47 protein-coding genes, 1 pseudogene and 2 riboswitches (1 of these 50 running past the window's edge) are annotated in these 57671 nt (G+C 38.6%); of the genes and pseudogenes, 41 read left to right on the forward strand and 7 right to left on the reverse strand.

Annotated elements, in window-relative coordinates:
• Positions 1 to 378: 378 nt before the first annotated feature.
• Positions 379 to 480, forward strand: a riboswitch (purine riboswitch).
• Between the two features lie 138 nt (positions 481 to 618).
• The 13 genes and pseudogenes from BUB56_RS06920 (at position 619) to BUB56_RS06975 (ending at position 16771) form a co-directional block, all read left to right on the forward strand.
• Entirely contained in the window at positions 619 to 1413 is a 795-nt protein-coding gene (locus BUB56_RS06920) for an FAD binding domain-containing protein (RefSeq protein ID WP_110940647.1), read from the forward strand.
• Positions 1404 to 1853: a (2Fe-2S)-binding protein gene (locus BUB56_RS06925; protein WP_110940648.1), complete on the forward strand. Its 450-nt coding sequence runs from the start codon at positions 1404 to 1406 to the stop codon at positions 1851 to 1853. Before BUB56_RS06920 ends, BUB56_RS06925 begins: the two co-directional genes overlap by 10 nt.
• Position 1854: 1 nt before the next feature.
• Positions 1855 to 4155, forward strand: a complete 2301-nt coding sequence (locus BUB56_RS06930; RefSeq protein ID WP_110940649.1) for a xanthine dehydrogenase family protein molybdopterin-binding subunit — start codon at positions 1855 to 1857, stop codon at positions 4153 to 4155.
• Between the two features lie 28 nt (positions 4156 to 4183).
• The gene (locus BUB56_RS06935) at positions 4184 to 5554 is read left to right on the forward strand and encodes a uracil-xanthine permease family protein (RefSeq protein ID WP_110940650.1); all 1371 of its coding nucleotides are present in this window, start codon (positions 4184 to 4186) and stop codon (positions 5552 to 5554) included.
• Positions 5555 to 5803: 249 nt separating this feature from the next.
• A pseudogene (locus BUB56_RS20195) lies at positions 5804 to 6064 on the forward strand (SPFH domain-containing protein); the annotation flags it as partial.
• Positions 6065 to 6552: 488 nt separating this feature from the next.
• On the forward strand, positions 6553 to 7389 hold the full coding sequence (locus tag BUB56_RS06940; protein ID WP_110940651.1) for a BglG family transcription antiterminator: 837 nt from the start codon (positions 6553 to 6555) through the stop codon (positions 7387 to 7389).
• A 54-nt stretch (positions 7390 to 7443) separates the two neighbouring features.
• Positions 7444 to 9426 carry a PTS sugar transporter subunit IIABC gene (locus BUB56_RS06945; RefSeq protein ID WP_110940652.1) on the forward strand — a complete coding sequence of 661 codons (1983 nt, stop codon included), beginning with the start codon at positions 7444 to 7446 and terminating at the stop codon, positions 9424 to 9426.
• A gap of 258 nt (positions 9427 to 9684) precedes the next feature.
• Positions 9685 to 11697 (forward strand): glucose-specific PTS transporter subunit IIBC, encoded by a 2013-nt coding sequence (ptsG, locus tag BUB56_RS06950; protein ID WP_110940653.1) that lies wholly within the window; start codon positions 9685 to 9687, stop codon positions 11695 to 11697.
• A gap of 118 nt (positions 11698 to 11815) precedes the next feature.
• Entirely contained in the window at positions 11816 to 12076 is a 261-nt protein-coding gene (locus BUB56_RS06955; protein WP_110940654.1) for an HPr family phosphocarrier protein, read from the forward strand.
• Between the two features lie 16 nt (positions 12077 to 12092).
• Positions 12093 to 13802 (forward strand): phosphoenolpyruvate--protein phosphotransferase, encoded by a 1710-nt coding sequence (ptsP, locus tag BUB56_RS06960; RefSeq protein WP_110940655.1) that lies wholly within the window; start codon positions 12093 to 12095, stop codon positions 13800 to 13802.
• Between the two features lie 72 nt (positions 13803 to 13874).
• Complete coding sequence (locus BUB56_RS06965; protein WP_110940656.1) at positions 13875 to 14732, forward strand: class II fructose-1,6-bisphosphate aldolase; 858 nt, start codon at positions 13875 to 13877, stop codon at positions 14730 to 14732.
• 23 nt (positions 14733 to 14755) lie between these two features.
• The gene (gene pfkA, locus BUB56_RS06970; RefSeq protein ID WP_110940657.1) at positions 14756 to 15715 is read left to right on the forward strand and encodes a 6-phosphofructokinase; all 960 of its coding nucleotides are present in this window, start codon (positions 14756 to 14758) and stop codon (positions 15713 to 15715) included.
• Positions 15716 to 16153: 438 nt separating this feature from the next.
• A complete protein-coding gene (locus tag BUB56_RS06975) occupies positions 16154 to 16771 on the forward strand; it encodes a biosynthetic peptidoglycan transglycosylase (protein ID WP_110940658.1) in 618 nt (205 codons plus the stop codon).
• A gap of 66 nt (positions 16772 to 16837) precedes the next feature.
• Here BUB56_RS06975 and BUB56_RS06980 read toward each other — a convergent pair whose 3' ends face one another.
• Entirely contained in the window at positions 16838 to 17269 is a 432-nt protein-coding gene (locus tag BUB56_RS06980) for an Lrp/AsnC family transcriptional regulator (RefSeq protein WP_110940659.1), read from the reverse strand.
• 214 nt (positions 17270 to 17483) lie between these two features.
• On the opposite strand from BUB56_RS06980, the gene BUB56_RS06985 reads away from it, so the two are divergent.
• From BUB56_RS06985 to BUB56_RS07015, 7 genes are all read left to right on the forward strand, one after another.
• Positions 17484 to 18881 carry an oxaloacetate decarboxylase subunit alpha gene (locus BUB56_RS06985; RefSeq protein ID WP_110940660.1) on the forward strand — a complete coding sequence of 466 codons (1398 nt, stop codon included), beginning with the start codon at positions 17484 to 17486 and terminating at the stop codon, positions 18879 to 18881.
• Between the two features lie 278 nt (positions 18882 to 19159).
• Positions 19160 to 20668, forward strand: coding sequence for a DUF1846 domain-containing protein (locus BUB56_RS06990; protein WP_110940661.1), 1509 nt, complete (start codon positions 19160 to 19162; stop codon positions 20666 to 20668).
• A 193-nt stretch (positions 20669 to 20861) separates the two neighbouring features.
• The gene (gene lipB / locus BUB56_RS06995; RefSeq protein ID WP_110940662.1) at positions 20862 to 21554 is read left to right on the forward strand and encodes a lipoyl(octanoyl) transferase LipB; all 693 of its coding nucleotides are present in this window, start codon (positions 20862 to 20864) and stop codon (positions 21552 to 21554) included.
• Complete coding sequence (gene lipA / locus BUB56_RS07000) at positions 21554 to 22402, forward strand: lipoyl synthase (protein ID WP_110940663.1); 849 nt, start codon at positions 21554 to 21556, stop codon at positions 22400 to 22402. The genes lipB and lipA overlap by 1 nt, the downstream gene beginning before the upstream one ends.
• A 149-nt stretch (positions 22403 to 22551) precedes the next feature.
• Entirely contained in the window at positions 22552 to 23886 is a 1335-nt protein-coding gene (locus tag BUB56_RS07005; protein ID WP_110940713.1) for a DEAD/DEAH box helicase, read from the forward strand.
• Positions 23887 to 24215: 329 nt separating this feature from the next.
• Positions 24216 to 25388: an NAD(P)-dependent malic enzyme gene (locus tag BUB56_RS07010; RefSeq protein WP_110940664.1), complete on the forward strand. Its 1173-nt coding sequence runs from the start codon at positions 24216 to 24218 to the stop codon at positions 25386 to 25388.
• Positions 25389 to 25430: 42 nt separating this feature from the next.
• Entirely contained in the window at positions 25431 to 26678 is a 1248-nt protein-coding gene (locus BUB56_RS07015; RefSeq protein WP_110940665.1) for a nickel-dependent malate racemase, LarAH6 family, read from the forward strand.
• A gap of 131 nt (positions 26679 to 26809) precedes the next feature.
• On the opposite strand, the gene BUB56_RS07020 is transcribed toward BUB56_RS07015, so the two are convergent.
• Genes BUB56_RS07020 through BUB56_RS07030 form a run of 3 tightly spaced genes read right to left on the reverse strand, consistent with a single transcriptional unit; the run spans position 26810 to position 31151 of the window.
• Positions 26810 to 28171, reverse strand: a complete 1362-nt coding sequence (locus BUB56_RS07020) for a citrate/2-methylcitrate synthase (RefSeq protein WP_110940666.1) — start codon at positions 28169 to 28171, stop codon at positions 26810 to 26812.
• A 12-nt stretch (positions 28172 to 28183) separates the two neighbouring features.
• Positions 28184 to 29203, reverse strand: coding sequence for an isocitrate/isopropylmalate dehydrogenase family protein (locus tag BUB56_RS07025; protein ID WP_110940667.1), 1020 nt, complete (start codon positions 29201 to 29203; stop codon positions 28184 to 28186).
• Positions 29196 to 31151 carry an aconitate hydratase gene (locus tag BUB56_RS07030; protein ID WP_110940668.1) on the reverse strand — a complete coding sequence of 652 codons (1956 nt, stop codon included), beginning with the start codon at positions 31149 to 31151 and terminating at the stop codon, positions 29196 to 29198. Before BUB56_RS07030 ends, BUB56_RS07025 begins: the two co-directional genes overlap by 8 nt.
• Positions 31152 to 31427: 276 nt before the next feature.
• Between BUB56_RS07030 and BUB56_RS07035 the strand changes: the two genes are divergently transcribed.
• From BUB56_RS07035 to BUB56_RS07050, 3 genes are all read left to right on the forward strand, one after another.
• Positions 31428 to 33083 carry a sigma-54 interaction domain-containing protein gene (locus BUB56_RS07035; RefSeq protein ID WP_110940669.1) on the forward strand — a complete coding sequence of 552 codons (1656 nt, stop codon included), beginning with the start codon at positions 31428 to 31430 and terminating at the stop codon, positions 33081 to 33083.
• 269 nt (positions 33084 to 33352) lie between these two features.
• A complete protein-coding gene (locus BUB56_RS07040; RefSeq protein ID WP_110940670.1) occupies positions 33353 to 34906 on the forward strand; it encodes an HAL/PAL/TAL family ammonia-lyase in 1554 nt (517 codons plus the stop codon).
• 848 nt (positions 34907 to 35754) lie between these two features.
• Entirely contained in the window at positions 35755 to 36627 is an 873-nt protein-coding gene (locus BUB56_RS07050; RefSeq protein WP_408606940.1) for a tRNA 2-thiocytidine biosynthesis TtcA family protein, read from the forward strand.
• A 30-nt stretch (positions 36628 to 36657) separates the two neighbouring features.
• Here BUB56_RS07050 and BUB56_RS07055 read toward each other — a convergent pair whose 3' ends face one another.
• Positions 36658 to 36978, reverse strand: coding sequence for a hypothetical protein (locus BUB56_RS07055; protein ID WP_110940673.1), 321 nt, complete (start codon positions 36976 to 36978; stop codon positions 36658 to 36660).
• Between the two features lie 131 nt (positions 36979 to 37109).
• A complete protein-coding gene (locus BUB56_RS07060) occupies positions 37110 to 37790 on the reverse strand; it encodes a cell wall hydrolase (RefSeq protein WP_110940674.1) in 681 nt (226 codons plus the stop codon).
• An 8-nt stretch (positions 37791 to 37798) separates the two neighbouring features.
• A riboswitch (cyclic di-AMP (ydaO/yuaA leader) is annotated at positions 37799 to 37934 on the reverse strand.
• 413 nt (positions 37935 to 38347) lie between these two features.
• Between BUB56_RS07060 and BUB56_RS07065 the strand changes: the two genes are divergently transcribed.
• The 13 genes from BUB56_RS07065 to BUB56_RS07130 all read left to right on the forward strand — a co-directional run bounded on the left by BUB56_RS07065 (position 38348) and on the right by BUB56_RS07130 (position 48134).
• Positions 38348 to 39244: a DMT family transporter gene (locus tag BUB56_RS07065; protein ID WP_110940675.1), complete on the forward strand. Its 897-nt coding sequence runs from the start codon at positions 38348 to 38350 to the stop codon at positions 39242 to 39244.
• A 542-nt stretch (positions 39245 to 39786) separates the two neighbouring features.
• Positions 39787 to 40017 carry a DUF3892 domain-containing protein gene (locus BUB56_RS07075; RefSeq protein WP_110940677.1) on the forward strand — a complete coding sequence of 77 codons (231 nt, stop codon included), beginning with the start codon at positions 39787 to 39789 and terminating at the stop codon, positions 40015 to 40017.
• 227 nt (positions 40018 to 40244) lie between these two features.
• On the forward strand, positions 40245 to 40550 hold the full coding sequence (locus BUB56_RS07080; protein WP_242946238.1) for a RidA family protein: 306 nt from the start codon (positions 40245 to 40247) through the stop codon (positions 40548 to 40550).
• A 50-nt stretch (positions 40551 to 40600) separates the two neighbouring features.
• Positions 40601 to 41080 (forward strand): HD domain-containing protein, encoded by a 480-nt coding sequence (locus BUB56_RS07085; RefSeq protein ID WP_110940678.1) that lies wholly within the window; start codon positions 40601 to 40603, stop codon positions 41078 to 41080.
• A 151-nt stretch (positions 41081 to 41231) separates the two neighbouring features.
• Positions 41232 to 41822, forward strand: a complete 591-nt coding sequence (locus BUB56_RS07090) for an anthranilate synthase component II (RefSeq protein WP_190014280.1) — start codon at positions 41232 to 41234, stop codon at positions 41820 to 41822.
• Between the two features lie 2 nt (positions 41823 to 41824).
• Positions 41825 to 43192, forward strand: a complete 1368-nt coding sequence (pabB, locus tag BUB56_RS07095; protein WP_408606943.1) for an aminodeoxychorismate synthase component I — start codon at positions 41825 to 41827, stop codon at positions 43190 to 43192.
• A 17-nt stretch (positions 43193 to 43209) separates the two neighbouring features.
• Positions 43210 to 44025: an aminotransferase class IV gene (locus tag BUB56_RS07100; protein WP_110940680.1), complete on the forward strand. Its 816-nt coding sequence runs from the start codon at positions 43210 to 43212 to the stop codon at positions 44023 to 44025.
• A gap of 31 nt (positions 44026 to 44056) precedes the next feature.
• A complete protein-coding gene (gene folE / locus BUB56_RS07105; protein ID WP_110940681.1) occupies positions 44057 to 44623 on the forward strand; it encodes a GTP cyclohydrolase I FolE in 567 nt (188 codons plus the stop codon).
• Positions 44624 to 44639: 16 nt separating this feature from the next.
• Positions 44640 to 45500 carry a dihydropteroate synthase gene (folP, locus tag BUB56_RS07110; protein WP_110940715.1) on the forward strand — a complete coding sequence of 287 codons (861 nt, stop codon included), beginning with the start codon at positions 44640 to 44642 and terminating at the stop codon, positions 45498 to 45500.
• Complete coding sequence (folB, locus tag BUB56_RS07115; RefSeq protein WP_110940682.1) at positions 45493 to 45858, forward strand: dihydroneopterin aldolase; 366 nt, start codon at positions 45493 to 45495, stop codon at positions 45856 to 45858. The genes folP and folB overlap by 8 nt, the downstream gene beginning before the upstream one ends.
• Positions 45851 to 46333 carry a 2-amino-4-hydroxy-6-hydroxymethyldihydropteridine diphosphokinase gene (gene folK, locus BUB56_RS07120; RefSeq protein ID WP_110940683.1) on the forward strand — a complete coding sequence of 161 codons (483 nt, stop codon included), beginning with the start codon at positions 45851 to 45853 and terminating at the stop codon, positions 46331 to 46333. Before folB ends, folK begins: the two co-directional genes overlap by 8 nt.
• A complete protein-coding gene (gene aroF / locus BUB56_RS07125) occupies positions 46326 to 47120 on the forward strand; it encodes a 3-deoxy-7-phosphoheptulonate synthase (protein ID WP_110940684.1) in 795 nt (264 codons plus the stop codon). Before folK ends, aroF begins: the two co-directional genes overlap by 8 nt.
• A gap of 189 nt (positions 47121 to 47309) precedes the next feature.
• Entirely contained in the window at positions 47310 to 48134 is an 825-nt protein-coding gene (locus tag BUB56_RS07130; protein WP_110940685.1) for an S-layer homology domain-containing protein, read from the forward strand.
• Positions 48135 to 48178: 44 nt separating this feature from the next.
• Here the strand turns inward: BUB56_RS07130 and nifJ are convergent, their stop codons facing one another.
• Positions 48179 to 51700 (reverse strand): pyruvate:ferredoxin (flavodoxin) oxidoreductase, encoded by a 3522-nt coding sequence (gene nifJ, locus BUB56_RS07135; protein WP_110940686.1) that lies wholly within the window; start codon positions 51698 to 51700, stop codon positions 48179 to 48181.
• 288 nt (positions 51701 to 51988) lie between these two features.
• On the opposite strand from nifJ, the gene BUB56_RS07140 reads away from it, so the two are divergent.
• The 5 genes from BUB56_RS07140 to BUB56_RS07160 form a co-directional block, all read left to right on the forward strand.
• A complete protein-coding gene (locus BUB56_RS07140) occupies positions 51989 to 52762 on the forward strand; it encodes a serine hydrolase (RefSeq protein WP_110940687.1) in 774 nt (257 codons plus the stop codon).
• A gap of 17 nt (positions 52763 to 52779) precedes the next feature.
• A complete protein-coding gene (locus BUB56_RS07145) occupies positions 52780 to 53601 on the forward strand; it encodes a C40 family peptidase (RefSeq protein ID WP_190014282.1) in 822 nt (273 codons plus the stop codon).
• A 113-nt stretch (positions 53602 to 53714) separates the two neighbouring features.
• Positions 53715 to 53915 carry a double zinc ribbon domain-containing protein gene (locus BUB56_RS20360; protein WP_408606942.1) on the forward strand — a complete coding sequence of 67 codons (201 nt, stop codon included), beginning with the start codon at positions 53715 to 53717 and terminating at the stop codon, positions 53913 to 53915.
• A 539-nt stretch (positions 53916 to 54454) separates the two neighbouring features.
• Positions 54455 to 55696: a M16 family metallopeptidase gene (locus tag BUB56_RS07155; protein ID WP_110940689.1), complete on the forward strand. Its 1242-nt coding sequence runs from the start codon at positions 54455 to 54457 to the stop codon at positions 55694 to 55696.
• A gap of 83 nt (positions 55697 to 55779) precedes the next feature.
• Positions 55780 to 57671 carry the 5' portion of a DEAD/DEAH box helicase gene (locus tag BUB56_RS07160; RefSeq protein ID WP_242946239.1) on the forward strand. It continues 1342 nt past the right edge of the window, so only the first 1892 of its 3234 coding nucleotides appear in the window; its start codon is at positions 55780 to 55782; its stop codon lies off the right edge, out of view.

Consider the following 57671-nt stretch of genomic DNA (forward strand, 5'->3'; position numbering starts at 1 on the left):
AATTACATAATACAATCTATTATAATACCTAAATTTGTAGGATAAATAAGATATTCTAAGAAAACAAAAGCAAAGAACCTTTATTCGTGTCCAGCTAGGTTATACCACTCCATTATTGCCCAACATGTCAGTCAATTATGAAAAGTAGTTGATGAATAATTGTTTTACTCTTTTCTTATAATCTTGCTTATGCCGTCCTCCTCCATCAACTCACTCATGAACATCTGATTTGCTGCAGGTTAGTAGCGTAGAGACTTCTATAAAAAATAGATAAGCATAGACGAAAAGAATTGGATTATTTCCGAACAATAAATATTTTTTTTATCAGAATGTCTGAAACGGGTTGACTGATTATCCAAGTTTGTCGTAAAATGTATTTACAACGAAAAAAATATAGTTCATATAATCGCAGAGATAAGGTCTGCAAGTTTCTACCGGACTACCGTAAATGGTCTGACTATGAGCAAATGTGTTCCTTAGAACTATTCTAAGGTATGCTTCAGCCTGCACAATAGACAAATATTCTAAGTGTGTTGGATTTTACTCTTTGCTCGAGTAGAACCAACACGCTTATTTTTTTGTTAACGATTGACGGCGGTGTAAGAGGGGAGTATCAGGATGTTTACAATAAAAGAATTTGTACAACCAAAAACGATTGAGGAGGCATACAGTATACTTGTAAGCAGAAGAAATAATACTTTGATTGGCGGTAGTGCTTTTTTAAGAATGGGTTCAAAGAAAATCGATACAGCAGTAGATTTATCCAAGCTTGAACTAAACTATATAAAAAATCAGGATGATTATATTGAAATCGGAGCGTTTACATCCTTCAGAGAGATTGAAACCAGCCCATTGTTAGTGAATAATTTTAATGGCGTTATTTCTAATGCCGTGAAAAATATAATCGGCGTTCAATTTAGAAATATAGTTACAGTTGGGGCTTCAGTTTTTTCAAAATATGGATTTTCAGATTTAATAACAGCACTACTGGCATTAGATACAGAGGTAGAACTATATAAAGCAGGCAGAATGAGATTAGATGAGTTTTTGAAAAGACCCTATGAGAGGGATATCTTAACAAGAGTATTCATAAAGAAAAATCAAAGGCAAGCGTCTTATCAGCAATTGAGAAATTCAGTAAGTGATTACCCTATTTTAAATGTGGCAGTTTCAAGGCTTGAAAATCAGTGGATTATTGCTGTAGGGGCAAGACCACAAACGGCTGCTATTGCCAGAAATGCTTCAGAAGAACTTACCAATAATTTAAGGGTTGATGATTTGGAGCATTATGCAAATATTGCTGCTAAAGAACTAACTTTTGGAACGAACGAGAGAGGTACAGCTAAATATCGACAAGTGATGTGTAAAGTATTAGTTAGAAGAGCTATTATGGAGGTCTTACAATGCGAATAGAGATAATCTTGAATGGTAAAAAGGTGGCCTTTGATGTGAAAAATGATGAATTCCTAGCTGATACTTTACGAGCTAATGGTGTTTTCAGTGTAAGAAAAGGCTGTGATACCACATGTTGTGGGCTTTGTACCATATGGATTGAAGAAAAACCTGTGTTATCTTGTGCAATTCTTTCCATCAGGGCTGATGGTAAAAACATAACTACGATGGAAGGGCTTCATAAAGAAGCAGAAGAGTTTGCACAAGTCCTTGTGGCAGAAGGTTCAGAACAGTGTGGTTTCTGTAGTCCGGGTTTTATTATGACCGTACTGGCAATGAAAAGAGAGCTTAAAAATCCTACAGAGGAAGAAATTATTCACTATCTAACTGGAAATCTGTGCAGATGCACAGGTTACTTGGGACAACTCAGAGCTATAAAGAAGTATTTGGGGGTGGCTTAGCATGAAATTTGTAGGTAAGAGCATACCTAAAATAGATGGAATGGCCATTGCCACAGGGAAACCTGTTTATACAGAAGATATGGCACCGCCAAATGCGCTCGTTATAAAGCTGCTTAGAAGTCCACATGCTTTTGCCAGAATTAGGTCTATAGACACCTCAGAAGCCGAAAAATTAGAGAATGTGGCCTGTATCCTCACATATAAAGATGTACCCGATAGAAGATTTACTCTGGCTGGACAATCTTATCCAGAACCTTCGCCTTATGATCGCTTAATTTTAGAGGAAATAGTAAGGTACGTAGGAGATGAAGTAGCAATCATTGCAGCCACAGATGAAGTGACTGCTGAAAAGGCTATGAAACTAATAAAGGTTGATTATGAAGTATTTGAACCAGTTTTAGATTTTGAAAAAGCTATAGACCATCATTCCATTATCCATCCAGAAACAGATTTGCACTGTAACTTTGATATAGGGATGGAGCAGGGAAGGAATATCGTTTCTTCCCAAAAGGTAGAGGTGGGGGATGTAGAAGAAGAGTTAAAAAAATGCGATGTGGTAGTAGAAGAAACTTGCTATACCCAAGCTCAGTCCCACGGTATGATGGAGACCTATCGTGCTTTTAGCTATCTTGACCATACAGGAAGACTTGTGGTGGTGAGTTCAACGCAGATTCCTTTTCATGTGAGAAGGCAATTATCAAGGGCTTTGAAGTTACCTGCAAGCAAAATAAGGGTGATAAAGCCAAGAATAGGCGGCGGCTTTGGTGGAAAGCAGACGGGAGCAGTGGAAATATTTGCAGCAATTGTTACGCTAGCTACTGGAAAACCGGCTAAAATTATTTATGATAGAAAAGAAACTTTCACTGCAACAAACAGCCGTCACGCGATGAGGCTAAAGGTCAGACTGGGAGCTGATAAGGAAGGCTGTATTAGAGTTGTGGATATCCAGGGTCTATCGGATACAGGGGCTTATGGGGAACATGCTTCCACTACTTTCGGGGTCGTGGGTCAGAAAACTCTTCCCCTTTATAACAAGACAAAAGCTGTTCGGTTTATGGGAAATGTGGTCTATACAAATAAAATGCCTGCAGGGGCTTTTAGAGGCTACGGAGCTACTCAAGGAACCTTTGCTTTGGAAACAGCTGTCAATAAGCTGGCTGAAAAATTAAATATGGATCCTACAGAGCTTCGATTAAAAAATCTAATTAAAGAGGGGGAGACTTCGTTAGTGTCTGATGGGATCAAATTGGGAAGTTCAACTCTGCATAAATGCATAGCACGGGGGAGAGAACTGATCGGCTGGAAGGATAAGTACCCAAGGCAAGAAGTTGATGATAACAAAGTAAGGTCCCTGGGAATGGCCGTAACGATGCAGGGCTCGGGGATTGCCAATATAGATACAGCTTCGGCTGAGATTAGACTAAATGATGACGGCAATTATACCCTGTTAATAGGGTCTACCGATATGGGAACGGGTAGTGACACCATATTAAGTCAAATGGCTGCAGAGGTTTTAGAAACATCCGTGGATAATATTATCGTTCACGCTGCAGATACGGATATATCTCCCTATGATCCAGGCTCTTACGCATCCAGTACAACTTATGTGACGGGGATGGCAGTGGTAAAAGCTGCTGAAGACTTGAAAAGGCAAATTATAGAAAGCGGAGCAAGAATATTAGAGCTTTCAGCGGATGAAGTGGAATTTGATGGGCAAAGGATAACGAATTTAAATGGGGATAAAGAAATTAGCCTGGAAAAAATTGCAGAACTTCAAGTTTTAGGTTTTGGTGGTAAACGTCAGCTGCTTGGTAATGCAACGCACGGCAGTCCAGTTTCTCCACCACCCTTCATAGCTGGATTCGCAGAGGTGGAAGTTGACAAAGAAACAGGTAAGATTAAGCTGATAGATTATGTAGCAGTAATCGACTGTGGTACAGTAATCAATCCAAATCTAGCAACTATTCAGGCTGAAGGGGGACTCGTTCAAGGGATTGGTCTGGCAATCTATGAAGACGTGAGGTATGACGAAGGCGGTAGGATGACTACCAATAGCTTTATGCAATATAAAATTCCAACGCGAAAAGATATCGGAAACATTCGGATAGTCTTTGAAGAAAGTTTTGAACCTACAGGACCCTTTGGAGCAAAGTCAATAGGAGAAGTTGTTATTAATACACCTGCACCGGCAATTATTGATGCGGTTTACAATGCAGTGGGTGTTAGGTTGACAAAACTACCAATAACTCCTGAAAAACTATTCTTAGCAATGGAACAAACTCGAATCTTAAACCACCAATAATCATAACTAGAAGATGGAGGTAAATAAAATGTCAGATATTAAGAACAACGATCCAAAGCCTGTTTCAAAGTATGATGTAGATGGTAAACCACCTTTAAAGGAAGCGATTCCTCTTGGTTTACAGCATGTATTGGCTATGTTTGCCGGTAATGTTACAGTACCTTTAATCATCGCTGGTGCTCTTGGATTAACAGTGGGTGAGAAAGCTTTCTTAATTCAGTGTGCCATGCTTGTAGCAGGGATTGCCACCCTTATTCAGACCAATCGTATAGGTTCTATAGGTGCTAATTTGCCGATTGTTATGGGTACTAGCTTTGGTTTTGTTCCTACTTCTATTGCCATTGGTAAACAGTTTGGTTTATCCGGCATACTAGGTGCCGCTTTCGTGGGTGGATTTTTTGAAGCCGTAATAGGTTACTTTTTAAAGCCGCTGCGTAAATATTTTCCGCCTATTGTTACAGGAACTGTATTACTTACGATAGGTCTATCATTATTACCTACAGGAATTAAATATTTTGCCGGCGGGGTTGGGGCACCGGACTTTGGTTCTTTACAGAATTTAGCATTAGGAAGCTTAGTATTAGTTACTATCATATTCTTTAATCAATATTTTAAAGGTATTCTGAGAATGGCGGCTATTTTAATAGGTATCATAGTTGGTTATACAGCTGCTATCTTCATGGGTAAAGTTGATTTTACATCTGTCGTTAATGCTTCTTGGTTTTCTATTCCAACGCCTATGAAGTATGGAATGACTTTTCATGGGTCCGCTATTATCGCTATGTTAATCTTATATATTGTTACAGCTGTTGAAACCGTTGGGGATATTTCAGGTATTACTGTTGGTGGTGCTGGACGAGAAGCCACAGACAAAGAACTTTCAGGCGGGGTTATCGCTGATGGCTTAGCTAGCAGTTTTGCAGCTATTTTCAATGCATTTCCTAATACTTCTTTTAGTCAGAACGTAGGAATCGTGTCATTAACAGGTATTATGAGCAGATATGTGGTTAGTGTGGGTGCGGTGTTCTTAATTATTGCAGCATTAGTTCCAAAGTTTGGAGCAGTGCTTGCGGTAATGCCTCAAAGTGTATTGGGAGGAGCGGCCGTTGTAATGTTTGCCATAATTGCCACATCTGGAATTGTATTGGTTGCGAAGGATAATTTAAATCAGAGAAATCTTTTAATCGTAGCAGTTGCCTTGGGTTTGGGCTTGGGACTAGGTTCTGTCCCTGAAGCACTGCAGCATTTACCGCAGTCATTAAACCTCATTTTCTCAGGTTCTGGTATGGTTGTTTCTTGTTTAATTGCCTTGGTTCTTAATATAATTCTACCTAAAGAAAAGCAGGCTGTTGCTGAAAAGAGTGAAGCAATTGCAACGGGTAAAGTAGTGAGTGCTTAAATTAGGCCAATGAAATAAAAACTAATAAAGGGAGCTCGGATTTAGAGCTCCCTTTATTAGTTTGATTTAGAAATATAATCATTAACTGAAAAGCGTTATTCTTGTTGCTTTAGAATATGCCTTAATATGAGTAAGCCAATGAACAAAAAATAGGAGAAGAAGATAAAGTTGCATATGCTATATCGGACACCCTTCTTCATCAAGATAAACAGAAACAAGGGGGCTAAATAGACAAACAAATTACCGAGTGAAGAGTTTCTAACAAACAAGGAGAGGCAATATAAAGAACTAGAAGCAAGTAAAAAAGAATTAAACGAGAAAATTGCGCTATATGGAATAGAAGCTGATGACATAGAGATTCATAGAACCCTGTTACCTCCAGCGAACATCGCGTCGGCTAATGACAAGATGATTAAAGAACGTCAAGCAATAGCGCAACAAATAAGAAGTGAAGGTGATGAGGAGTATGATAAGGTAGTAGCTGCTACGGATCGGGAGAAGAAAGAATGAATAGGTGCAGCTATTGAGGAAAGTGAAAGTATCAAAGGAGAAGCAGATGCAGAAGCACTAAAGATATACTCAGAAGCGTTTAGTAAAGATCCTGTATTCTACGAGTTTTTACGGACGTTAAAAACCTATGAGAATAGTATCGATAGCGATACAACAATCTATCTTGACAAGAATAATGAATAATTAAGAATATTTAGCAATGGCAATTGAAAGGGTTAATAATGAAAAGGATTGTAGTTTTTATAACTATGCAGTCCTTTTTTATACTGACATAATAATTAATTTCAAGATTGAAATTATTTTGGAATTTAAGGTAGACTAATGTATATGAAAGAATAAAATAAATGAAGCCATATCGGAAATCAAGTAAAAGGAAAGGGCTGTCAAGCATGCTGCATTGACAGAAATTTAGGAATGTAATAAAATTTTCATGATGTTAAGTGCAATTTTTTCCCCCAAAAAAAAAGCTGGTATTTTGGAGGTCTGCCGTGAAGAAATATCTGATAAAAAAAATATTGAGTAATAATGTAGTGCTTGTTGAAAAAAATAAAAAAAACTATGTACTTGTTGGAAAAGGTATAGGCTTTGGGAAAAAAAAGGGAGATTTTTTAGAAGATCCAAAGGAAATTGAAGAGAAATTTATTTCATTGGAAGGATTGAGTGATTTTGAGTATGAGCACTTCTTGGAAACGACAGATCCCAAAATCATAGAAATATGTAATAAAATTTTTGAAATGGCATCCAGTGAACTAAAGGAAAATCTAAATCCCAAAATTCACGCCGGATTGATTGATCACGTAAACTTAGCCATAAAAAGGTTAAAAGAAGGGATCGAGATTGTGAATCCTTTCCTATTTGAAACAAAGCTCCTATATCCTGTTGAGTTTGAGCTTGCTGAAAAAGCAGTATCTATATTAAAAGAGAATTTGGAGATAACGATTCCAGAAGCTGAGATCGGTTTTTTAGCCCTACATCTTTATGGTGGGAGAGGAAATAATGATAAAGAAGATGCCTTGAAGCACTCTAAGATGATGAATAGAATTCTAGGTCATGTAGGAAAGAAGTTAGAGATAGATATGGACAAGTATCCTTTTGATTGTCAAAGATTGATTATGCACTTAAGAGGAGTCATAAATAGAGTAGAAAAAAACCAGTCCTTAGAAAGAAGCTTTGTATCAAAGTTGAAAGATGAATTTAGTTACGAGTTTAAAATAGCTTATGATATATCAAAAATAATGGAAAAAGCACTAAAGATTCGGGTGCCGGAAAGTGAAATGGGCTATATTGCTCTCCACTTGCATAGGTTGAACAGCTACAAGCACTAATGGCCTGAGCACGGTCAAATAAGGATGAATATACAGTGAATGAGGAGGGACAGCATGAAGAAAGGAAGAAGCAATTATTTCTCAATTCTTCAGAAGATAGGCCAGTCCTTAATGATTCCGGTAACTGTTCTGCCTGCCGCCGGATTACTTGTGGCATTAGGTAGAATGATCCAAAATATAATACAAGCTTCAAGTACACCAGTAAACAATTTGTTTTTAGCTCTCGGACAGATTTTGTACAGCGGCGGACTAGCCATCTTTGAACAACTGCCGGTCATATTCGCAATAGGTGTGGCCATTGGCTTTACAAGTAGTGCAGGTATAGCTGGTTTAGCATCCGTAGTGGGATATTTCACTATGGTAAATGTAATCCATATTATGGCAGACATTCGCCAAATAGGGTTTGAAATAAATACCGGTGTTTTGGGTGGGATTGTAATCGGATTTTTAGCTGCTAAGGTATATAATAAATATTTTGAAACGAAATTCCATCCGATATTTGGATTCTTCTCGGGAAAAAGATTGGTACCCATCATTACGGCTGTGATAGGAATTGGGGTGGGCATATGCTTTGGGTTTATATGGCCTCCAATTCAAGGCTTGATAAGAGGATTTGGGACTTACATAACAAGCTCTCCTTTAGGACCTGCATTCTACGCTGCAGGTAAAAGATTGCTAATTCCAGTGGGACTGCACCACGTCTACTATCCTTCCTTTCTTTTTGAATTTGGAGAATTTGTTACAAATACCGGACAATTACTACATGGTGAAAGCCCAAGATACTTTGCCGGGGATCCGACGGCAGGAAAATTTATGGCTTCAGAATTCCCTATTATGTTATTTGGACTGCCTGCTGCTGCCTTCGCTATAGTTCTCCGGGCAGAAAAAAATAAAAGAAGAGCTGTCTCGGGAATCATGCTTTCAGCTGCGTTGACTTCAATCATTACAGGAATTACGGAACCTATAGAATTTACATTTATTTTTGTTGGCCCCACGTTATATGTTTTTCATGTAGGTGCGGCTTTTCTATCGGGGATATTAACAAATTATTTTAATATTCGCTTAGGGTATACTTTTTCTGCATCTTTAATTGACTACATCATAGGATTTTATAACCAAGAAAACAGCATTTATTTATTCTTAGTGATAGGACCTCTTATTGCGATCCTCTATTTTACAGTATTTTATTGGCTGATAGGGGTCCAGGATATAAAGACCCTTGGCAGGGAAGAAGGGGAAGCCCGGGAAACGCTCATGAAGTCTTCTTCACAAAAGGCTGTTGAAGTATTAGAGGCATTAGGTGGTGCAGTAAATATTGAGCATATTGACGCTTGCATTACCAGATTGAGACTCGTAGTCTATGATTTTGAAAAGGTGGATCAGAATAGGTTAAAACAGTTAGGTGCAACAGGTATATTTCGTGTTGGAAGCAGGAACTTTCAAGCAATTTTTGGAACAGAAGCAGATATGTTAAGGGATCAAATCTATGATATGCTATTAAAATCTAGAGATAGCCAAATCGTTAAGAACACAGAGGCGGACCGAGAAATAAGCAGTGTGAAGAAAGAAGAAAAAGAACATCATCATGTCTTCATCCATGCACCTGTATCCGGTGAAATGATGAAGCTAGAGGATGTACCTGACGATCTGTTTGCAGAAAAAATGCTTGGTGAGGGGATTGCCATTTATCCTTCAGACAGTACAGTTTATTCACCCGTAAACGGCAAAATTATTCAATTGTTTCGGACAAATCATGCAGTAGGAATATTATCAGAAGAGGGTGTGGAGATATTAATTCATATCGGGATTGATACGGTTAAAATGGACGGAGAAGGATTTCAGATGAAGGTATCACAGGGGGACTGTGTAAAAATGGGTGATCCTTTAATTGTATTTGATCATGCATTGATTCAGGCAAAAGCAAAGTCCATCATCACACCGATTATTATTATCAATAGTGATGATTTTAATGGAATAAGTGTATTAAAAGAGGGAAAGATCCAGGCAAAAGAAGCCTTGCTGAAGATATATTTGTAAATATTTTATTGTTTATATAAGGGAGAATAATTAATTGGGCAAGTATGCCCGTAGAAAAAAGTAGAAAAACGAAGAAAAGTGTTGAACGTGAAAACGTTTTATGCTAATATAAATTTTATATTAATAATTTAATACTACGTGTTACTGATTCGATCAGGCATGAGTGAAAGATTTGTTGAGATAGTACTAGTCTCTATTTCAACCCTCTTTTGCTCATGCCTTTTTGCGTAGTATCAAAAAAGAAAAGGAGCGATCAATATGTTTAAAAAAGCATTTGGAGTTTTACAACAAGTTGGTAAAGCACTGATGTTGCCCGTGGCTATATTGCCGGCCGCAGGGTTATTATTAGCTTTTGGGAATGCTTTCCAAAATCCCGTGCTGTTGGACAAAATCCCATCATTAGGTGCTGGATGGTTTCAAATGGTAGCACGAGTGATGGAACAGTCTGGTGGAATTGTTTTTGCAAATCTTCCGCTGTTGTTTGCTGTGGGGGTAGCAGTAGGATTGGCTGAAGGAGAAGGGGTAGCAGGGTTGGCTGCCATTGTAGGGTATTTGGTAATGAATGTAACAATGGGTATTATTGCCAACGTAACTCCTGATTTATTGGGTACAAGTCCAGCCTACACCAGTGCCTTGGGCATCCCAACACTTCAAACCGGTGTATTTGGGGGTATTATTGTTGGGATAATGGCTTCGTCTTTATACCAGAAGTATTATAATATTGAACTGCCTCCCTATTTAGGGTTCTTCGCAGGAAAGAGGTTTGTTCCGATCATTACGGCTGTTGCTTCTCTAGGATTAGGGATTGCAATGACTTTTGTTTGGCCAGCTATTCAAAACGGATTAAATGCATTTTCCTATGGGATGATTGATGCAAACAAAACTTTATCAGCATTGATATTTGGTATAATCGAACGATCATTAATTCCATTCGGACTGCACCATATTTTCTATAATCCTTTCTGGTATGAGTTTGGTGAGTACGTAAGCAAAACAGGAGAGTTGATTCGCGGGGATCAAAGCATCTTCTTTGCACAGTTAAAAGATAACGTTCCATTTACTGCAGGTACTTTTATGACAGGTAAATTCCCATTCATGATGTTTGGCTTGCCGGCAGCAGCACTAGCCATGTATCATGAAGCAAGAGAAGACAAGAAAAAGTATATTGCAGGGATTATGATGTCTGCTGCATTGACATCCTTTTTGACAGGAATTACCGAGCCGATAGAGTTTACTTTCTTATTTGCAGCACCTGCTTTATTCGCTGTACATGCTGTGTTCGCAGGATTATCATTCATGACCATGCATATTTTAAATGTTAAAATCGGTATGACATTCTCAGGCGGTGTGATTGACTATTTATTGTTTGGAGTATTGCCAAACCGGACAGCATGGTGGTTAGTAATTCCGGTTGGGCTGCTATTCTCCGTGATTTACTATTTTGGATTCCGCTTTGCCATCAGAAGATGGGATATTAAAACACCTGGACGTGAAGACAATGATGCAGATACGAATGCTGCTGGTGTAGTTGCAGGAGAACTTGCAGTGAATCTTTTAGAGGCCTTTGGAGGTAAAGAGAACATTCGAAATCTGGATGCATGCATTACCCGTCTTCGTGTGCAAGTAAAAGACATAAAGAAAGTAGACAAAGCACGTATCAGGAACTTAGGAGCTGCTGGCGTACTGGAAGTTGGAGATAATATTCAAGCTATTTTTGGACCAAAGTCAGATCAATTGAAAACACAGATCAAGGAAGTAATGAAGGGAAAGACACCCTCAACAGTAATTGCCACACAGCAAAAAAAAGAAATAACAGGAAAAGATGATATAGTGATGCCCTTAAAGGGAAAATTATTACAGCTGGAAGAAGTACCGGACGAGGTTTTCTCTAAGAAAATGATGGGCGAGGGTTTTGCCATTGAGCCAGCCGACGGAGAAGTTGTATCTCCTGTAAATGGGACAGTGATGACTCTATTTCCGACAAAGCATGCGATAGGTATTGTGGCAGAAAATGGCCTGGAAATCTTAATTCACTTTGGAATCGATACAGTTAATCTTAAGGGAGAAGGATTTGAAGCCTTGGTTGAACAAGGTGATAGGGTTAAGATAGGACAGCCCTTACTGCGTGTAAATCTAAACACAGTGAAAAAACAAGCAAAGTCCGTTATTACACCTGTTATCTTTACCAACCTTACAGAAGGTCAAAGGGTGTCTTTTGAAGCTGGAGTCCAAGTAAAGCATGGAGAAAAGAATGTGGTAACGATTCAATAGCTTTTGATTATATGTAAGAATTAGACACTTGCCGAGTTTATGATAACTGATCAAGAAAGACTCGGGCGGTGTCTTCGTTCATAAAAATTCATAAAAAAAATTCAAGGAGGAAATGAAAATGGAAAAGATTGTGAAGATATTAAATGAAACCGGATTACATGCAAGACCAGCATCTCTATTAGTAAAAGCAGCAACATCCTTTTCTTCTGATATAACAATTGCGTTTAAGGATAATGAATTTAATGCAAAATCGATCATGAGCATTTTAAGTGCAGGACTAAAAAAAGGTGATGAAATAAAGGTTATTGCAAAAGGCATAGATGAAGAAAAAGCTGTTGAAGCATTAGTAGATCTTATTCATTCAAAATTCGGCGAATAATAAGGAGGTTTCAAATATGATCATAGGAACAGGTGCCTCTCCTGGTATTGCGCTGGGGAAAGTATTAATCATAAAAAATGAGCCGTTAAGGATTGAAAAAAAAGAAATTAGATGTGTGGAGGATGCAAAGCAAAAATTGTTGGAGGCTTTGGAAATTTCCAAGGTCGAGATATCCAAGCTTCGAGATAAGGTGTCTAAGGAACTTGGAGAAGAAAAGGCGGCTATTTTTGATGCACACAACATGATTTTGGAAGATCCGGAATTAATCGAAAAGGTTATAAAGAAAATAGATCAAGAAAAACTAAATGCCGAGTACGCTTTAAAACAAGTTGCTGAAGAGTATATTACTATTTTTGAGGCCATGGATAATGAATATATGAGAGAAAGAGCAGCGGATATCAGAGATGTATCAGACCGTATTTTAAGGAATATTACTGGACAAAAGGTCACTGACTTGTCGATGCTCGAAGAAGATGTAATCTTAATAGCCCATGACCTAACGCCTTCAGATACGGCTACGATGAACAAGGAAAAGGTGCTAGGTTTTCTGACAAATATCGGAGGAAGAACATCCCATACGGCGATTATGGCCAGAACCCTTGATATACCAGCGGTAGTTGGTCTAAAGGATATTACAGAGAAGTTGTCAGCTACTGATTTTGTCATCTTTAATGGGGAAACAGGAGAAATCATTATCAATCCATCTGAAGAAGAAATCAGACATTATAAAGAATTGAAAGCGGCTTATGAAAAAGAGAGGGCGGCTTTGGAAGCACTAAAAGGGAAAGCAAGTGTGACGGTAGACGGCAGAAAGGTAGAGCTTGCAGGAAATATAGGTACACCGCAAGATATTGGCGGGCTTCAAAGGAATGATGCAGAAGGTGTAGGGCTTTTTAGAACGGAATTTATTTATATGAACAGAGATGCTCTTCCCAGCGAAGAAGAACAATTCTGGGCGTATAGAGAGGTACTGGAGGCACTAAATCCAAAACCAGCGGTGATAAGAACTTTAGATATTGGAGGCGATAAAAAGCTTCCATATCTTGAGATTGGTGAAGAAATGAATCCATTTTTAGGATATAGGGCAATCCGTCTGTGTCTATCTGAACAAGAAATCTTTAAGACGCAGTTAAGAGCATTATTAAGGGCAAGTGTATACGGAAATCTAAAGATCATGTTCCCGATGATTTCTAGCTTGGAAGAACTTTTAGAAGCAAAAAAAATATTAAATAGTGTAAAAGAACAATTGGATCAAGAGGGTATTGCCTATGCTGATAATATTGAAGTAGGAATGATGATCGAGATTCCCTCTGCAGCAATTATGAGTGACATTTTTGCAAAACATGTAGACTTCTTTAGTATTGGAACCAATGATTTGATCCAGTATACCTGTGCCGTAGACAGAATGAATGAAAAAATCCATCATCTCTACCAACCCTTCAATCCCGGTGTATTGAGACTGATTAAAATGGTCATTGATAATGGTCACAAGGAAGGAATATGGATAGGGATGTGTGGTGAAATGGCAGGAGATAAGAAGATGATTCCAATTCTACTGGGAATGGGACTTGATGAATTTAGCATGAGTCCAACATCTATTTTACCTGCCAGGAGACTTATTCAATCACTGCATTATGATGTGGTGAAGAAGCTTGCCGATGAAGTATTGTCTATGGGAACTGCAGATGAAATAGAAACTTATATTGAAAAATTTAATCAAGTATGATAAAAGCATCTACGCCTGAGGAATAAAAGATATCAAAAAGAGAGAAAAACAGAATATTGAGGGGGAAAAAGAATGTTAGTAAGCGGTAAACAAATACTACAGCATGCTCATGAAAACGGATATGCAGTTGGAGCCTTTAATGTAAACAACATGGAACAAGTGCAGGCGATTATTGAAGCTGCAGAAGCGATGGAATCTCCAGTGATTATTCAAGCAAGCCAAGGGGGCTTGAAATATGCAGGTGTTGAATATATTGCAGAAATGGCAAAAGTTGCTGCACAAAAAGCCTCAGTGCCTGTTGCAATCCACTTGGATCATGGTACGGACTTTAAGCAAATCATGTTATGCATAAGAAATGGATTTACTTCCGTTATGGTGGATGCTTCAAAGCACTCCCTAGAAAAAAATATTGAGATAACTAAGCATATTGTTGAAGCTGCCCATGCCGCGGGTGTTTCTGTAGAAGCGGAATTGGGAAAAATTGGAGGAACAGAAGACGATATAACCGTTGATGAAAAAGATGCAACTTATACAGATCCAGATGAAGCTGAAAGATTCGTTAAGGAGACAGGAGTTGATTGCTTGGCAATTGCAGTTGGTACTGCTCATGGACCTTACAAGGGAGAACCAAAGCTGGATTTCGACAGGATAAAGGTGATCAAAGAAAAATTAAATATTCCACTGGTTTTACATGGTTCATCAGGTGTCCCGGAAGCAAGTATCAAGAAAGTCATAAGCCTAGGGATCAATAAGATTAATATCGATACGGATATACGTATGGCTTTTCATAAGGCAGTAAAAGAATTTATCCATAATAATCCCGACGAATATGACCCAAGAATGATCTTAGGACCAAGTAAACTGGCTATGAAGCAAGTAATCGCAGAAAAAATGCAAATGTTTGATTCTGTAGGAAGAGCTTGGAAATAAATAGGCTTGAGGGGGAAAGTAACTTGAGAACAATTGGTGTTTTAACAAGCGGCGGTGATGCACCGGGTATGAATGCAGCCATTCGCGCTGTAGTAAGGGCTGGTATTTATCATAATCTTAGAATTATGGGAATAGAAAGAGGATATAATGGACTCATCAATGGTGAGATTAAGAATATGGATTTATCTTCCGTTGCAGATATCATTCATAGGGGAGGAACTATTTTAAAAACAGCTAGGTGTGAGGAATTCAAAACAGAAGAGGGTCGTAAGAAAGCTCTCAATGTATTGAAGGTTTTTGGAATAGAGGGACTTGTAGTGATTGGCGGAGATGGTTCCTTTACAGGGGCCCAGAAGCTAAGCCATGCAGGTATTCGAACTATCGGCATACCCGGTACGATCGACAATGATTTAGGCTATACAGACTATACAATTGGCTTTGATACGGCTATCAATACAGTACTGGAATCTATTAGTAAAATAAGGGATACTTCAGCTTCCCACGGCAGAGCAAATATCATTGAAGTAATGGGCAGGCATTGTGGCGATATAGCTTTATACGCAGGCTTGGCAGGTGGTGCAGAGAGCATCATATTACCGGAAGAAGGTTTTGAGACAAATAAGGTGTGTGAAAAACTTATCAAAGGAAAAATGAGAGGGAAATTACACAGCATTATTATGCTTGCCGAGGGAATTGGAAATGCCTTTGAGCTGGGAAAAGAAATTGAAGAAAAAACCGGTATTGAAACAAAGGTTACTGTATTGGGTCATATTCAAAGAGGTGGAAATCCTACTGCTTTTGATAGAGTACTTGCAAGCAAAATGGGTGCAAGAGCAGTTGAATTATTACTAAATAACAAATCAGGCAGAGCCATAGGCATGAATAGTAACAAAATCATCGACATTGACATTGATGAAGCACTTGCAAAGAAGAAGAGATTCGATAAAGAAATGTACCAATTGGCAAAACAGCTTTCAATATAATATTTTAAATGTATCTACTACCTGCGCCAATAATGAAAATGGACTGTTTAGTTTTATAGCTACCAGTCCTTTTTTTGTTTTCTTTATACCAGGTAAAAAAATAGTTTATTAAAAAGCGTAGAAATTCTTTGATTAGAAAGTATTATAATTTACCTCTAAATGGATTAGTCTGTTTTGAAAGTGTCTGAATCCCATTTTTGATTAAGTCATTAATACATATCCCCATGAATATTTGGTAAAAAACAAGCATATATAAAGTAATACCAGCCAAAAGTACATGCTGAATTTTTGTAGAGTTTTATTTGGACAGAGGTAGCAAAGATCAAAATGTCAGGCATTGCACGACAAATCAATTCTGGGGATGATGTTTTATGAAAATTGAAGAGATTGACAAAAAAGTAGAATCACACTAGAAGCTGATAGATATGGCATAATGAAATGGTCAATACAAAACAAACCATAGCTGTCATACTATTCATCGTGTTTTCATTGAATAGCACTGTGGGACTTTATTTGATTTTGAGGACAGGTGAATTCTTTGCAGATACTTTGAGTGATGTTCCAACTGTTGATCCTACGCAAATGAATAATTTGCTAAGTCAGCATTCGGTCATATATGATGACGCGGTTGAAGAACTGGAAATCATACAAACATTGGAATTTAGAGATATTGTAGAGATAGACAAAATTCCCTCTCATGTAAAAAATGTATTTATTGCGATTGAGGATGAGCGATTTAAGACCCATATGGGAGTAGATTATAAGAGAATTTTGGGAGCCTTATTAATAAATTTGGAGAAAAGAGCACCTGTACAGGGAGCCAGTACAATTACGCAACAATTGGTGAAAAATCTTTATCTTAGCGTCAACCCAAGTATTGCACTCGTAGCGTCGATAAAGACTAAGAAAAATCAGGATATAAAAATGATATACAAGCAGGCTGAAGATAGGATGTACAATAATAATAACGAAAACTTCCCATGCATAAACTTTAATAATGCTACGAATATGATGAGCGTGCCATGGCAGCTTTTTAAAGCTATGGTACATTTTTAAAATACTGTACCAGTGGCAATAGAAATGGACTCTTCCCCTAAAGGAAAAGTCCATTTCTATTGCCACTTATTTTAACAGAGGTTTAGATTCAATGGGGCTAGATAAAATGACAGAGGTTTGTGTACTTCCGATTTTTTTGATCTCATCAATCAAGGCTTTGAGGTCACTTGTATTTTTCGTTAGAACTTTTATGATTACACTAAAACCTCCAGTAACGTGGTGACATTCAACGATTCTCTCATTTTTCCCGGCAAAGTCTATGAATGGCTGGTAATTTTCTGGTGAAAGGCCGACATTAATAAATGCCATGATGTTCTTATTTAATTTCTCGGGAGATATAATGGCCTTATATCCCAAAATAACGCCATTTTCTTCTAGTTTTCTCACCCGTTCCGCTACTGCAGGAGACGTCATGTTCACTGCCTTGCCCAAATCTTTCATGGAAATTCTTCCGTTTTTCTGCAATATTTCGATAATTCTGTAGTCTGTACTGTCCATCTATGGCCTCCCTTAAAAAATAAAGAAAATTTCCCTATTTTCATTTTTTTAGAAGTTATTTTTATTGTAACAATTAATCTATCAGATGTACATAAATTTCTATTCTTTATACAATTATAATTGAAAACGTTATCGTAAAATATTTGTTTTTAGATAAGGATTCCATTATTAAGCGTACAATGAGGTTATCATGATAATAGAGAGGGAGGATTTGATGAATAAAGTAAAGATAACGGAGACGGTTTTAAGAGATGCCCATCAGTCTTTAATCGCAACTAGAATGAAAACTGAAGAGATGAGTCCAATTTTAGAAACTCTGGATCAGGTTGGATATCATTCACTGGAGGTATGGGGTGGAGCAACCTTTGATGCATGCCTTCGATTTTTAAATGAAGATCCGTGGGAGAGGTTGAGGCTGATAAGAAAATCAGTAAAAAACACTAAACTGCAAATGCTCCTGAGGGGTCAAAATCTTCTAGGTTACAAGCATTATGCCGATGATATCGTAACAGAATTTGTAAAGAAATCCATAGCAAATGGGATCGATATTATAAGAATTTTCGATGCTTTAAATGATGTAAGAAATCTTGAAACTGCATTAAATACAACAAAAAAAGAGGGCGGACATGCCCAAACAGCTATATCCTATACGATTAGTCCGGTGCACAACACGGAGTATTATATAAAAGTAGCGAAACAAATGGAAGATATGGGTGCAGATTCAATATGTATAAAAGATATGTCCGGTATTCTAACACCTTATAATGCTTTTGAATTAGTGACTAAATTAAAAGAGACTGTTAAAATTCCTCTTCAGCTGCATACCCATTATACAAGCGGAGTAGCTTCCATGACCTACCTAAAGGCCATTGAGGCAGGTGTTGACGTCGTAGATTGTGCTATATCGCCGATGGCTTTAGGCACCTCCCAGCCGCCTACTGAGCCATTGGTGGCTACCCTTCAAGGAACTGGGTATGATACAGGCTTAAAGCTTGAGGTATTGAATCAGGTAGCAGAGCACTTTAGACCTATTCGAGACCGATATATGGAAAAGGGTATGCTGGACCCTAAAGTATTGGGTGTAGATGTAAATGCTCTCATTTATCAAGTTCCTGGAGGAATGTTGTCCAATCTAGTATCTCAGTTAAAGATGCAAAATGCTCTACATCAGTATGATGAGGTGTTGAAGGAAGTACCAAGAGTAAGAGAGGACTTAGGTTATCCGCCGCTTGTGACACCACTTAGCCAAATGGTCGGAACTCAGGCAGTGTTTAATGTAGTTCTTGGCGAACGATACAAGATGGTGCCAAAGGAGATCAAAGCTTACGTAAAAGGAGAATATGGCAAACCTGCGGTAGAAATCTCAGAAAGTATTAAACATAAAATAATAGGTGCAGAAGAAACCATTCATTGCAGACCGGCAGATCTGATTGAACCGCAGCTTGAGAGTGTACGCAATGAAATGAAGCAATATCTTGAGCAGGAAGAAGATGTATTATCCTATGCGCTGTTCCCAGCAGTTGCCATAGAATTCTTTAAATACCGCCAGGCTCAAAAATACAAAATAGATAGCAATTATGCAGATTTTGAAAATAAAAACTATCCTGTATAAGATTAAGCATGTGATCAGAGATATTCACCTATGAGATTATTATTATGAAAATAAACTAGAGAATAAGATACATCCTATTCATAAGGGATATATCTTATTCTCTAGTTCTTTTTTTGAATAATGTATGAGATTGTCACATGGTTAAAATTTGATGCAATTTTTATTTACTTTAATAAAAAATTATGTGATAATAAAATGTTGTAAACTATGCTTTGTACTGTACTATATATACTTATAAGGATATATTCTGTTAAAAAATAAAAAGCGAGGAGAAACAAATGAAAATTGGATTCGATCATAAAAAGTATTTAGAAGAGCAATCGAAATATATTCTGGAGAGAGTTGATCACTACGATAAACTGTACCTTGAATTTGGCGGAAAGCTGTTGTTTGATCTTCATGCAAAAAGAGTTTTGCCTGGCTTTGATGAAAACGCAAAAATAAAACTTCTGCATAAGCTGAAGGAAAAAGTAGAAGTAATCATATGCGTATATGCAGGAGATATAGAAAGAAATAAGATCAGAGGAGATTTTGGAATCACCTATGATATGGATGCGCTGCGTCTTATTGATGATTTGAGGGCAAATGAATTGGATGTAAATAGCGTAGTTATTACCAGATATGATGGTCAGCCGGCAACTACGGTTTTTATCAATAAATTAGAGCGTAGAGGTATCAAGGTATATACCCATAGGGCGACAAAGGGGTATCCTACCGATGTAGATACTATTGTGAGTGATGAAGGCTACGGTAAAAATCCATATATAGAAACAACGAAGCCTATTGTTGTGGTAACAGCACCGGGTCCGGGAAGTGGAAAGCTGGCCACATGTCTTAGCCAGTTATATCATGAACACAAACAGGGAAGAGTTGCAGGGTATTCTAAGTTTGAAACATTTCCGGTATGGAATGTCCCATTAAAGCACCCGCTAAATATTGCCTATGAAGCTGCAACCGTAGACCTGAAAGATGTTAATATGATAGACTCCTTTCATTTTGATGCATACAATCAGATTGCCGTGAACTATAACCGTGATATTGAAACATTTCCTGTCTTAAAAAGAATTATTGAGAAAATAACAGGGGAAGAAGCGATATATAAATCACCTACAGACATGGGGGTTAACCGTGTCGGTTATGGAATCATTGATGATGAGGCTATAAAAGAGGCATCCAAACAGGAGATTATTCGAAGATATTTCAAAACAGGCTGTGAATATAAAAAAGGATATGTAGATAAAGAAACCTTTGATAGAATTAAATTTATCATGGAAGAACTTGTATTAAAGCCAGAGGATCGAAAGGTAGTTATCCCTGCGAGAGAACGTTCTGCAAGGTTTAAGGAAGAAACGAATAAAAATGAGGCATGTCCTGCGGTAGCAATAGAGCTGGTGGATGGAACAATTTTAACAGGCAAAGGTTCTGCTGTGATGAATGCGTCGGCAGCGGCGATTCTCAATGCAGTTAAGTATTTCGCAAATATTTCTGACGAAATTCATCTGATTTCTCCTGTAATTTTAGAACCAATCCTTAGTCTAAAAACTAAAACATTGGGGGATAGAAATACAGCCCTCGATTGCGAAGAAATACTCATTGCTTTAAGCATATGTGCTGCGACAAATCCAACGGCTCAGGTTGCTATGGAAAAACTGACGTTACTTAAAGGTAGTCAGGCACATTCAACTACGATCTTGAGCAGAAGTGATGAACAGATTTTTAGAAAACTCGGGATAGATATAACCTCAGATCCTGAATATCCTACCGATAGCCTTTATTATAATAATTAAATAGTTGCTCAATGAAAAATAGGAAAAGGTCCTGCAATAAGTGACTTTTTCCTTTTTTATTAGTAGTCTAGATATTTCTTTACACGAATGTGTTAAACAAGATATACTTTTTATAAATGAGATTGAGTACTAAGAATTAAATGAACGAAATAGCAAATCATAAATTTTTAAGTTCAATATAGGGAGGAGATCTATGGACATCAATATAATAAGCTTGGGTACGATGGATTATCAAAGATCTCTGAAAATACAGGAAAAACTGTTGTTAATGAGGCAACAGGATAGAATTAACGACACACTTATTCTTGTGGAACATCCTCCGGTATTGACTTTAGGTAGACGAGGCGATTATACCAATATTGTTGCTTCGAAAGAACTGCTTAAAAAGCAAGGTGTCTGTATCTATGAGGTAAACAGAGGAGGCGATGTAACCTATCATGGCCCAGGTCAGATCGTGGGTTATCTCATTTTCGATCTAAATAATTATGACCAAGATATTAAAAATTTTGTCGCTAAGATCGAATACGGCATAATCAATCTTTTGAAGAACGAATATAATATTGCGGCATACGTAAAAGATAAAAAGTATACAGGGGTTTGGGTGGATGAGAAGAAAATAGCTGCCATCGGAATTGCCGTCAAACGCTGGGTTACTATGCACGGATTTGCTTTTAATGTAAATACGGTGCTGGAACACTACAGATGGATTAATCCCTGTGGTATAACCGATAAGGGTGTTAACTCCCTGCAAAGTATATTAGGTGAAAACCTAGAAATGGAAAAAGTAATGACTCAGGTAGCACATTATCTCTGCGAGAGTTTCCATAGTGCAGCTGTATTTAGAGATAGAGAATGGATTGATCAGGTAATAGGGGGAATAGAGTGATGCACAAAGCCAAACCGGATTGGTTAAAAATAAAAGTCACAGGCGGGGAGAATAGAAAACGGGTAGAGGAGATAGTCAGTAGATTATCGCTGCATACAGTATGTGAGGAGGCAAACTGCCCAAACCTTATGGAATGTTTTTGTAAAAAAACAGCTACCTTTATGATATTAGGGAATATATGTACACGTAAATGCACATTTTGCAATGTTTCAAAAGGAACTACACTGCCAATTGATCAAAATGAGCCCTCTCATATAGCAACAGCAGTAAAAGAATTGGGACTACGACATGTTGTGATTACCTCTGTTACGAGGGATGATTTAACTGATGGAGGAGCGGGACAATTTGCAAATGTAATCAATGAAATAAGAAACTTTGACAGAAGGGTTACAATAGAGGTGTTAATTCCAGATTTTCAAGGTTGTTTAGATGCCCTAAAGATTGTAATCGCTGCGAAACCTGATATTATTAATCATAACATTGAAACTGTGCCTAGGCTTTACCCCTCCATTCGTCCCGCTGCAGTTTATAATAGATCTTTAGAATTGCTAAAAAACGTAAAAGAGATAGATCCATCCATATTAACCAAATCCGGTATCATGGTTGGATTAGGTGAATTGCATGAAGAGGTTGTAGCAGTATTTAAAGATTTAAGAATGAATGGCTGTGATATGCTTACCATAGGTCAATATCTGGCCCCTTCAAAAGATCATCATCCTGTATATGAGTACATACACCCGGAAGTATTTGATCAATATAGGCAGAGGGGAGAAGAAATGGGTTTTCATCATGTAGCATCGGGCCCTTTTGTTCGCAGCTCATATATGGCAGAAAAAGCAATACTGTAAATTAAGAGAAAATTGAAAAGTGCTTAAATCAGAAGGGGAAAAATATTTATCTGATCTATAGAGTGGACAAGTATTTTTCTTCCATGATGTCTTGTGAATTTACGCAGAAATATATGATCATAATAACTAAAAAAGGAAAGGTAATATATATGAAAGATAATTTTAATGCACTTGGAATCAGCAGAGAAATGGTAGATCTTCTTAAGTTAGAGGGTATAACGGAACCAACTTCAATTCAGACTCAGGCCATTCCAATACTGTTATCGGGTAGGGATATCATAGGACAGGCCCAGACGGGCACGGGAAAAACATTGGCTTTTATTCTTCCCATGATGGAAAGAATAGATACAGAAAAACAACATATCCAATCACTTATAATTACGCCTACGAGGGAACTGGCGATCCAGATAACAGCAGAGGCAAGGAAGCTCGCGGCTGTAAAAGGCATAAACATATTGGCAGCCTATGGTGGACAGGATGTAGAACAGCAAATCAGAAAACTCAAGGGTAATATTCATATGGTAATCGGAACGCCGGGGAGACTGTTAGATCATCTTAGAAGAAAAAGCATAGACCTTTCCCGGCTGCATTTTCTTGTACTGGATGAAGCAGATCAAATGCTGCACATGGGTTTTTTAAAGGAAGTGGAAGATATTCTGCGGCAGACGCCAAAGAAACGCCAGACCATGTTGTTTTCTGCCACTATGCCTAAGGAAGTTCGGTCGATTGCATTACGGCATATGGATGAATCGATTCATATTCGCGTCCATAGTGAGCGTATCACCCTGGATGAGATTCATCAGGTCGTTATTGAGACAACCGATAGAGGAAAGCAGGCTGCCCTTTGCAAAGTCATTGATGAATACAGACCTTTTATGGCGATCATTTTCTGTCGTACAAAGCGTCGTGTAACAGCTCTGAATGAGGCCCTTCAGCAGCTAGGATACAATTCCGATGAATTGCATGGAGATTTAACCCAAGCAAAACGGGAGAAAGTCATGAGTGCTTTTCGAAAGATGCAGATACAACTGCTTGTGGCCACTGATGTGGCGGCAAGAGGCCTGGACATAGAGGGAGTAACACATGTATTCAACTATGATGTTCCACAGGATGCAGAGAGTTATATCCATCGTATTGGCCGGACAGGACGAGCCGGACAAAAAGGTATGGCTGTTACCTTTGCAACATCCAAGGACCGTGAAGCCTTGAATCTGATTGAGAGTGGAATTAACATGCGAATAAAAAGAAGTAAGGGTGTTAAAAAAAGTGAGCTTAAAGAAAGAAAAGCAAGTAGTGATGAGGATCGATCGAATAAGCAAAAAGCTACAAATAGCCCGCGGGGAAAGGCTTTTGGACGAAATAAAACATCGGCTAATAGTAAAAGAAATGCAGATACCCTCAGAGGTGCGGATAAAAAGCATACAAGAGGGAAGCGTCAGGATAATGCAACCAAAAAGCATCATTATCACGGGAGCAGAGCTTAACTAAATTACAAAATGCTGTATTCCATATCCTAGGGAATACAGTTTTTTGTGCAGAAAATAAAGATTTCCGTATATTTACATATTTAGTAACCATCTATATATATTAGGATGCTGTAAAGGCAGGTAAGTTTTTACTATGAAAAAGGTTTGAATGTAGATCCATATTTTGCATAAAAATAATATTTGTATTATTATAGAATATAGAAATAACAGACCACAATAGCATCTTATGATAGTCTATGGATAATATTTATACATAGTATTAAATGGAGTTTAGGTTACTACAAAGGAGCATATTGCAAAACAAAAGCATATAAGGAGGATGAAAGATGGATGTTAAAAAAGAAGCCATAAAAAAGCATAGTGAGTGGAGAGGAAAAATAGAGGTGGTTAGTACAGTACCACTTGCAAATCGTCAGGATTTATCCTTGGCTTATACACCAGGTGTAGCAGAACCATGTCTTGAAATTGAAAAGAATAAAGACCTAGTTTATGAATATACGAGAAAGTGGAATTTAGTAGCTGTTGTGACCGATGGAACAGCTGTGTTAGGGCTGGGAGATATTGGACCGGAAGCTGGTATGCCTGTGATGGAGGGAAAATGTGTACTATTTAAACACTTTGCTAATGTGGATGCCTTTCCAATTCTAATCGGTACTAAGGATACAGATAAAATTGTAGAAACAATAAAATTAATCGCTCCAACCTTTGGAGGAATTAATCTGGAGGATATTGGTGCACCTAGGTGTTTTGAAATAGAGGAAAGGCTCAAAAACGAGCTGGATATCCCAGTGTTCCACGATGATCAACACGGAACAGCTATTGTGGTAATTGCAGGTGTAATCAATGCATTGAGATTAGTGAAAAAAGATGTAAAAGATGTTACGGTTGTTGTCAACGGTGCAGGAGCAGCAGGCACAGCCATTGTTAACATGCTTATTAATTTAGGGGTTAAAGACATACTGCTTTGCGACCGACAGGGGATTTTATATCCTGGCGCACCGTTTAATGATTCTCATAAAGAAAAAATGGCAAAAATTACGAACAAAAATAAAAAACAGGGCTTACTAAAAGACGCCATGAAGGATGCAGATATTTTTATCGGTGTATCAGCAGCCAATACAGTAACAGAAGACATGGTCAGGGAAATGAATAGTAATGCAATCGTATTTGCAATGGCTAATCCTGTACCGGAAATCATGCCGGATCTTGCGAAAAAAGGCGGAGCAAGGATTGTAGGAACGGGCAGATCCGATTTCCCGAACCAAGTAAATAATGTTCTTGCATTCCCTGGTATATTCAGAGGGGCCCTGGATGTTAGAGCAAAAGAAATCAATGAGGAGATGAAGCTTGCAGCAGCCCATGCAATTGCTGAGCTGATTACTGAAGAAGAGCTGCATGAAGAATATATCATCCCCGATGCTTTTGATCTAAGAGTAGCCGATAGAATTGCTAAGGCAGTGGCGCAAGCAGCCAAAGATACAGGTGTAAGCCGGATATAACGCATAAGAGGCTAAAAACACTTTTAGAAAGAAGGATTGTAAATGGAATTTGCATTGGGATTCGATAAGAAAACCATGACATTTGAAGTGGACCAAGATAATTTAATGGGTGTATTAGAGCCAAACAAAATCAACGTTGAGAGAAGTGGAGCTGAAGAGGTAAAAAGATCACTGCTTGAACCTATTGGATCTCTCAGATTAAAGGAAATTGTTAAGGCCGGTGAAAAAATTGTAATTGTTACCAGTGATATTACGAGGCCAATGCCTAGTAAAATTGTCTTGCCCCTTCTGCTGGAAGAGCTTCATAAAGCCAATATTCCAGATTCAGATATCAAAATTGTCTTTGCCCTAGGCAGCCACAGGAAGCATACAGAAGAGGAAAAGAAATATCTTGTAGGGGAGGATATATTCAACAGGATTGAATGTATAGACTCAGATGCGGAGAACTGCATCCACCTTGGGTATACGTCTCTTGGAACGCCAATAGATATATTCAAGCCGGTTGTAGACGCAGACAGAAGAATTTGTCTCGGAAACATTGAATATCATTATTTTGCAGGATATAGCGGCGGGACAAAGGCAATCATGCCTGGAGTGGCAACCAGAGAAGCGATTCAGGCCAACCACAGCATGATGGTGAGGAAGGATGCAAAAGCAGGAACCCTGGAGGAGAACCCTCTCAGAAGGGATATTGATGAAACAGCGAACATTTTGCCAATTGATTTTATATTAAATGTAGTCTTGGATGAAAAAAAGAATATTATCAAAGCTGTTGCAGGACATTATTTAGAAGCTCATAAAGAAGGCTGCAAGTTTTTGGATCAACTGTACAAAATTAAGATAGAGCATCCGGCGGATATTGTAGTAGTTTCAGCTGGGGGATTTCCAAAGGATATTAATGTCTATCAAGCACAAAAAGCTTTAGATAATGCCCAGCATGCAGTTCGAGATGGAGGTATCATTATTTTGGCAGCTTCCTGCAAAGAAGGATTAGGAGAGCATACCTTTGAGCGATGGATGACCACCTCAAAATCTCTTGAAGAAATGATTGTAAATATACAGCAAAAATTTGAATTAGGTGGTCATAAAGCTGCAGCAATTGCTATGGTACATCAAAAGGCTAGGATATTCTTAGTTTCTGACTTAGAAGATGACTTCGTAAGAAAAATATTTTTAGAGCCTTACGCTGATATAGATGCAGCCATTAACTGTGCATATGATATTTTAGGGAGGAAAGCTAAGGTGCTGATAATGCCCTATGGTGCTTCAACACTGCCTATGATCTCCTAGATTAAAGAGGAAAGACTCAAAGTGCGCTTTACAGATTGACTATAAAAGAATCCTATGTAAAACTTTTACAAAATATTGCTCTCTATATAATAATAAAGGCGTCCCTGAGGGACGCTTTTATCATAGCGGGATTATTTACTTCTATCCTCCAGCGGTGAGTAAACTGTATGTGGGCTGGTATTTGCATAGGCAGGGCGGATAATTTTATTGTCACATACCAGCTGCTCTATGCGGTGAGCACACCAGCCGGATATTCTTGCAGCTGCGAATAAGGGAGTATAAAGCTCTGGGGGAATATTCAGCAGTTCATAAACAAAGCCTGAATAGAGGTCAACGTTTGCACAAATAGTGAAATCTTCTCCCCTTAGCTCTCTAAATAATTCTAGTGACAGTTCCTCAATATCTTTATATAAATGATATTCATCGACGCGGTCCTTTTCTACGGCCAGCTCGTAAGCCTTACTTTTTAAGAGCACAGCTCTAGGATCAGATTTTGTATAAATAGCATGCCCCATACCGTAAATGAGTCCTTCTTTATTAAAGGCTTCCTTTCGAAGGATCTTCCACAGATAATCTTTTAACTGACCCTTATTGGCAGTATCCGGTACATTGGCTTTAATATCTGCTATCATTTCACGGACTCTTAGATTGGCACCCCCATGCTTTGGACCTTTTAGGGAACCGACGGCAGCAGAGATGGCAGAATAGGTATCTGTTCCTGATGAAGAGACCACATGGGTTGCAAATGCAGAGTTATTGCCACCACCATGCTCCGCATGAATGACAAAGGATAAATCCAGCGTTTCAGCCTCCGTACGGGAATATTGATTGTCTGGACGGATCATATATAGAATATTTTCAGCAGTGCCAATTCTTCTTTGAGGTGCATGAATAAAGAGACTTTTTTTATTGAAATAATGTGCCTTTGCCTGATAACCATAAGAGATGATGGTAGGGAATCTGGCAATAAGCTGAATGCATTGTTTTAAAACATTTGAGATACTAGTATCGTCTGGATTTATGTCCTGGGAATACAGAACCAATATGCTTCTTTGCAATTTATTCATGATGTCCTTGCTGGGAATTTTTAAAATCATATTTTCTGTAAAACTGCCGGGCAGTTCCCGCTCCTCATCCAGAATCTGATTAAATTCCTCTAACTCTGATTTAGTGGGCAGCTTGCCAAATAACAGCAAATAGGTGCATTCCTCAAAGCCTCTTCTTTGTTCACTTTGAAATCCTAAAACAAATTCTTTAAGATCGATACCTCTATAATATAGCTTTCCTTCTGTCGGAACCTTAATTTGATTGACCAGCTCATAACCCTTAACATCACCAACGCTGGTTAAGCCTACAACGACACCGGTTCCGTTTTCGTTACGGAGGCCTCTTTTGACATTGAACTGCTTATATAAATCAGGGTGAATATAATTGTTCTTTTCAGCCAATGCGGCTAAACGTGAATATATGTGTTCGTGAATCAAGCTGCTCATTGTTCAAACCTCCTACAAGTTATTATTTTTTAATGTTAAAATCTTTTCAATGATAGCTCTTGACATTTCCGTCGTTGTAGCATTGCCGCCTAGATCCTTTGTAATGTGCTCACCCTGTTGGATGATTTCCTTAACTGCCAGATAGATTAAATCTGCAGAATCCTTTTCACCTAAATGTTCAAGCATCATTGCACCAGATAGAATAACAGCTGTGGGATTGGCTGCATTCTTTCCGGCGATATCCGGTGCACTGCCGTGTACAGCCTCGAAAATAGCCATACTATTTCCTATATTTGCGCCTGGAACCAGACCTAAACCGCCAACCAGACCTGCACAAAGGTCGGATAAAATATCTCCATATAGATTGGTCGTTGCAATCACCTCAAACTGAGCAGGATTCATTACCAGCTGCATGCACATATTGTCTACGATCACTTCTTGGAGTTGAATTTCTGGATATGCCTTGGCGATATCCCGAGCACATGCCAAAAACAATCCATCGGTGAGTTTCATGATATTTGCCTTATGAACCACGGCAACCTTCGATTTGTGATTGGCTTTTGCATAATCAAAGGCCGCTTGTATAATTCTCCGTGACCCCTTTTCTGTAATTCGCTTTGCTGCTTCTGCGATCCCTGGAGAGATCATCTTTTCGATACCGATATATAAATCCTCTGTATTTTCACGGAAGATCACAAGATCGATGTTTGAAAATGGAACCCTTATCCCAGGAATTGATTTTACAGGACGAATATTTGCAAATAAATCATACTTCTTTCGAAGTAAAACATTGATGCTCTGAAATCCTTGGCCGATGGGTGTTGTAATGGGCCCCTTAAGTGCGACTCTGTTCTTTTCCAGACTATCATATACCTTTTGAGGAATCAGAATTCCCTCTTTGGCGTATACATCTAAGCCTGCATTAACCATATCCCATTCAATGACAACACCAGTGGCATCGATGACATTTTTTGCTGTTTCGATGATTTCAGGGCCAATACCATCTCCAGGAATAAGTGTAATCTTATACATTTGTGTCACCTACCTTATGATCATGATTTGATTGCTTTGCATAATTTAAATATCCTCCTGCCTTAAGAATAGCAGCGTCTCTTTCAGAACCAGTAAATTGTAGGGGAATAGTAATATCTTTTGTGTCATTGTATAGTAGAATATTCTTCTGGCTGTCGAGGCCATCTGGATGAATCAGCAATCGCAGGTCATCTAAAAGATCCAGCAGCAGGTAATCATCCTTATGAACAAATGTTAGGGGAAGAATACCGGCATTAATGAGATTTGCTTTATGAATACGGGCAAAGGATTTCGCAAGAATAGCTTTTATCCCTAGATAAAGGGGAACCAAAGCAGCATGCTCCCGACTTGATCCCTGGCCGTAGTTTTCCCCGCCAATAATAAAACCTCCGTTGTTTTCTTTTGCAATATTGTGAAAATCCTTTGCAATCGTACCAAAACAGTATTTTGAAAGCTCCGGTATATTAGATCTATAGGGCAGCAGTCCTGCATGGGAAGGCACAATATCATCGGTGGTTACATTGTCCCCGATTTTTAACAATACTTTTCCTGCCAATACAGATTTCAGGGGATAATTAACAGGAAAGGGCTTAATATTGGGGCCCATAAAAACCTTTAGATCTTTCCGTTCTTTTGGAGGATAAATAAAATAATGCTTGGAAATATGATATCGTTCAGGAATTTCTACAACTGGATGATCGCCGCAGCTTCCAGGATCTTTTAAAACCCCGGCTATTGCAGAACAGGCAGCAGTTTCAGGACTTACTAGATAAACGCTGGCATCCTTCGTACCGCATCTGCCTTCAAAATTTCTATTAAAGGTTCTTAGAGATACGGCCTTTGATTTAGGAGCCTGCCCCATGCCTATACAGGGACCGCAGGCAGCTTCCAGTATTCTTGCACCTGCATCAATTAATATTCCAAGTGCACCGTTATCGGACAGCATTTTTAATATACTGCTGGAACCAGGTGCGATTACCAGGCTTACCTCAGGATGTACTTTCTTACCCTCAAGAATCTTAGCAACCTTCATTAAATCTGTATAGGATGAATTTGTACAGCTGCCTATGGCTACTTGATCAATTTTTATTTCATCCACTTCATCAATGGCTTTCACGTGATCAGGGCTGTGAGGAAGTGCACACATTGGTGATATTTCACTTAGGTTAACCTGTATTTTTTCATCATAAAAGGCATCCTGATCTGCATATAAAGGAACATAATCCTGTCCCCGGCCTTGTTTTGCAAGAAAATTTTTTGTTACCTCATCACTGGGAAAAATAGAAGAAGTTGCACCTAATTCAGCCCCCATATTTGCGATGGTTGCACGATCGGTCACAGAGAGATGTTGGATGCCTTCGCCCGAATATTCAAGTATGAAACCTACACCACCTTTAACGCTTAATCGTTTCAAAATATATAAAATAACGTCTTTTGCTGAAACCCATGGCTGAAGGCTTCCAATCAGCTCAATATTCATTACCTTAGGAACCTTTAAGTAATAGTAGCCTTTTGCCATAGCAACGGCCACATCTAAACCTCCGGCACCAATGCTAAGCATGCCCAGACCGCCGCAGGTTGGGGTGTGACTGTCAGAACCAATAAGTACTTGACCAGGCTTTGCAAATCTTTCTAAATGAAGCTGATGGCATATACCATTGCCTGGTTTAGAAAATATAATACCGTATTTGGCTGCAGCAGTTTTAATAAATTCATGATCATCTGCATTCTCAAATCCCGTCTGCAATGTATTATGATCAACATATGCTACAGATAGCTCTGTTTGAATATTTTCTACACCCATGGCCTCAAGCTGCAGGTAGGTCATAGTCCCTGTAGAATCCTGCGTTAATGTTTGATGAACACGAATAGATATTTCTGAGCCAACAGATGCTTCACCGAAGACTAGGTTACTTTCAATAATCTTAGAAACAATATTTTTACCCAATGAACTCATCTCCTAACCTAATTGTATAATTGTATACAATTATACAAACAAAGAACGTCATATGTCAAGAGGGAAAAGTAAGATACTTGAAATTTCAGCATATTCGAAGTAAAATACTACAGACGGGTAATTTATTTTCCAAATAATTAATCTATCATATCAAAAAATAAGAGAAGGGACAAGAACTATGTCTACAGACCTATGCAGCTAATGATTAAGAAATAATGCTTTTGTGATATAATCGATCTAATAATAATCAACGACAGGGGGTGCCATATGGCAATTGTTGATATCATTTTAAAGATTGATACAGCATTTCTGTTAAAAGAGATAGTTTTTGTTGGGGATGCGGACAAATGGTTTCAAGATAATTATTGGGAAGCAATGAGAGAGCAGAAAATCGATTATATTTTGGGGCATTCTATCAAGCCAGAGGGTGGAATTGTTGAGCTGCAGAATAAATTCTTTAAGTACCAATGGATTAAGGGTGCACAAGAAAGCACAGTTTTCTTAAGCCGTGATGGCGTATTGCTGGAACTTTATGAACAAACAATACGCTATGCAGCAGAAGGTATTCAGATTTATGATCGAAATGGGTATTTTTTATATGCAAATCCAGCCAGCGAGGATCTGGAATTTTATAAGAATGAAGACTTTAAAGGAAAGCATATTTTGGATTTATATGACTTAAAGGAAGAGTATAGCACGATTTTAACCGTATTAAGAACACAAAAACCGGTTATTAATCGATGTGATCGCTTTAAAATGAAAACCGGAAAGGCCTTGACTACTATTAATAATGGATATCCATTAAAGATAGATGATATTTTATATGGTGCAGTAGTCTTTGAAAGCGATTTATCTGCTTTAAAGCGAATCAAGAATCGCACAACAAATTTGGAGGCCTATGTGGAAGGCAGACAGTCTGCTGGGCAAGAGCAGCTATATACTTTTGATGATATCGTCCATGTATCTGATAAAATGAAAAACATGATCCTTTTTGCAAAAAAAGTATCGCTAACGGATTCTTCTGTACTAATCGTTGGCGCTACCGGTACCGGCAAGGAACTAATGGCACAGAGTATTCATTCTTTTAGTCCAAGAAGAGACAAACCATTTATTGATATTAACTGCAGTGCTGTTCCTAGTAACCTTTTTGAAAGCCTGTTCTTTGGAACAGAAAAAGGAGCCTTTACTGGAAGCGTTGCAAAAAAGGGATTTTTTGAAATGGCTGATGGAGGAACAATATTTTTAGATGAAGTGAATTCAATAAATGTTGAAATGCAGGCGAAGCTTTTGAGAGTACTTCAGGAGAAGAGGTTCCAAAGAATTGGTGGTCAGAAGTATTTAAGATGTGATGTAAGAGTTATTGCAGCAGCTAATGAAGATCTCTATGAGCTGATGAAGGAACAAAAAATCAGAAAGGACTTCTATTATAGGCTTTCAGCAATCAAAATAGACATTCTTCCTTTAAATGAGCGAAAGGAAGACATACCGATTCTAGCCAGGTATTTTTTGATTGAATTGTGCAATCAATATAACAGACCCCAATTAGTGATCTCAAAGCAAGTTTTAGATGTGTTTCTCGAATATAATTGGCCTGGAAATGTAAGAGAACTTCAGCATGTTATGGAATATGTATTCAACTGTGCTCCCGAGGATGTTGAGGAGGTAGGCCTTGAATATTTACCTGACTACCTGTTAACTTCATCAGTGGCAAGCCTCTATTGTGTTCAGGATGCTAAAAATCATAGATTTTGCATTAATGAGGACGAAACTTTAGAGAATCAATTGGCCTATTTAGAAAAGGAGATTATATACAAAAAGCTTCAAAGTCATGGAGGGAATATTACAAAGACCGCAAAATCCTTGGGGATAAGCAGACAAAGCCTACAATATAGAATGAAAAAAGTGGGTATTACTGCGGAATAGAGCAAAAAAAATTTGCACAGGTGCCAATGATCTTGGCACCTGTCGCGTTAGTAAAATACTACATCTTTTTCTTGTAAAAAGACAGGTGCAAAATAATTATGCTTGCATTTAGTATGTTAACGTAAGAATTTTAAAAAAATCAATACTATTCTGTATAGCATTCAATAAAAACCCTGAAAAATAGTAATTTATAGGATGAAGATTAAGTGAGGTAAGGTGAAAGCTGTTGGCATTTATTTTGCATTATAATCATCGAAAGAGGTGATATTATGTTAAATACTGTAAAAAAAGCTCAAGAAATCAAAGAAGTTGTTTTAGGTGATAAAATTAACATTGAGGAATTTGTCGCAGTGGCACGTTTTGGTGCTAAGGTTCAATTCTCCGAGAACTATAAAAACAAGGTAATTAAAGCGAGAGGACTTGTGGATAAATGGGTTGAAGAAAATCGTATTATGTATGGAATTACTACTGGTTTCGGAGTCCTATGTACTAAAGTGATTTCAGCTGAGGAAACAGCAAAACTACAGAAAAACATTGTTTTATCCCATTCTACTTCTGTAGGAGAACCATTGTCAGTGGAAGAGGCACGGGGAACCATGCTGATGATCTTGCAAAATGTTGGACGGGGTTTCAGTGGGGCAAGATTGGAAACGATAGAAATGTATAGACAATTCCTAAATTTAGGACTTACCCCCTTTGCTCCGAAGGAGGGATCAGTAGGATATCTATGTCCGGAAGCACATATGGCTCTTGTACTGATTGGAGAAGGAAAAGCCTTTTTGGAGGGAGAACTGCTTCCTTCTAAGGAAGCGCTGCATCGGGTAGGGTTAGAACCTATTGCCTTAGCATCCAAGGAAGGTTTGGTGCTGACCAATGGAACTACCAGTGCAACGGCCTTAGGTGCATTGGCATTGTATGACATGCTAAAGGCAGCTATATGTGCAGATATTATTGGAGCTATGACTCTGGAGGTGTCTAAAGGCACTACAAGGGCTTTCGATGAACGATTGATGTCTGTTCGTCCCCATGAAGAACAGAAGCAAACCGCTGAAAATGTAAGAAGGTTATTGCAAGATTCTCAAATTGCCAAAGCCCATGAACATTATCGACTTCAGGATGCCCTGTCTATTCGATGCATTCCTCAACTTCATGGTGCAGCTAAGAAAACCCTTAGAGATGCGCTAAGAACGATAGAAGTAGAGATAAACGGCTGTTCTGATAATCCGATCATCTATCCTGAGGGTGAAGATGGTGAGGCAATATCAGGAGGAAATCCTGATTCATCATATGTAGGAATTGAGATGGACTCCGCATGTATTGCAGCTGCTATGCTGGGAAAAATGTCAGAGCGAAGGAACAATCGCCTTATAGACGGAAATCTTTCTGAGTACCCATGGTTTTTAATTAAGAAGCCAGGCTTGAACTCAGGCTTAATGATACCTCAGTATACTCAGGCGGGCTTGCTCAGCGATATGAAAATATTATCCCACCCCGCTACTGCAGATGGAATTCCAACCTGTGGAAACCAGGAAGATTATGTGGCCATGGGTTATAATGCATCAAAAAAAGCCAGACAAGTAGCAGAGAAACTTGAATATATTTTAGCCATCGAATTGCTTTCTGTATACCAGGCTCATCAGTTTATGGAAAAGAACTTATCGGCTGGAACAGCTACTCAGGCAGTACTGGAAGAGATCGGGAGGACAGTGCCGATCATGGAGGAGGATATGTTTTTATATCCACACATTAATACATTGAGGGAGTTGATCCATACTGGGAAACTGCTCGATTTGGTTGAAGATAAGATTGGAAAGCTCCAGTAAACAATGAAGTATGTCAAATAAACTATCATAGAAACAACATGTAGATCTTATGATTGATGGACAGTCCGTACTAGAACAATTAAGCAGCAAAGCAATTCTGCTTCTTTGTTACCTGGCTGCCCACAGGGGAAAAATATTGTCAAGAGAGAAACTGGCTGCATTATTCTAGGATTCTGGAAATATGGAAAGGGCCAGATACAAAAAAGTATATGAGCAAATACAAAACTATGACAACGAAACCAATATCAAAGAAGATAGCTACAGAGATATAAAAAAAGTCATTATAAAGCAGAAATTTTTTACATAAATGAACAGAATTTAAATGACTTTATTGAAACGATCAATCAAAAGGAGAGAAAGCAGGTTGTGCGTAGTAATTGTTTGCCCTTGGATGCGTTGGACTATTACTGGATGACTGATTTTATTGAAGCAATCTTAGACACTGTTCATCAAAATATTCTACAAAAAGTTCCTCCTTGGTGCTGGCAAGATTTATATAGGGTTTGCGGTAAACTTTCAATCATCATGGATAGGGTTACAGCACTGGATTATCTATCGGTTGAGGCGGAAAAAATAAGAATATCTGCAGCATTCAATACATTGATCCATACTCTCTGCAAAGAGGCAGGCTTGATATTATGCATATCTAATATTCAATGGATGGATCTATGCTCATTTAATTGCTTGAAGCATGCACTTTTTAAGAATCTTTTTCCACCTATGACGTTGGTACTCACTGGGAAGGAAAATGACACAAAGCTTATAGAATTGCAGAGATATTTTTCCCATTCAAAGTTTATAGTTTTTTATTCGGATCAATGTTATAATAGTTACCGAAATGAGAGGTGATGAGGTTGGACAGTATTTCAGGGCAGGGATGTGAGATCCTGGTTCCTTTTGAAGAGAGAAAATCCTTGGAGGAAATTGAGAAGAGCATTATAACCAAGTATAGGAAGCATATTTGGTCAAAATTTATCAAAGCTTTAAAGGATTATCAGCTGATTGAAGACGGAGATAGAATTGCTGTTGCTATATCCGGCGGAAAAGATAGTATGCTGATGGCCAAGCTGTTTCAAGAATTAAAAAAGCATGGAAGAGACAACTTTTCACTGGAGTTTATTGTAATGGACCCCGGTTATCATCCGGATATTAAGCGGCTCATGATGGATAATTGTCAATATCTTAATATTCCCATCCAAATTTTCGAATCTGGAATTTTTAATATTGTTGATACTATCGCCAATGACTATCCCTGCTACATGTGTGCGAAAATGAGGCGGGGTGCACTTTATAAAAGGGCTCAGGCTTTAGGCTGCAATAAATTAGCTTTAGGCCATCACTTCAATGACGTCATTGAGACAACCATGCTCAACATGCTCTATACCGGAAGCTTTAAGACCATGCTTCCTAAGCTAAGATCTTCCAATCACAAAGGGTTGGAGCTTATTCGTCCAATGTATCATATTGAAGAGCGGCATATAGAACAATTTACCCAGGAAAGCGGTATCTGGCCATTAAATTGTGCATGTATGGTGGCTGCAAAGAAGACAGGCAATAAACGCTACGAAATGAAGAGTTTGATACAGGATTTAAAGAAGAATTTTAAAGACGTCGACAAATCCATATTTAATGCTGCACAAAATATTAATATGAATGCTGTTTTAGGCTGGGAAAAAGATGGGCAACACTATTCCTACCTGGATTTTTATGATGAAGAGTAAAAAAATCCCTCAGAAGAGGGATTTTTTCTGCTATGAATGAATATCATTTTGTGGATCATATACTTCTCTGAATTCATAATCCAGAATAGTATCTAAAATTCTATTGGATAGCTCCTCTGATAATGGTTCATCAAAAAAAAGAAGGCCTTGATGATGGTATTTACTGCTGATAACATCCCTTGCGATCACTCTTCCTTCATAGCCATTTAGCACATCATTGATTTCATGGCCCAGTTTAGGATATATTTCATATTCATGCCAAGTAATAAAACCGATTAGGGATTCGGCAACAGCATCATCAAATCCTGCGTTCCTAAGAACCTCATGCCAGCTTTTATCAAGAATACTCATTAAAGGATACCTCCCAAATTAAAAACTGTTATGCTTAGCATGATGTTTTTCTGCGAAAATTATCCATACTTGAAGAAGGTAAAAGGAAATATTTAATGAAAAAGAGGTGCGGAATTAATCCGCACCTCTGACTATCTATAGAACACATGGTTACCAATTCTCATTACATAAGTTTTATTTTGTACAATCCATCGTCCGGCTGATTTATCAGGATTAAAAAAGTATGTGGCATCTCCAACGGGTCTTACCCCGTTTAGTGCATCCTTTGCTGCATTAATACTATCTTGATTTGGTGTGTTGTAGATGGTTCCTTCAGCAACGGGACAGAATTGTGGGATACCTTGATAGTTCTCAAAGATTACCCCTTTAACCGTGCTCGGGAATGAGGATGAACGAACTCTGTTGAGTACAACATTTCCTACGGCAACTTTACCTCTATAGGATTCCGCTTCAGATTCCGCATGAATAATGCGGGACAGCCAATACAAATCATCTTCACGATAAGCTCCCCTTGAAACTGGCTGAGCAAATAATGCAGTTTGAGTCTCAATACCGGCGATTCCGTCAATTCTCAGCTTATTGGCAATTTGAAAATTAATTACAGCTCTCTCCGTTTTCAAACCATAGATACCATCAGCAGAATCTTTTAGATGGCCCCTATTAATCAATGCTTGCTGCAAACGTGTAACAGCCGGGCCTCTGCTTCGAAACTTTAAGACAGTATACTCACTGGCATAGACATTCGATATGGATGTTGATAGAAATAATAGAATCATCAAAAAAGCTACAATAGATTTTTTATGCAATCTCATGCACAATACACTCCTTCCTTAAATCGCTTCCGAAGTTAGCTGACGGGTTCGGGATAGAAGGATCCCTACCATGCAGAACATGGATTAACCCCTGAATTGGTTCCTCCGTACCCGGACAAGTCCGGGATTCAGCAAATGTAATGTGGTAACATAGTGCTTATTATATAAGAAAGTATGACATTATGTCAACCTTCAGAAAATATTAACAAATCTTGTAAAATCTACCCGATAAGTAGTATACAGATTCTGGCCTTGCAGCGAACACGACCTATGTTTATGGGATTAAAGTGATTTATAGCATCAATCCAGAGGAACCCCTGTACTCAAATACTGCTTCAGCCACAACACCGCCAGATAACATCTTGTTGTAGACGCGTAAATCTATAAAAAAATGTAAAGGGTTAGGCCAGTGGGGTTTTTATGGGCTAGCCCTTATAAATTTAACAGAAAACATCCATGATTCATTAAAAAATACGTATCAGGCCAACCTGAAAAGTGATATAATGTTAGCGCAAATATATTTCAATAGTCGAAATAATATACATAGGGGGACGTATATGTTACAAGCACATTACGGGGAAATAGCAGCATTTGCAACTGCAATTTGCTGGACAGTAACAGCAGTGGCCTTTGAGACCGCTGGGAGAAGGGTAGGGTCATTATCTGTAAACCTGATACGTTTAGTAATGGCTTTTTTTCTATTAAGTATATTTACGTTTTTCACTAGAGGAATGTTTTTACCCTTTGATGCAACGGCTACGATGTGGTTTTGGTTGATTTTATCGGGCTTAATTGGTTTTGTATTGGGGGACCTCTTTCTTTTTCAAGCTTATGTAGAGGTTGGGTCTCGGATTTCCATGCTAATCATGTCTACCGCACCACCGATTACTGCTTTCCTGGGATTTTTTATACTAGGTGAGTGCATTTCCCCAATGAATCTTTTAGGAATGGCTGTAACAATTGGCGGGATTGCTTTAGTAATTCTTGTGAAGAATACTGGAGAGAGCAAAGTGGAAGTATCTAAACCCCTGAAGGGTTTGCTTTACGCATTTATTGGTGCGCTGGGACAAGCACTTGGCTTGATTCTGAGCAAATTTGGCATGGGGAGCTACAGCCCTTTTGCTGCAACCCAGATAAGAATCATCGCTGGCATTATAGGCTTTGTTATCGTGGTTACCTTAAGACAGGGCTGGGGCAGTTTAATGGACTCATTAAAAGACCAAAAAGCCATGACTGCTATTTCAATTGGAGCAGCTTTTGGCCCCTTCATCGGTGTGTCTCTATCCCTTCTGGCCATTCAACATACTACCACGGGAATTGCTTCCACTATCATGTCCATTACTCCTGTTTTAATCATTCCGGCTGCTATATTTATGTTTAAGGAAAAAGTAACGCAAAAAGAAATATTAGGGGCTGTCATTACCGTGATTGGAGTATCGCTGCTGTTCCTATAGGTTAACCTTGAATATTAAGGTTCTTTCTGTCAACGAAGGAACCTTTTTATTGTCAAGGAAAGTATAGATTAGCTAGAGCTTTAATAAAAGTAATTTCAAGGCTTAAGGTATTTCATAATATTTTAAGGCAATAAAAAAGCAGGGGTTATAGGGGATGAAATCCCCTGCCGCAGTAAGAGGGGTGCTCAGACTGCCTTGCAGTCGTTGAAGGGGAAATAGGTTCCCCTAGCGATGTGCTTTTTTTATGTGCTCAGGATTGAAAATATGTGGATAAGGGTATGTTAAGGTTAGTACGCGAGCAATATTCAAAACAAAAATGGAGGATGGAGAGGATGGATAAAAGAATATTTCAGAAGCCTGATAAAGAAGAGATAAAAAGAGGTTGACTTCAATACAGTATGCAGTTACCCAGAAAAATGGCACCGAGCCTCCTTTTGAAAATGAGTTCTGGAACTGGAGACCTTAAGCATCTTTTCGAAAAGTAAGGATAGCCGCATATTCTATAGAATCTGCTCCATACTAATGCCAAGGAGGGATGTTTAATGGATGTTAAAGCTAAAATTATTAAGATTCGAAAAAACGCTCAAGGAGATATTACAGATGTGATGCTGAATGATGGCAATGTATATTCGGTAAATGACGCCATTGCATTAGCAAAGGATCATAAAATTGAAGGAGTGAACGTAGGTCAGGCTAGAAATGGCAGAGAGTATTTAAGGAGCAATCCAAACGATATTCAAAGCGACAATTTGGACAATTTACCGATTTTTTGATCTTGAATTTTGTCAACAGATTATATATTGCATCCTAAATCACAGATATTTTGCTGTACGATTATAAAGTACAGCTCTTTTTTGTTTGTTAGGGAGGAAGCATGTAAAAAAAACAGAAATAATATAGAATAACTACTATGGAGGAAAAGCATATGAACTCAGTTTTTACATCTAGTGCACCAACGCCGGCAGGACATTATTCACAAGCAGTCATTCATTAGGAAATTGTGTATGTTTCTGGGCAACTACCTATCAACCCGATCACCGGGGAGCAGGTTTTTGACAATATAGAAGCACAGACTAAGCAAGTACTTGACAATCTTAATGAAATACTGATTGCTGCCAACAGCAGCAGAGAAAAAGTGTTAAAGACTACCGTCTATATTACAGATATTAAACTTTGGGATCAGGTTAATAAAATCTATGCTGTTTTTTTCGCTGATCACCGGCCTGCAAGAGCTGTGGTTCCGGTGAAGGAACTACATTTTGGATTTCAGATAGAAATTGAAGCTGTGGCTGCGGTAAAGGGATGATTTGTGGACAGACAGTGATTTATCGCCGGCTAGGAACAGGAGGGAATTTGATGGAACGAGTGACAAGCATACTAAACCATCCTTCTTTTATCGAATACAAGGAACGTAATGCTTTGGCCGAGGAAGAAAGGGTGTTTTGCCGTCATAACCTGCAACACAGTATAGACGTTGCTAGGGTTGCATACATTATGGCGTTGGAAGAGGGGCTTCCGATAAGAAAGGATGTAATCTATGCAACGGGCCTGCTCCATGATATCGGCAGATGGAAAGAATACGCCGAGGGTATCAGTCATGCGAAGGCCAGTGCCGATTTGGCAGAAAAAATATTAGCAGATTGTGAATTTGATCCGGAGGAAATTAATTTGATATTAGATGCCATACGAAACCACCGGAAAAGCGGAAGGCGGGATACGCCTCTCAGTGTTATTATTTACAGAAGTGACAAGGTTTCAAGGCTTTGTTTAGAATGTGATGAGATTGAGGAGTGCAATAGATTTTCAAAGGGAGACCGTCCAAAGTTAATCTATTAAGGCCGGTGATAGGAGGTATGTAGTACTGGGGATAGGTATTTTCGTTTGACGGAAAACCGGGAAAAAGGGTATAATAGATTGTGAAAAAATTGTTATTTTGTAGAAAATAATTGATAATATTTCCAAGATAAATGGTAGAGGGGTGCCTAAATTGATCCTAATGGTTGATAATTATGATTCGTTTACTTATAATCTAACCCAGTATTTATCCTGTCTGCAGGAAGAAGTGTTAGTATACCGCAATGATCAAATCAGCATTAATGAAATCGAGCAAATGAATCCTCAGATGATCGTATTATCTCCCGGCCCATGCACACCTAATGAAGCTGGAATCTGTATAGATGTAGTAAAACATTTTAAAGGAAGAATTCCTATCCTGGGGATCTGTTTAGGGCATCAGACCATAGGGCAGGTTTTTGGCGGAAAAATAGTACGGGCCATAGAACCTGTTCACGGAAAGGTACATTCAATCTCCCATAATAATAAAGGTGTTTTTAAGGGCTTGAAAAACCCGCTAAAGGTTACGAGATATCATTCCCTTGTCATTGAGCGGGAAAGTCTGCCGGACTGTTTTGAAATAACTGCTGATACCAGTGAAGGGGAAATTATGGGCATACGCCATAAAGAATATATGATTGAAGGCGTCCAGTTTCACCCGGAAGCCATCCTTACAGAAATGGGCATGGAACTATTGGATAATTTTTTGCAGCAGGTCAAGAACCTAGAAAAGCAGGTGAAATAATGATCATACAAAAAATTGACACAAGTTTAAATAGTTTTCAACTTTATACGATATTTAAGGATCGCTCCTATAGCTTTTTTTTAGATAGTGGGATGGACCATGAAAAGCTGGGTAAATATTCATTCATTGGATTTGATCCTCTTTTAGTATTTAAGAGTAAAAATGAACAAATTGAAATCATAGAAGAATCGCAAACAAGCATCTATTATGGAAATCCACTGAATAAACTGAAAGAGATAATAGACCGATACAAAATGGATTATAAGTCGGAAATGCCCTTTGTTGGCGGATTGGTAGGATATCTATCCTATGACTTATGTCATCATATTGAAAGGCTTCCCAGGAGAGCCATTGACGATATAGACATTCCGGACTGTTATTTTGGTGTCTATGATGGAATAATCATTATCGACCACCGACAGAATACAGTATACATTGCGGCTCTGGGTATCAAAACTCCGGCAGATCAAAGAGTGCAAACAATTGAAGACGAGATTGCAAAGGCTGAACAAAGAGGTGTTTCTATAGAGGTTAAAATGAATCCCAGGGAAGTGGATTTTAAAGCCAATATGACCAAGGAAGTATACCTGGAAGCCATCGAAAAAGTCAGAAAATATATAAGAGCAGGGGATATCTATCAGGCAAACTTTACACAACGCTTTGAATGCAATCTTGAGGATTCACCCTATGAACTGTATGGTAAACTAAGAACGATTAACCCAGCTCCATTTGCAAGTTTATTGGATTTTGGGGATGTTGCCATTGTCAGCAGCTCCCCGGAGAGATTTATTCAAATAAAAAATCGAATTATGGAAACCCGCCCGATAAAAGGTACACGACCGAGAGGCAAGACGCCAGAGGAGGACATGCAGAATAGACAAGACTTATTAACAAGTGAAAAGGACCAGGCAGAGCTGCTAATGATTGTAGATTTGGAAAGAAACGATTTGGGCAGGGTGTCAAAAACCGGTACTGTAAAGGTTACCGAACTCTTTCACTTAGAAGAATATGCCACAGTGTATCATTTGGTATCCACTATAGTCGGAGAAATGAAAGAGGAATGTGATGTTGTCGATTGTATTAGTGCTACCTTTCCTGGGGGATCAATAACTGGAGCACCTAAAATTAGAGCTATGGAGATTATTGATGAGCTGGAACCTACCCAAAGAAATATCTATACAGGTTCTATTGGTTATATAGGTTTTAATGGGGATACAGATCTAAATATAGTGATTCGAACTATAGTCTGCAAAAATGGTAAAGCCTACTTCCAAGTGGGTGGTGGAATTGTTTGGGATTCAGATGCAGAAATGGAATACGAGGAAACGCTGCACAAAGGCAGGGCGCTGTTTAAAGCTTTGAGCAGCTAAAGAGATGGTGAATAAATATGTTTATGATATTAAATGGATTGCTCATTGAGCGTGATAAAGCCCATATTATGGCAGACAGTGAAGGCTATAACTTTGGTTATAGTGTTTTTGAGACAATAAAAATATACAAGGGCAAAGCATTATTTTTTGAGAAGCATGTCAAAAGGCTGAAAAATGCTTGTGATCAGCTTGAACTGAGTTTTCCATATTCTACAGATGAAGTAAAAAAATATTGCTGTGATTTAATTGCTGCTAATGAAATGGAAACAGGGATTGTCAAAATATTATATGGGAAGAATAAAAATACTACAGATATGGTCATTTCAACGCGGCAGAATACATATAGAAAAGAAATTTATGATAAGGGATTTAGTCTTTGCTTTGCAGAGACAAAGCGAAATCCTCATGCCAGATTGACCTATATTAAATCGGCTAACTATCTGGAGAATATATTGGAAAAACAGAGTGCTTCGAAATTAGGCTTCGATGAAGTTGTTTTTTTGAATATCTTTGATAAGGTGAGTGAGGGTTCTCTATCAAACATATTCTTTGTGAAGGATAACATCCTCCACACGCCAATAGTTTCCTGTGGGCTGCTCCCGGGAATTTTGCGGGAAAAGGTTTTGTTTTTAGGAGGCAGGCTAGGGCTAAAGGTAAATCAAGGGGAGTTTTCCCAAGCGGAATTGATTACTGCAGATGAGGTCTTTATAACAAATTCCATATTGGGGATCATGCCAGTATCTCAAATCTGTGATTACAAAATGGACCTAAGCAATAATACTATTACCCGAAAGCTTTCAGACGCTTATTATCAGTTAATAGAAAATCAGTAAGAAAAAAATTTACGAAGGAAGAAGGGGCAAAATGGATAAGACGAAAATTGAGAGGGCAGTTAGAGATATATTAGAAGCAATCGGTGAAGATCCCGATAGAGAGGGACTAAGGGATACACCAAAACGTATTGCACGTATGTATGGAGAGATTTTTGCAGGATTAAAGGCGGACCCAAAGGATCATCTGGAGATTTACTTTGAAGAAGAAAAGCATGAGGAGTTGGTACTGGTTAAGGATATCCCTTTTTATTCTGTTTGTGAACATCATTTGGTGCCCTTTTATGGGAAAGCCCATATTGGATATATCCCAAAAGGGGGAAAATTAACGGGCTTAAGCAAGCTGGCAAGGGTATTGGAAACCGTATCAAAAAGACCCCAGCTTCAGGAGCGGCTTACGGCAACCATTGCGGATACCATTATGGAAAAGCTGAACCCTTATGGTGTGATTGTAGTCGTTGAGGCTGAGCATATGTGCATGACCATGCGGGGCGTAAAAAAACCAGGATCCAAAACACTTACATCAGCAGTAAGGGGAATCTTTCAGGATGATGCGAAGTCCAGAGCCGAGGCAATGGCGCTGATTAACTTTGGCAAGTAGCAGAAAGGTGATGATTATGAGAGGCATTCATAGGGACTTTAACCGAAATGTAGAGATTCAATGTGGAAATCAGGCATTTCAGTTTGGCAGCCGTACCTATATTATGGGAATACTCAATGTAACACCAGATTCATTTTCTGACGGGGGAAGTTTTGCAGAAATTGAAAAGGCAGTAGTGCACGCTGTAGACATGGTTGCACAAGGAGCCCATATCATTGATATAGGAGGAGAATCTACCAGACCGGGAGCTGCAGAGGTATCAGCTGAAGAGGAATTGAACAGGGTTTTGCCAGTAGTTAAGCGGTTAGTTCAAACAGTGCAGGCTCCTATTTCTATAGATACCTACAAAGCAGAGGTAGCGGAGCAATTATTAAATGCAGGAGCGCATATGATCAACGATGTATGGGGCCTTCAACGGGATCCGGACATTGCCGGTGTAATTGCTAAATACGGTGTTCCCGTAGTGGTTATGCATAATCAGAGGGGAACTGAGTATTCCACAGATATTATAGAAGAGATAAAGAGATTTCTAAAGAAATCTATTGATATAGCCCTAAAAGCCGGTATTAAAAAGGAGCATATCATTTTGGATCCAGGCATAGGTTTTGGAAAAACACCAGAGCAAAATATGCATGTGATGGCTAGACTGGATGAACTAAATGATCTGGGATACCCTTGGCTCTTAGGTACTTCAAGAAAATCTATGATCGGAAAGATATTAGATTTGCCTCCAGTAGAGCGGGTCGAAGGAACCATAGCTACCTCAGTTATGGGTATTATGCAGGGAGCTGACATACTAAGGGTTCATGATGTTAAGGAAAATTTACGGGCAGCCCAGGTTACAGATGCAATTGTGAGAGGTACATATCATGGATAAAATAATTATGAAGAATCTTGGTTTTTACGGATATCATGGAGTTTTACCGGAAGAAAACAGGCTGGGACAGAAATTCTTCTTAGATATAGAGCTTTTCTTGGATCTTGCAAAAGCAGGAGGTTCTGATTCTGTAGTAGATACTGTAAACTATGCCGAGGTATACGAAATCATTAAGGAGACTGTTGAGAATAAGAGATTTCAGCTGATAGAAGCATTGGGAGAGAGCATCGCAAAAATTGTTCTGCAAAGGTTTGAAAAGATAGTAGAGATTGTGATTACCATTCGGAAGCCGGAAGCACCTGTTCCGGGGATTTATGACTACTTTGGCATAGAAATAAGGAGAAATAGAAATGGCTAAGGCGTACTTGGGGTTAGGAAGCAATATTGGAAATAAAAGAGAATATATAGATGCTGCTTTAGAACTCCTCAGAGAGCATAAAGACATTCAGATAACCCATAGTTCATCCTATTATGAGACAGATCCGGTGGGCTATTTGGATCAAGATAGTTTTCTGAATATCGTAGCTGCTATTGAAACAAATTTAGATCCAAAGGCACTTTTATCCTATTGTAATGAAATCGAACAGAAACTGAAAAGAAAAAGAGAAATAAGATGGGGTCCAAGAACGATAGACATAGATATACTTCTTTATGAAAACTATACATCTCAGGATGAGTACCTCACCATACCTCATCCAAGAATGTGTGAACGATCCTTTGTAATGATTCCTCTATATGAAATCGCTAAGGATATAAGCATATTTGGACATAGCATTGGAGATATTGTAGAAAAATTAGGACAAGAAGGAATTAGGAAGATTGCCTATGAGTGAAAATAAAGTACTTATACGAAAAAAAGTTGTGGTTTCTGTAGGAGATTTGAAAATTGGTGGAGGCCATCCGCCAATCATTATCGCTGGTCCTTGCGCTGTAGAATCAAAAGAGCAGATTGTAGAGACTGCCTTAGCACTGAAGGAGTTAGGTGTTCATATTCTCCGTGGCGGGGTGTTTAAGCCTAGAACGAGTCCATATTCCTTTCAGGGGCTTGGTATTGAGGGGTTAAAGCTTTTAAGAGAAGCTGGAAATGCTGCCGGTATACCCATTATTACTGAATTAATGGACGAAAAGCACATGGATATCGTTAATGAATATGCAGATATTATACAAGTTGGTTCTAGAAATATGTATAACTATTCTTTGCTGAAGGAACTGGGCACTTTAGAAAAACCGATTCTTCTAAAACGAGGAATGTCCGCAACCCTTAAGGAATGGATGATGGCAGCAGAATACATTGCCTTTCATGGAAACAGCAATATTATCCTCTGTGAAAGAGGAATAAGAAGCTTTGATACTTATACACGAAATACCCTTGACCTGGCGGCTGTACCTATCATGAAAAAAGAAACCGGTTTGCCGGTCATAGTAGATCCTAGCCATGGTACGGGTATAAGAGAACTGGTAACTCCTATGTCAAGAGCAGCCCTGGCTTGCGGTGCAGACGGCATCTTGGTAGAAGTTCATCCTAAGCCCGAGTATGCCTTAAGCGACGGAAAGCAGTCTTTATGCTTGGAAGGGTATAAGGAGCTGTTGAAACAAATTGAGCCTTTTATAAGTATATAAAACACAGATCATACAAGAAACTTAGGTATAATGCCTAAGTTTTTTTGTTGTCTAAAACCTGGACAGCTTTCCTCTTTTTTGTAATTCAGGCAAACATATTGCGTGAAACAATTGAATGGTGTAACTTATAAACAGGATAATATATATTAAAAGAGAAAAATTATCCAAAATGTGAAAGGGGCAAAGTTAATGAAAAGTAAGTTAAAATCTTTATTGGCATCACTGGTTGCTTTATGTATGGTATTTATGTTTGTTTCGCCGAATATGACTTATGCCGATGGGGAAACAGATCAAACATCAGCAGTTGTAGAGGATACTGCAGTTGAAGTTACTGACGAAATTGAAGATGAGGATGTTCCGACAGGGCCAGTAGAAGGAACAGAAGAAGATGCAGAAGATAAAGAGGGAGATGAAGAAGACATAGAAGAAGATGAAGAAGACACAGAAGAAGATGCTGAGGATACACCTGAGAAAAAACTATTTACAGATGTGCCAGAAAATCATTGGGCATTTAATGTAATCCATGAGTTAAGAGATAAGAACATCGTTAAGGGCATGAGTGATACGCAATTTGCTCCTGCAAACCAAATGACAAGGGCAGAATTTGTTACACTATTAGTAAATACATTGGAATTAACTGCAGAAGGCCCCTCAATATTTGAGGATGTATCTGCAGATGCATGGTATGGCAAAACTGTTCAGGCAGCTTTTGAAGCCGGAATTGTTAAAGGTATGAGTGAAACGAAATTCGCCCCAAATAAGAACATTACCCGTGAAGAAATGGCAACGATGATTCTGCAGGCCTACGAAGTGAAAAAAGGTGAGAAAGTGGAAGAAGCATCTGAAGCTGTTTTTGCGGATGGAGAACAAATCAGTACATGGGCGAAAAACAATGTAAACAAAGTAGTTGCAGTAGGATTGATGAGAGGAAGAGGACAAGATCAGTTCGCTCCTAAGGGAATCACGAATCGTGCAGAAGGTGCACAGGTTATTTTTAATCTATTAAATCAGTAGAAATCAAAGAACCCAAGCCTAGGCCTGGGCTCTTTGTATATATGCTATTGTGCCATTTTCTTATAGCTTTCGTATTTTTCCTTGGCATCCTTCTCTGCCTTTGTAAATAGCTCTTCGGCAATTTCTGGGAAGGAATTCATGAGGGAAGTATAACGAACCTGTCCCATTAAGAACTCCCTAAAGCTGGCTTTAGGCTCTTTGGAGTCTAAAATGAAAGGATTCTTGCCTTCTTCCTTGAGGGCAGGATTGAATCTGTATAGATGCCAGTATCCAGCATCTACAGCTTGCTGAGAATTGGCCTGTGTACGACCCATTCCTTCTTTCAGGCCATGGTTGATGCATGGTGCATAAGCGATTATAATGGAAGGTCCATCATGCTTTTCTGCTTCAATGACTGCTTTTAAGAACTGATTCTTGTCAGCGCCCATGGCAACCTGTGCCACATATACATAACCATAGGTAGCAGCGATCATACCAAGATCTTTTTTCTTCATCTTCTTACCGGAAGCTGCAAATTTAGCAACAGCACCTACCGGTGTAGCTTTTGAAGATTGACCGCCTGTATTGGAATAAACTTCTGTATCGAATACGAGCACATTTACATTTTCTCCAGAAGCCAATACATGATCTAATCCACCATATCCGATATCATAAGCCCATCCGTCGCCGCCGACAATCCAAACGGATTTCTTGATGAGATAGTCTTTTTTATCCGCAATTTCTGCAAATATTTCTTTAGCCCTTCCATCCAGTGATGGTGCATTGAACAACGGCATCAACTTAGCAGTTGCCGCCTTGCTGGCATCAGCATCTTCTTTACCTTCTAGCCATGCCTTTAAAGCTTCTTTAAAGTTCTCAGAAATGTCAAGGTTCAAAGCCTCCTGCATAATAAGTGTGAGCCGGTCTCTTATTTGTCTGATAGCAACAGCCATGCCGTAACCATATTCGGCATTGTCTTCAAACAGTGAATTAGCCCATGCAGGACCTTTGCCTTCAGCGTTTTTGCAGTATGGTGTAGCAGGTGCGGAAGCGCCCCAGATCGAAGAACATCCGGTTGCATTGGCAATGATCATCCGGTCTCCAAACAATTGAGTGATATCTTTTATATAAGGAGTCTCTCCACAGCCGGCACAGGCACCGGAGAATTCAAGAAGCGGCTGGGCAAACTGACTGCCCTTTATGGTTGTTAAAGGCATTAAATCATCCTTGATGGAAACAGTCATAGCGTAATTCCAGTTAGGGATCTGAACATCAACTTGGGACTCAAGGGGCTTCATGATTAAAGCTTTTTCTTTAGCAGGACAAATATCTGCGCAGTTTCCGCAGCCGGTACAATCCATTGTACTTACTTGAATTCTATAGGTTAGTGCCTCAAATCCCTTACCCATAGCTTTCTTCGTTTCGAAGGATGCAGGAGCACCTTGCATTTCTTCTTCAGACAATAAGAAAGGTCTAATAGCTGCATGGGGACAGACAAAGGAGCATTGGTTACATTGGATACACTTATCTATTTGCCATTCCGGAACGTTCACTGCAATACCGCGCTTTTCATAGGCAGAGGTACCCATAGGGAAGGTTCCGTCTTCTGCTCCAACGAAGGTACTAACCGGTAAGGCATCCCCTTCTTGTCTATTCATAGGGATCAAAACATTCTTAATAAAATCAGGTGCTTCGCTGGTTGCGGCAGCTTCTTCTAATGCATTGCTCCAGCTGTTTGGAACCTCAACTTTGACAAGGGCTGTGATGCCTCTATCAACAGCAGCATAGTTCATGTTTACAATAGCATCTCCCTTACTTCCATAGGAGTGATCGATTGCTTCTTTTAAGTATTTAACTGCATCTTCAATGGGAATAACCTTTGCCAGCTTAAAGAAGGCTGACTGCATAATCATGTTGATTCTGTTGCCTAAACCGATCTCGGCAGCAATATCTGTAGCGTTAATTGTATAGAATTCAATATTGTTGTCAGCAATATATTTTTTAATCACAGCAGGAAGCTTTTCATCCAATTCATCAACTGTCCATTGACAGTTCAATACGAAGGTACCGCCTTTTTTTAGTCCCTTTAGCAGGTCATATTGATATACATAGGACTGGTTGTGACAGGCAACAAAGTCTGCTTCATTGATCAGATAGGTTGATTTGATTGGTTTTTTACCGAAACGCAAGTGGGAGATGGTTACACCGCCGGATTTTTTTGAATCGTAAGAGAAATAGCCTTGAGCATATTGATCCGTCTCATCTCCGATAATTTTGATAGCATTTTTATTAGCGCCTACAGTACCATCGGAACCTAATCCCCAGAACTTACAGCGGATAGTTCCCTCTGGAGCAGTATTGATGTCTTCCTTGACTTCCAATGAAGTATAGGTTACATCATCATGAATACCAATCGTAAACGGATTTTTAGGCTGTGCTTGCTTTAAATTTTCATAAACCGCAACGATTTGAGCAGGGGTTGTGTCTTTAGAACCTAATCCATAACGGCCACCAACGATTAATGGTGCATTTTCTTTATTATAGAATAGGGTACGAATATCCTGATACAATGGTTCACCTAGTGCACCAGGTTCTTTTGTCCTATCAAGAACAGCAATTCGCTTCACCGTAGAAGGGAATACTTCGAAGAAATATTTTGCAGAGAATGGTCTGTAAAGATGTACTTTTATCAAACCCACCTTTTCCCCTTTGGCGATTAAATAATCGATGGTCTCTTCAATCGTTTCAGTGGCAGAACCCATTGCAATAATGATATTTTCGGCATCAGCCGCACCATAGTATGTGAAAGGTTTGTATTGGCGTCCTGTAATTTTATTGATCTGGTTCATATAATCTGCAACTATATCTGGAACCTGTTCATAAAATCGATTGGATGCTTCTTTAGCTTGGAAGAAAATATCAGGGTTTTGTGCTGTTCCTCTTGTTACAGGGTGCTCTGGATTCAGTGAACGATCTCTAAAGGCTTTGATCGCATCATAGTCTACAAGCTTAGCAAAGTCCTCATAGTCAATTACTTCGATTTTTTGCACTTCATGAGATGTTCTAAATCCATCAAAGAAATGTAAGAATGGCACTCTGGATTTGATCGCTGTTAAATGAGCTACCCCAGCAAGATCCATAACTTCTTGCACTGAACTGGAAGCTAGCAGAGCAAAGCCAGTTTGTCTAGTAGCCATAACATCAGAATGATCGCCAAAGATAGAGAGTGCATGGCCTGCTACAGCTCTAGCTGAAACATGGAAAACACCAGGAAGCAGTTCTCCAGCAATCTTGTACATGTTTGGAATCATCAACAACAATCCTTGTGAGGCTGTGAAAGTAGTAGTTAATGCGCCAGCTGCCAAGGAGCCATGAACTGCACCTGCAGCACCAGCTTCAGACTGCATCTCAACAACTTTAACCTCTTGTCCAAATATGTTTTTTTGTCCATGGGCCGCCCATTCATCAACATTTTCTGCCATAGTTGAAGAAGGTGTGATTGGATAAATTGCTGCTACGTCAGTAAAGGCATAGGATACATAAGAAGCAGCCGTATTACCATCCATCGTTTTCATTTTTTTTGCCATAGGATAACCTCCTTTATAAAAATTTAGAATATATGGAATAGAAAACCAAAAACACATCATATGTACAATGTATACATATGGAAACGAAATACAGTGCTGTCGATTTACATTGATTGCCAATTTTCGTCTATATTTATCATATCATAAAATAATTATTTGAGAATAAAGTTAAATGAAAAATATTAAAAAAATTTCTATAGAATGACAAGAGAGAAGAGGAATATTCAAAGAGATATGGAAGTATTCAGATATTAGCTTTCTTAATCAAAGTATAGCGGAGGGGTCAATTTGGTTGAAAAAGGGATTCGTATGCTGTTAGGGAATACTATGGCAAAAACATGCGTAGTTTTAAAGGATCTAAGAAAGGATGAATGGATTTTTCGAAAGGATGAGACAATGGTTGTCCCATCGGCAAGCACCATTAAGATTCTCATAATGGTAGAGGCATTAAAACAAGTTCAAGAAGGTAAATATCAACTAGATGAAAGGTTTTCCATCATGGAAGAGGATAAGGTAGATTATAGTATATTAAGTGATTTAACAACGGACTCTTATACCTTTCGGGATTTGATTATGCTCATGATCATTGTGAGTGACAATACAGCAACCAATGTTCTCATTGACCTGTTAGGATTTGACGCAGTTAATCATAGGGCTATGGAAATAGGGCTGCAAAATACCCGTCTACAGCGCAAAATGATGGACTTTGAAGCCGCAAAAGCAGGTAAGCAAAATTTAACTACTGCAATGGATATGGCTTTGTTAATGGAGAAAATATACAAAAAGGAAGTATTGAATTTGGATTTATGCAACCTGGCTCTGGATATACTGAAACGGCAAAAGGACAAAACGATGCTGAAAAGATATATTCCGGAAGACGTAGAAATTGCACACAAAACCGGGGATTTAACCAATCTAAATCATGATATCGGGATTATCTTTCTTCCTCAGAGTACTTATTTGCTCGGGGTTTTTGTATCTGAAGCAAAAAGTAACTTAGAAGCGCAGCAAACCATTGGAGAGATATCAAAAACAGTCTATGACTACTATCATCAGGTATAATTATGGGGGGATCAGATATGGAAAAAGATAAGGGATTATGGGCTGTTGTCATAAAGACGGTAGCACCACTGAAAAATAAACCGGAGGTAGGAAGCGATTTAGTAGATGAAGTATTATTTGGTATGGTGATTAAAATTGTTGAAGCAGTCAATGAGCAGTGGTATTATGTGGAAACCCATTATGGATATCACGGGTATATATACAAGGAAGATATTTTGATTGATAGTAAAGAAGCCTTACAGTGGAGAGAAAAGGCTGATGCAGTCGTAATACACAACCTGGCAGATGTAATGAGCGAGCCCAAATATGCAAGCTGCCCCTTATTATTGTTAACAAGAGGGGCATTTATACAAGTGGTTGGAGAGGAGGGAGACTGGTTTAAGGTATTATTGCCTCAGAGGCAATATGGCTGGGTACGAAAGGTTTTATTGCATAAAATGCAAGGGGACGGCTTACGAAAGGATGAGGCCGCCTTTCGTATGAAGCTGGTGAGCACAGCCCTATCCTACTTGGGTACTCAGTACCGGTGGGGAGGAAAAAGTCCTTTGGGAATTGACTGCTCAGGATTATGCTCCATGGCATATATGCTATGCGGTGTAGTCATTTATCGAGATGCGGTGCTCAAGGAAGAATATATGCGGTCAATATCCATTGAGGAAATTAAACCAGGGGATTTGCTGTTTTTTCCAGGCCATGTGGCTATGTATATAGGAGAAGATAAATACGTGCATGCAACGGGAAAAGAGGGGCTGGTTCTGATCAATAGTCTAAATCCTGAGCACGTGGACTATCGGGAGGACCTGCATAAAGATATTAGTGGTATAGGGACAATCTTCTAGTATCAGGCAGAGCACTTTTTAAGGAAGGTTAATCATCAAATCTCTTTTCAAAACGGAAGGGGGAGGAATAAAATATTCCTGGCTATAAGTAACCTTGCATTTATTGTGCTAAATTGGTACTGCTGGATGCAAATGTCTGTCCAATATGCGACAGGAAAGATCCACTGTTTCTAAGATATCCCAAGTGTAGAAGCCCCGTCAATAAAGGCTGGAAAGCCTGTAGCAATTGTGGATTAAAATTAGTAACGGTTTGTCCAAAATGTGGGAAAATAGCATTTTTGGTGATTATTGTGAGCGCTGCCAAGGAGAACTGATTGTAGTCTGTCAGAATCCAAAGTACAGGAAAGAACAGCCGCCAATAGAAAATCGCTGTCAGAAATGCGGAAAACCGCTAGGATAAGGGAAGTTTTGCAATAATTGTGGAACAAACCTAAGCCTGGCAAAGTGCCCAACCTGCAGTGCAAAAAAATAATGCAGCCTCCAGATTCTGCGGGAAGTGTGCAACAAAACTATAAAGATTAAAAAGAACCGGATCATCGATCTGGTTCTTTTACATATTCAGGCGGACTTTTTATTTCATATAAAATCATCTATAATAGTCTTATATGTTTGTCATAGGCGTCAACGTAATCCAATTATTTCCAAATAAACCTTAGAAGCATGTCATTCTGAGCGTTAGCGAAGAATCTTATAGAACATAAGCAAGATTACTTTTGATTATCAGAATATATCATCTAGCTTAAAGATCCTTCGACTCCGTTTTACTCCGCTCAGGATGACAAATTATGGGTTAAGTTGACGCCTATGATATGTTTGTTATACTATGTTTGATATTATGAGTAGGGGTAATAGGATGATTAAAAAACAATTTGACACAAAGGAAATTTTTTTAGAAAACGGGATACAACTAGTTACGGTAAAAAGAGATTCAAAGCTGGCTTCCATTCAGGTAGGTCTTCGGATAGGTACTATTTTTGAAAAAGAGGATGAGAAGGGAATTTGTCATTTTATTGAGCATATGCTTTTTAAGGGAACGAAGAAAAGAAACAATAATCAAATTAACCAGGCCTTAGAAGAAAGAGGCGGCTCCTATAATGCTTACACCGATTACACATCTACTGTATTTGCTGTAACTGCTTTAGCAGAGGAGCTTGAGGAGTCTGCTGAAATATTGGCAGATATGATGATAAACGCTACCTTTCCGGAGGAAGAAGTTGAAAGGGAAAGAGGCGTTATTTTGGCGGAATATAAAACCAGTATGGACGATGTAGAGCAGTATAGCTTTCAGCAAGCCCACGAAACAGCATTTCAAAACAGCCCTTTACGGTATGATGTCATAGGGACGGAAAAGAGCATCAAAGGATTTACAAAAATTCAGCTGGAAAGATTCTATTATAACCACTATATACCGAATCAATGTGTTATCAGCATTGTGTCTCCAATGGAGCACACGGCAGTTGAAGCAATGGTTAATCAATACTTTGGATGCTGGCAGCCGGGCATTCTGCAGTCAAGAAATGTAGCAATAGAAAAGCATATGTCTTTACAGAGGGTTACCTATAAAAAGCATATTGAACAAAATACACTTATATATCTTTATACTTTTCACGGCCTAAGCCGTATGGAAGAGTTAGCCCTAGAGATCTTAAACCATAAGCTTGGAGAGAGTCCCAACTCTATCTTATTCAGGGCATTGAGGGAGGAAAAGGGCATTGCCTATGATGTGTATTCGGAGATGGATGCAACCGAATATATTAAGATATTAAGCATTTACACTGCGGTAGGGGAAGAAGATGTTTTTGAGGCACAATCAATTATAGAAGACTGCATTCATAAAATTCAAAGCAGAGAAATCTGTTTCGATGAGAAAAATGTAAGGCTCATGAAAAAGGTTATTAAGACAGCTGTTGCTTCTATGTTGGAAGATTCTTCAGAATTAGCAAGCTATATCGTTCATCAAAAGCTAGCGGGGAAAAAAATTGAGGAATTTGAGGATGATCTTAAAGCAATGGAAAAAATCCATGCAGAGGACATCTATCGTGTAGCAGAGAAGGTACTAAGGGAGCCAATGGTGCATATATTGATGGGTCAGTAGGTAACATGCAGGAACAATCTTTACACGGCCTAGCAGACTCATAAAGGGGCAAATAGGAATTTAAAATAAAGAGGTGGATAATATTGTCTTTATCAATCAGTGATGTGATGATTCGAAATGCAGCCAGCAATTCGACTTCATTAATTCGGGGCATTGGTTATTACCTGGATAAGAGGGTGCAAAAATTTACCTTTGATGAAGATACCATGACTGCCCATGCTATTGTTATAGGGGAGAAGCCATATAAGGTTGAGGTAGTATTCGATAAAAATGGCAACATGAGCTATTGGGATTGCAGTTGCCCTGCTTTCATGAACTATGATGGTGCTTGTAAACACATTGTAGCGTTAATGAAGATGATGCAAAAGGAGCTCCAATCCCAAAGAATATCCCTCAAACAACAGAAAAATAATACACATCAGATTTTCACATATTTTGAAGAATTTCTAGAGGACCCTGGAAAAGCTGAGGTAAATCTTAGAGTAACTTTTGAATTGGAGCATGGTTATAAGGAAATGCTTTCTTCCATCGAATTGAAAATAGGCTCCTCCAGACTATATGTAGTAAGGAGTCTGAAAGATTTTTTAGAAGATCTTGATCAGGGAAATAGTATTGAGTTTGGTAAAAGCTTTATCTATGATCCGAGGAAGCATAAATTTTCTTCAGTTGACAGGCAGCTTATAGACCTCCTTTTAGAAATCTATGAAAATGATAAAACTGCAGGGAGTATTTCTTATCACAGCAATCGGCAGGATAGTCTTCTAAAGGGGAAAAAAGCTTATCTCTCTTCTCCTCTAGTGAAAAGAGTACTGGATATAATAAAAAACCGAAATTTTTCAATTAGAATATTGGGAAAGGAATACCCTGATATCTGCATTGCACAAAAAGACATCCCTTTTCATTTTGAATTGAAACCGAAGGATGAAAGTCTGCAGCTGCAGCTCAATCTTATTGACCAACTAATTCCCTTAAATAAACAGGGAGATTATTTCTTTTATGACGGGGTGCTATATAGTCCTACAGAGAAACAAAAAAAGTATTTCCTGCCCTTTTATCATATTTTGGTAAAAGAAAAGCAGAAGAATATCACCTTCTCCAGGGGAGAAAAGGAAAGATTTGTATCTGAAATCCTTCCCAAGATCCAGAATATAGGGAAAATCTCCATATCAGCAGAGGTTGCAAAGCACATTCATCGGGAAGAGTTAACGACTAAAATATTTTTAGATAAAATAGAGGATGGAATTAGCATAAAAATCGAATTTCATTATGGTGAAGAGATCATCAATCCCTTTAGTGTAAAAGACTTATCCATACCCTCAAACAAGATCGTTGTAAGAAATATGGCCGAAGAAAAAAAGGTTTTGAGTATATTGGAAAAGGCAGAATTTAAAGTTTCAATTGATAAAGCGATTTTAAAGGACGAAGAACGAATATTTGAGTTTCTGAAAAATAATCTAATAGAGCTTCAGGAGATAGCCGAGGTATATTATTCTGATCAGTTTAAAAATATAGCGATTAAAGAGGCCGCAAGGTTTTCAGTATCTGTTCGGCTCAACGATCAGTCTTCCATGTTTGAGTTTTCCTTTGAGCATGATGAAATACCATTGGAAGAATTAACGGGGCTCCTAGAGGCATATAAAGAACGAAAAAAATATTATCGCTTGAGAAGTGGAGCATTTCTCCCCATAGAATATACAGATATAGGTCATCTGAGCAATCTTATCGAATATCTAGATCTAACAGAAAAGGATTTTAGTAAAAAATTAATTGAATTACCCAAATATAGGGCGCTCTATTTAGATGATATATTGAGAGAAACACAGCTTTTTAATGTGGAGCGTAGCCAGAATTTCAAACAGTTAGTGCAAAATATTAAAGAACCAAAGGATATGGATTATTCTGTTCCAGGTCCTCTCAAAACCGTTTTGCGGGACTATCAGAAAATTGGTTTTAAGTGGTTAAAAACACTGGCACG

The sequence above is a fragment of the Geosporobacter subterraneus DSM 17957 genome (assembly GCF_900142145.1).
Classification (GTDB): Bacteria; Bacillota; Clostridia; order Peptostreptococcales; family Thermotaleaceae; genus Geosporobacter; species Geosporobacter subterraneus.

Excerpts from the sequence above, each read along its gene's own strand:
- BUB56_RS06930 (WP_110940649.1), top strand. The coding sequence starts at position 1,855 with ATGAAATTTGTAGGTAAGAGCATACCTAAAATAGATGGAATGGCCATT.
- BUB56_RS07065 (WP_110940675.1), top strand. The coding sequence starts at position 38,348 with ATGTTACAAGCACATTACGGGGAAATAGCAGCATTTGCAACTGCAATT.
- lipA (WP_110940663.1), top strand. The coding sequence starts at position 21,554 with ATGCACAAAGCCAAACCGGATTGGTTAAAAATAAAAGTCACAGGCGGG.
- BUB56_RS07130 (WP_110940685.1), top strand. The coding sequence starts at position 47,310 with ATGAAAAGTAAGTTAAAATCTTTATTGGCATCACTGGTTGCTTTATGT.
- BUB56_RS06935 (WP_110940650.1), top strand. The coding sequence starts at position 4,184 with ATGTCAGATATTAAGAACAACGATCCAAAGCCTGTTTCAAAGTATGAT.
- BUB56_RS06985 (WP_110940660.1), top strand. The coding sequence starts at position 17,484 with ATGAATAAAGTAAAGATAACGGAGACGGTTTTAAGAGATGCCCATCAG.
- BUB56_RS06925 (WP_110940648.1), top strand. The coding sequence starts at position 1,404 with ATGCGAATAGAGATAATCTTGAATGGTAAAAAGGTGGCCTTTGATGTG.
- BUB56_RS06945 (WP_110940652.1), top strand. The coding sequence starts at position 7,444 with ATGAAGAAAGGAAGAAGCAATTATTTCTCAATTCTTCAGAAGATAGGC.
- BUB56_RS06980 (WP_110940659.1), bottom strand. The coding sequence starts at position 17,269 with ATGGACAGTACAGACTACAGAATTATCGAAATATTGCAGAAAAACGGA.
- BUB56_RS06955 (WP_110940654.1), top strand. The coding sequence starts at position 11,816 with ATGGAAAAGATTGTGAAGATATTAAATGAAACCGGATTACATGCAAGA.
- BUB56_RS07055 (WP_110940673.1), bottom strand. The coding sequence starts at position 36,978 with ATGAGTATTCTTGATAAAAGCTGGCATGAGGTTCTTAGGAACGCAGGA.
- BUB56_RS06965 (WP_110940656.1), top strand. The coding sequence starts at position 13,875 with ATGTTAGTAAGCGGTAAACAAATACTACAGCATGCTCATGAAAACGGA.
- lipB (WP_110940662.1), top strand. The coding sequence starts at position 20,862 with ATGGACATCAATATAATAAGCTTGGGTACGATGGATTATCAAAGATCT.
- BUB56_RS07020 (WP_110940666.1), bottom strand. The coding sequence starts at position 28,171 with ATGAGCAGCTTGATTCACGAACACATATATTCACGTTTAGCCGCATTG.
- BUB56_RS07040 (WP_110940670.1), top strand. The coding sequence starts at position 33,353 with ATGTTAAATACTGTAAAAAAAGCTCAAGAAATCAAAGAAGTTGTTTTA.
- BUB56_RS06990 (WP_110940661.1), top strand. The coding sequence starts at position 19,160 with ATGAAAATTGGATTCGATCATAAAAAGTATTTAGAAGAGCAATCGAAA.
- nifJ (WP_110940686.1), bottom strand. The coding sequence starts at position 51,700 with ATGGCAAAAAAAATGAAAACGATGGATGGTAATACGGCTGCTTCTTAT.
- BUB56_RS07085 (WP_110940678.1), top strand. The coding sequence starts at position 40,601 with ATGGAACGAGTGACAAGCATACTAAACCATCCTTCTTTTATCGAATAC.
- ptsP (WP_110940655.1), top strand. The coding sequence starts at position 12,093 with ATGATCATAGGAACAGGTGCCTCTCCTGGTATTGCGCTGGGGAAAGTA.
- BUB56_RS07060 (WP_110940674.1), bottom strand. The coding sequence starts at position 37,790 with ATGAGATTGCATAAAAAATCTATTGTAGCTTTTTTGATGATTCTATTA.
- BUB56_RS07025 (WP_110940667.1), bottom strand. The coding sequence starts at position 29,203 with ATGTATAAGATTACACTTATTCCTGGAGATGGTATTGGCCCTGAAATC.
- aroF (WP_110940684.1), top strand. The coding sequence starts at position 46,326 with ATGAGTGAAAATAAAGTACTTATACGAAAAAAAGTTGTGGTTTCTGTA.
- folP (WP_110940715.1), top strand. The coding sequence starts at position 44,640 with ATGAGAGGCATTCATAGGGACTTTAACCGAAATGTAGAGATTCAATGT.
- BUB56_RS07035 (WP_110940669.1), top strand. The coding sequence starts at position 31,428 with ATGGCAATTGTTGATATCATTTTAAAGATTGATACAGCATTTCTGTTA.
- folB (WP_110940682.1), top strand. The coding sequence starts at position 45,493 with ATGGATAAAATAATTATGAAGAATCTTGGTTTTTACGGATATCATGGA.
- BUB56_RS07145 (WP_190014282.1), top strand. The coding sequence starts at position 52,780 with ATGGAAAAAGATAAGGGATTATGGGCTGTTGTCATAAAGACGGTAGCA.
- BUB56_RS07075 (WP_110940677.1), top strand. The coding sequence starts at position 39,787 with ATGGATGTTAAAGCTAAAATTATTAAGATTCGAAAAAACGCTCAAGGA.
- BUB56_RS06975 (WP_110940658.1), top strand. The coding sequence starts at position 16,154 with ATGGTCAATACAAAACAAACCATAGCTGTCATACTATTCATCGTGTTT.
- BUB56_RS07015 (WP_110940665.1), top strand. The coding sequence starts at position 25,431 with ATGGAATTTGCATTGGGATTCGATAAGAAAACCATGACATTTGAAGTG.
- BUB56_RS07100 (WP_110940680.1), top strand. The coding sequence starts at position 43,210 with ATGTTTATGATATTAAATGGATTGCTCATTGAGCGTGATAAAGCCCAT.
- BUB56_RS07010 (WP_110940664.1), top strand. The coding sequence starts at position 24,216 with ATGGATGTTAAAAAAGAAGCCATAAAAAAGCATAGTGAGTGGAGAGGA.
- folE (WP_110940681.1), top strand. The coding sequence starts at position 44,057 with ATGGATAAGACGAAAATTGAGAGGGCAGTTAGAGATATATTAGAAGCA.
- folK (WP_110940683.1), top strand. The coding sequence starts at position 45,851 with ATGGCTAAGGCGTACTTGGGGTTAGGAAGCAATATTGGAAATAAAAGA.
- BUB56_RS07155 (WP_110940689.1), top strand. The coding sequence starts at position 54,455 with ATGATTAAAAAACAATTTGACACAAAGGAAATTTTTTTAGAAAACGGG.
- ptsG (WP_110940653.1), top strand. The coding sequence starts at position 9,685 with ATGTTTAAAAAAGCATTTGGAGTTTTACAACAAGTTGGTAAAGCACTG.
- BUB56_RS06920 (WP_110940647.1), top strand. The coding sequence starts at position 619 with ATGTTTACAATAAAAGAATTTGTACAACCAAAAACGATTGAGGAGGCA.
- BUB56_RS07050 (WP_408606940.1), top strand. The coding sequence starts at position 35,755 with ATGAGGTTGGACAGTATTTCAGGGCAGGGATGTGAGATCCTGGTTCCT.
- BUB56_RS07005 (WP_110940713.1), top strand. The coding sequence starts at position 22,552 with ATGAAAGATAATTTTAATGCACTTGGAATCAGCAGAGAAATGGTAGAT.